Here is a 57,402-nt window from a genome sequence, read left to right on the forward strand (position 1 = left end):
TTGGTGGCCGTGTTGGTGCCTTCGGGTACTGCGACAGCGGGTTCTGGCTTGGTGATTGCCTTGCCCGAGCAGGTGGTGACGCCCGCTGCGGCAGGTGCGGCGGTGCAGGTCACGCTGCCCAACGGCGGGCCCTTGCCCGCCTGGGTTCGCTATGACGCGGCCACGCAAACGCTGGTGACCAATGCGGTGCCTGCAGGCGCGTTCCCGTTGTCGGTGGTGGTGACGGTGGGCGGCCAATCGACGGTGGTGCAGATTTCGGAGTCGAAGTCGAATCCATAAAAAACATACAACCTCTCAATAAACTTCGTAGGACAACGCCATGCGCAAACCATTTCAATTGACTTCAGGCTTTTTGGCCTGCTCAGTTTTTCTCCTCACTTGGAGTCAGAGTTGCAACGCGCAAGATGCTTCAGCCATGCTCAACAATGCCTATGTGACTGTGAACGGCCAAGCGCAGTCCAACGCCCTTGCTGAAATCTTGCTGCGTGAGCAACTTGGACGTGGCGCCAGTGACTCGGCAGAACTGCGCCAAGCTGTTCGTGATGGCTTGATCAACCAGGCGCTGATGGCGCAAGAGTCACGCAAAGCCAAGCTTGATCTCAACCCGCTGATTCAGGCGCAGATTGAATTGGCGAAGCAAAATATTTTGGCCCAAGCTTGGCAACAGCAAATCATGGGTGGAGCGCCCCCCAAGGAAGATGATTTGAAGGCTGAATACGATCGACAAATGGCTCGCATGGATGAGAAAGATTACCTGCTGCGCCACCTGCTTGTGACACAAGAAGCCACTGCGAAGCTTTTGCTCGAGAAAATTCAGTCCGGTGCCAAAATGGCCGATCTGGCCAAGGAGTATTCACAAGACTCACAAAGCCGAGAGCGTGGCGGCTTGACAGACTGGGTCAATGCCACGGACCTTTCACCAGCACTGGCGCAATCGGTCAAGACAGAGGCAAAGGGCAAGCTTGTTGCGAAACCCATCAAGTCGGATGCCGGCTGGCATGTGCTGCAGGTTGAAGACGTGCGCCCTTTTAAGGCACCTTCTTTGACGGATGTCAAACCGCAGTTGGCGGTGATTTTGGCCCGACTTGCTTTGGATGCGCGCTTGAAAACACTTCGCCAGGAAGCCAAGATTCAGTAAGTTAGAAAAACAAGCACTTGGCGCAAATGCTGAGTGCTTTTTTTTGGCCTATCGGCACTCACCATCTTCAATGGCACCGAATCGTGTCATGAAAAGAGACGGTCGCAGGGGTTGTGTAGTTCCCCTAAACCGTTATTTCTTGTTTTTGAAGCGCGCGATGGCCTCTTTCAAATCTCGAAACTCTTCGCAAGAGAAAACACAGGCTTTGTCCAAGCGCGCCAACATCTGTTCAGCGCCTGCAAGGTCGTTCTTCATGAGAAAAAGTTCGCCGTAATACTCCAAAGCGCCCCTGTGTTTGGGGTCAATCTTCAGCGCTGATTGGTAAAAGCGCTCGGCTGCGGCCAAATCTGGGGGAGATTTTTTTCGCTGCGCATAGCCCAGCAGGTTATTCCAATCGGCTGAGTTGCTTTGGTTGGCCGCTTCCAGCGTGCTGATTGCCCCTGAATAATTGTTGGCCTTGATTTCTTTTTGGGCTTGAGCTTGCCAAGATGACGCAGGCTCAGATGTGCTGGTGTCAGCCGCATGCGCAAGCACAACACAGGCAGCCAATGCCAAGGCGAAAATTTGTTTGGTTTTGAACATGATTTGATTCCTTGAAATTTTGACAAGATAAAGAACTCAGCACGGGTCGCTTATTCAGGCCGTCACCATGCCTTGATGTCGCAGTAAGGCGTCCAGGCTAGGCTCGCGGCCCCGAAAGGCTTTGAACGATTCCAGCGCCGGGCGGCTACCGCCGGCTTCCAAAATCGCCTGGCGGTACAGGCGGCCGGTTTCCACGCTGGGCGTGCCGTCGGCTGCGGCGGTTTCTTCAAAGGCAGCGTAGGCATCGGCGCTCAGCACCTCGGCCCATTTGTAGCTGTAATAGCCGGCGGCGTAACCCCCTGCAAAGATGTGGCTGAAGGTGTGGGCCATGCGGTTGAAGGCGGGCGGGCGCATCACAGCCACTTCGTCGCGCACCTGCTGCAGCAGTGGCATGAAGTCTTGCGCCGGGTCGTGCTCAGAGTGCACCAACATGTCGAACAGCGAAAACTCGATTTGGCGCAGGGTTTGCAAGCCGCTTTGGAAGTTTTGGCGGCCAGCATCTTGTCAAACAGGGCGCGGGGCAGGGGCTCGCCCGTGTCCACATGCGCCGTCATGTGGCGCAGCACCGACCATTCCCAGCAAAAGTTTTCCATGAACTGGCTGGGCAATTCCACCGCGTCCCACTCGACGCCGCTGATGCCCGAGACATCACGTTCGCTCACTTGCGTCAGCATGTGGTGCAGGCCGTGGCCAAACTCGTGGAACAGGGTGATCACATCGTCGTGCGTGAGCAGGGCGGGTTGGCCGTTCACGCCTTCGGCGAAGTTGCAGACCAGGTGGGCCACGGGGGTTTGCAGCACGCCGGTGTCGGGGCGCTGCCAGCGCCCGCGCACGTCGTCCATCCAGGCGCCGCCGCGCTTGCCGGCGCGGGCTGGGGGGTCGAGGTAGAACTGGCCCACCCGTTGGCCCTCGCGTTCGATGCGGTAAAAGCCCACGGCGGGGTGCCAGACCGGGGCCTGGTCGGCACGGATGCTGACTTCGAACAGGGTTTCGATGATCTTGAACAGCCCGGCCAACACTTTGGGGGCGGTGAAGTATTGCTTGACCTCTTGCTCGCTGAAGCTGTACCGGGCTTCCTTGAGTTTTTCGCTCAGGTAGGGCACGTCCCAGGCGTTCAGCGGGCCAGTGATGCCCAACGCGTTGGCGGCGAATTCGCGCAGGTCGGCCAGGTCTTTTTCGGCAAAGGGCCGGGCTTTGACCGCCAGGTCGCGCAAGAAGGTGGTGACTTTTTCGGGCGACTCGGCCATCTTGGGCACCACCGACACTTGGGCGTAGTTGTCAAAACCCAGCAGGTGGGCTTCTTCCTGGCGCAGGGCCAGGATTTCTTTCATCAAGGGCGTGTTGTCGAAATGTTGGGTGGCTTCCGGGGCTTGGTCCGAGGCGCGGGTGACGTGGGCTGTGTAGAGTTGCTCGCGCAAAGCCCCGCTGTCGGCAAACTGCATCACGGGCAAATAAACCGGCATTTTGAGCGACAGGCGGTGGCCTTCTTTGCCTTCTTTTTGGGCGGCATCGCGGGTGGCCTGAACCACGTCGGCGGGCACGCCTTGGAGTTGCTCTGCGCTCACGTACAGCGCGAATTTTTCGGTGGCGTCCAACGTGTTCTCGCTGAACTTTTGGGTGATCTCGGCCAAGCGCTCCTGAATGGCGGCGTAACGCTCTTTGGCGGTGCCCTGCAGCTCGGCACCGCCCAGCACAAAGCCGCGCAGGGCGTTTTTGCGGGCTTGCGTTTGTTCGGTGTTGAGGCTGGCGGCGTCAATGGCTTTGTATTTGGCGTAAAGGCGTTCGTCGCTCCCCAAGCGTGTCCAGAACTCGGTCACGCGGGGCAGGGCGGCGTTGTAGGCGGCGCGCAATTCGGGGGTATCGGCCACGCTGTTGAGGTGTGAGACTGCGCCCCAGGCCATGCCCAGTCGCTCGGTGCTCACGTCCAGGGTCTGGGCGATGGCTTGCCAGTCGGCCGGGAAGTCGGCGGTGGTCACGCTGTCCAGCGCCTTTTCTGCGGCGGCCAGCAGTTCGTCCAGGGCCGGGGCCACATGCTCGGGGGCGATGCGGTCAAACAAGGGCAGGTCGGCGGTGTTGAGCAAGGGGTTGGTCATGAGGGTTCCAAAAATCGATTCGATCAATCATTACTTTGTATCACTTGGAGGCGCGTTCTGCCGCTTCAAGGGTGTTGACCAGCAGCATGGTGATGGTCATGGGGCCGACGCCGCCGGGCACGGGGGTGATGTGGCTGGCGACTTGTTTCACGCCTTCAAAGTCCACATCGCCACACAGCTTGCCTTCGTCGTTGCGGTTCATGCCCACATCCAGCACCACCGCGCCGGGCTTGACCATGTCGGCCGTGAGCACGTTGCGCTTGCCTACGGCGGCCACGATCACATCGGCTTGCAATGTCAGGGCTTTGAGGTTTTGGGTGCGCGAGTGCGCCACCGTGACGGTGGCATCTTTTTGCAGCAGCATCAGCGCCATGGGTTTGCCCACGATGTTGCTGCGGCCAATGACCACCGCGTGTTTGCCGCGCAGGTCGAAGCCAATGCTTTCGAGCATCTTCATGCAGCCGTAAGGCGTACAGGGCCAAAAACCTGGCATGCCGGTCATCAAGGCCCCGGCGCTGGCGATGTGAAAGCCGTCCACGTCTTTGGCGGGGCTGATCGCTTCGATCACCTTTTGTGCGTCGATGTGCGCGGGCAGGGGCAGTTGCACCAGGATGCCGTGGATGCTGGGGTCATTGTTGAGCGCTTCGACGCGGGCCAGCAAATCGGCCTCGGTCAGGGTTGCTGCGTACTTCTCCAGCACCGAGTGCAGGCCGCTGTCTTCGCAGGCTTTGACCTTGTTTCGCACATAGACCTGGCTGGCGGGGTTGTCGCCCACCAGCAGCACGGCGAGACCGGGGGTGATGCCCTGGGCTTTGAGGGCCAGGGCGCGGGCAGCGACGTCGGTGCGCAGTTGTTTGGAAAGCAGGTTGCCGTCGATCAATTGGGCGGTCATGTGTGAGATATCAAAGGGGCAGGGGGAAAAATGCAAAACGCCCGGCAGCTGCGGGCGTTTCAGTCAGGGGTGGTCGGATCAGGCCTTGGGTGCGTTTTGCCCCAGCGCGATCTTGAGCAAATCGGCCACGGTGTTGGCGTTGAGCTTTTCCATGATGTTGGCGCGGTGCGCTTCCACCGTCTTTATGCTGATGCCCAGATCGTCGGCGATCTGCTTGTTCAGGCGACCGGCAACGATGCGTTCGAGCACCTGGGCTTCACGGCCCGTCAGCTTGGACAGCAGGGCATCGCGGCTGGCCGCTTGTTGGTAGCCCGCAAACGACTCTCGGGCTTCGTCCAGCATGCGCTCGACCAAGCCCAGCAATTCTTCTTCCTTGAAAGGTTTCTGGATGAAGTCCATGGCGCCTTTTTTCATGGTCGTGACCGCCATGGGCACGTCGCCATGGCCAGTGATGAACACGATGGGCAGTGGGGATTTGCGCTCGATCAGGCGGTCTTGCAATTCCAGACCGGTCATGCCGCCCATGCGGATGTCGGCGATCAGGCAGGCCACTTCGCGCGGGTCGTAGCGGCTGATGAAAGATTCGGCACTGTCAAAACAACGCACCCGGTAATCCTTGCCTTCGAGCAACCACTGCAAGGAATCGCGCACCGCTTCATCGTCATCGACAACATAAACCGTGCCTTTTTTCGGTATCAAACTCATTCGTTTACCCCAGTGGTTTGTTGTGTGTTCAGTTGGTTTCGACCGGTATCCAGAAGGAAAATCGACATCCTGTCACTTCGGCAGAATTGTAGAGGTTCTCGGAAGTGATCCTGCCCTGGTGAGATTCGATGATGCTGCGGCACAAATTCAGGCCAATGCCCATGCCTTCTACTTTGGTCGAGAAAAACGCCTCGTAGACCCGCTCGGTGTCTTCCAAGGGCAAGCCCTGCCCGGTATCAGTCACCGAGAACTCGACCACCGATTGCTGGCCGAGTTGTTTGGGCACGATGCGCAATTCGACCTGGCGCTGCCCAGCGGGGCGCTGGGCGTTGTCGATGGACTCGGCCGCGTTCTTCATGAGGTTGATCAGCACCTGCTCGATCAGGATCGGGTCCACCATCAGTTGGGGCAGGCGGGCGGCCACATGGTGGGTCAGGCGCACGTTGCGCCGGCGCATCTCGATCTCGGCCAGCTCCAGCGATTCGTTGACCATGGCCGAAACGTCGGACAGCGTGCGATTGGGTTCGCTGCGTTTCACAAAACTGCGGATCCGCAAAATGATCTGACCGGCTCTTTGGGCCTGACGGGCTGTTTTGTCCAGTGCCGCCAACAGGTCTTGTTCATTGACTTGTTGTGCCTTGATGCGTGAAATCATGCCGCTGCAGTAATTGCTGATGGCCGTCAGCGGTTGGTTCAACTCGTGCGCAACGCTGGACGCCATCTCGCCCATGGTGATCAGGCGACTGGCAGTTTGGGCGCGCTCAGCTTGTTGCTCGGCCAACTCTTCGGCCTGGCGGCGCGGCGTGATGTCGCTGGCGATCACCATTTGCGCCAGACGCCCGTCGGCCCAGTTGATGTAGCGCGAGCGCACTTCTAGCCACTTGCCCAGATCGGGCAGAAAAATCTCAGCGTTGCCCGTGGAGGCAATCGTCAGGCTCTCGGTGGGCAATCCCGCCAGGTCATCGACATCTTCGGATGCTTGCTCGCCGCTGTAGGCACCCGCCTCTTGAACCAGGCGCAAATGGCCCTCGGTGTTCTGTCCAAACCAAAGACGGTAGAGTTTGTTGGCAAACAGCAATTCTTGGCTGCCCAACGGGGCCACTGAGACCGAGGCGTCGAGGGCTTCGAGCACGATGGTGAAGCGCTCGTGCGAGCTGGCCAGTTGCTCGCGAATGCGGTTGGGCTCGGTGATGTCGGTCATCGAGGTCATCCATCCGGTTTGTTTGCCCGTGGCATCGATCAAAGGTGAAACGTACATGCGGGAATCAAACAACTGGCCGTTTTTGCGCTTCACACGCACCTGAAAACCACCCGCCGAGTGCTGGCCACTGATTTCTTCTTCCAGCCGCTTCATGAGCAACTCGCGGTCTTGATCGGGCCAATAAGGAAAAGGCGCCACGGCCCCGACCAAGTCGGCCTCGCTCCAGCCCGTCATCTGGCAAAAGGCGGGGTTGACGTAAGTGATGCGGCCGCGCAAGTCCAGCGCGCGCATGCCTGTGAGCATCGAATTCTCCATGGCGCGGCGGAAATTGGTTTCGGCCACCAGGGCCTTTTGCGCCTGCAGTCGCCTGCGCGTGTGACGCCAATTGCCGATCAGCATCCAGCCGGTCATCACGCTGAGCACATTGACCAGCCAGAAAAGACCGCTGCCCACCAAGCCTTGGGAGGTGCGCCAAGCCTGCGCCCGCAGGACCAGGTCGTTGCCCACGGGGGAGACAGGGACCTCGTAATCGTTGCTGCGCCTGTCGCTGCCCGGCAGCACCCACCACATGGCGATGCGCTCGGGAATGACCTGACCGGCCAACAGACGGCTGCTGCCATCTTGCAGAGCTACCGCGTACTTGGCCAGCACCTCGGTCGGTATGCCGTAGCGCAGCAGGCCTTCCATGCCGTATTCGGCCAGGATCACCCCGCTGAAACGCCCTTGGTCGTTGGTCAGAGGGGTGTGCAGCTGCAGCACCGACATCTGGCTGTCGCGGTCGGCCTCGGCATCGAGTTGGCCATAAATGGGCTGCATCAGGTCGCGAGCCAGACTGAAATGGCTTTCGGTTTCGCCAATTTTGAGCACCGTGCCCGCACGCAGTTGCTGGCTGGGTGAGATGCTGGAAATACTCTGGTTGGCCACGATGCGGCGGCGGTCATCAATCCAGGTCAATGACAAAAATTCAGGGTATTGCTGCACCAATGCCTCGGCGCGCGATAAAAACTGCTCGGTGCGAATTTCTTTGTTGGACACATCCCGCGCGAGACGCATGACTTGTTCTTGCCGCTCCAGCAAGCGCAGGCGCAGCCGCTGTTGGGCGTATTCGACATCGCGCTTGATGGCTTCTTGCTCGCGATCAATTTCTTCGACCCGCAAATACCAAAACGCGCTGGCAATGGCGGCCAAAAAAAGCACCACGGCAGCCACCGGGGCCAGGTTGGCGAAACGGTCCTGGCGATTCGGCGATTGACTGCGCCACCACGACAGCCACCAGGCCCATGGGCCGATTTTGGTCACTACCGATGCTGTTTTGTTCAATTCCATGTCCTGAGTTTAGAGGACAAGGCTTGGATGTCTGATTTCTAAGGCATTCAAAAATTTGCGTCATCCCTTCTTAAAATTTCATAATACAAAACATGCGTGCACTATTTGAAATTTTTTGGAAATCGTGGGAAAATTCAGGCATCATTTAAGTAAGACACCCATTTCAGGAGACAAACATGACAGCGGCAACACCACAACAACCGGGCCGTGACCTGGACGCCCAAGAGACCCGTGAATGGATGGACGCCCTGTCCGCAGTGATCGAAAAAGCGGGTCCCGCGCGCGCCCACTTTTTACTGGAAGAGCTGCTGGAAGAAGCCCGCCAGCACAGCATCGATTTGCCGTTTTCGGCCACCACGGGCTACGTCAATACCATTGAGCCGCAAGAAGAAGAACGATCGCCCGGCAACCTGGAAATTGAAGAGCGCTTGCGCGCCTACATGCGCTGGAACGCCATGGCCATGGTCGTCAAGGCCAACCGCCACAATCCTGAAGACGGCGGTGATTTGGGTGGCCACATTGGCTCGTTCGCCTCTTTGGCCAGTTTGTTTGGTGCGGGTTTCAACCATTTCTGGCACGCTGAGAGCGCCGAGCCTGGAAAAGAACACGGCGGTGATTGCCTCTACATCCAAGGCCACGTATCGCCTGGCGTCTATGCCCGTGCCTACCTTGAAGGCCGCTTGACCGAAGAGCAGTTGCTCAACTTCCGTCAAGAGGTCGACGGCAAGGGTTTGTCCAGTTATCCGCACCCCAAGTTGATGCCTGAGTTTTGGCAGTTCCCCACGGTGTCCATGGGGCTGGGTCCCTTGATGGCGATTTACCAGGCGCGCTTTTTGAAGTACCTGCACGCCCGTGGCATTGCCAACACCGAAAACCGCAAGGTCTGGGTGTTCTGCGGCGACGGCGAAATGGACGAGGTTGAGTCTTTGGGCGCCATCGGTTTGGCCGCCCGTGAGAACCTTGACAACCTGGTCTTCGTGGTCAACTGCAATCTGCAACGCTTGGACGGCCCGGTGCGCGGCAACGGCAAGATCGTGCAAGAGCTTGAAGGTGAGTTCCGTGGCGCGGGCTGGAACGTCATCAAGCTGCTGTGGGGCTCCGGTTGGGACGCTCTGTTGGCCCGCGACAAAGAGGGTGCGCTCAAAAAAATCATGATGGACACGCTGGACGGCGACTACCAGGCCATGAAAGCCAACGACGGCGCCTATGTGCGCAAACATTTCTTTGGTCGCGATCCACGCACCTTGGAAATGGTGTCCAAGATGTCTGACGAAGAAATCTTTGATCTGCGCCGCGGCGGACATGACTCCAAAAAGGTCTATGCCGCTTTCCACAAAGCTGTGAACCACACAGGCCAGCCGACCGTGCTGTTGATCAAGACCGTCAAAGGTTTTGGCATGGGCAAAGCCGGCGAGGGCAAGAACAACGTGCACCAGACCAAGAAGCTGTCGGACGAGGACATCAAAGCCTTCCGTGACCGTTTCAATATCCCGGTGCCAGACAGCGAGCTGTCCAAGATTCCGTTTTACAAGCCTGCGGACGACACCCCGGAAATGAAGTACCTGCACGAGCGCCGCAAGGCCTTGGGCGGCTACTTGCCCCATCGCCGCACCCACAGCGATGAGAGTTTCACAGTACCGTCGCTTGATACATTCAAATCGGTCATGGAGCCCACTGCCGAAGGCCGTGAAATCTCGACCACCCAAGCGTATGTGCGCTTCTTGACACAGTTGCTGCGAGACCAGGCCTTGGGCCCCCGCGTGGTGCCGATTTTGGTGGACGAGGCCCGCACTTTCGGTATGGAAGGCCTGTTCCGCCAGATCGGTATTTACAACCCCGCAGGCCAGCAGTACACCCCGGTCGACAAAGACCAGGTCATGTACTACAAGGAAGACAAAGCGGGCCAAATTTTGCAAGAAGGCATCAACGAAGCTGGCGGCATGTCGAGCTGGATTGCTGCGGCCACCAGCTACAGCACCAGCAACCGCATCATGGTGCCGTTCTACGTGTATTACTCCATGTTTGGCTTTCAGCGCATTGGCGATTTGGCCTGGGCGGCGGGCGACATGCAGGCACGCGGCTTCTTGCTCGGCGGCACCTCGGGCCGCACGACGCTCAACGGTGAAGGCCTGCAGCACGAAGACGGTCACAGCCACATCATGGCAGGTACCATCCCCAATTGCGTGTCGTATGACCCCACCTTTGCACACGAAGTCGGCGTTATCCTGCACCACGGTTTGAAGCGCATGGTCGAGAAGCAAGACAACGTGTTTTATTACATCACCTTGCTGAACGAAAACTATGCAATGCCAGGCCTGACGCCCGGCACCGAAGAGCAGATCATCAAGGGCATGTATTTGTGCAAGCCCGGAGCCGTGCTACCGAAGGGCACCTCCGATGCCGGAGACAAGCGCGTGCAACTCTTGGGATCGGGCACCATCCTGCGCGAATCGATTGCCGCCCAAACCCTGCTGGCCACCGATTGGGGCATTCAGGCCGATGTGTGGAGCTGCCCAAGTTTTAACGAAATGACACGCGACGGCCAAGACGCTGAGCGACACAACATGCTGCACCCGATGGAAACACCGCGTGTGTCGTTTGTGAGCCAACAGCTGGCCCAGCACAGTGGCCCCGTGGTTGCATCGACCGACTACATGAAGGCCTATGCCGAGCAGATCCGTCCGTTTATTCCAAAAAATTCGGATGGGTCTGGCCGCACCTACAAAGTGTTGGGCACCGACGGCTTTGGCCGTTCTGACTTTCGCAGTAAGCTGCGCGAGCACTTCGAGGTCAACCGCCACTACATCGTCGTGGCCGCCCTCAAAGCGCTCAGTGAAGACGGCGCACTGCCCGTCAGCCAAGTGGCTGAGGCGATCAAAAAGTACGGCATCAAAACCGACAAGATCAACCCCTTGTACGCATAAAAACTGGAGACGAACATGGCATTGGTAGAAGTTCAAGTCCCGGACATCGGGGATTTAGATGAAGTGGCCGTCATTGAGTTGATGGTCAAAGTGGGCGACTCGGTGAAAGCCGAGCAGTCGCTGATCACGGTGGAGTCCGACAAAGCCTCGATGGAAATTCCGTCGAGTACGGCCGGGGTCGTCAAAGAAATGCGCGTGGCGCTGGGTGACAAGGTCAAACAAGGCTCGGTCGTGATGGTGGTGGAAGCTGCTGGTGAGTCTGCTGCACCGGCTGCTGCACCTGTCGCCGCTGCAGCCCCTTCGCCTGTGGCTGCACCCCTGGCTGCCGCAGCGCCTGCTGCATCTGGCCCCGTGCAAGTGCACGTGCCCAACATTGGCGACTTCAAAGACGTGGCCGTCATCGAAGTCATGGTCAAGCCGGGCGACACCATCAAGGCCGAGCAATCACTCATCACCGTCGAGTCCGACAAGGCCTCGATGGAAATCCCGTCCTCACACGCGGGCGTGCTCAAAGAGCTCAAAGTCAAAGTGGGCGACACGGTCAATATTGGTGACCTGTTGGCCATTTTGGAAGGCACCGTGGCTGCTGCTGCGCCTGTGGTGGTGGCTGCGGTTGCTGCGGCCCCAGCAGCTTCTGCGGCTGTGGCCTCGGCACCCGCTGCTGCGCCCACCCCAGTGGCTGCAGCTTTGGCTGCCGTTGCCGCGCCTGCCCACGCCCCTGGTGGCAATACCGTGGGCTTGCCGCACGCGTCGCCCTCGGTGCGCAAGTTTGCCCGCGAGCTGGGTGTGCCTCTCGCAGAAGTCAAAGGCTCTGGCCTCAAAGGCCGGATCACCGAGGCCGATGTGCAAGCTTTCACCCAGGCCGTCATGTCGGGTGCTGCGCAAACCATAGCGCAAGCAGCCAAAGCGCCTGCGGCTTCGGGTGGTGATGGTGCTGGCTTGGGCTTGATCCCATGGCCGAAGGTCGACTTTGCCAAATTCGGCCCCATCGAGCGCAAAGAGATGGGCCGCATCAAGAAGATCAGCGGTGCCAATCTGCTCCGCAACGCCATCATGATCCCGGCCGTCACCAACCACGACGACGCCGACATCACCGACCTCGAAGCCTTCCGCGTGTCGACCAACAAAGAGAACGAAAAGTCGGGCGTCAAAGTCACGATGCTGGCTTTCTTGATCAAGGCCTGCGTGGCCGCGCTCAAGAAATACCCCGAGTTCAACAGCTCGCTGGATGGCGATGCCATCGTCTACAAAAACTACTGGCACATCGGCTTTGCGGCAGACACGCCCAACGGTTTGATGGTTCCGGTCATCCGCGATTGCGACAAAAAAGGCATTTTGCAAATCAGCCAGGAAATGGGCGAATTGGCCAAGAAGGCGCGTGACGGCAAACTCGGCCCCGCAGAAATGACCGGCGCCACCTTCACCATCTCCAGCCTGGGAGGCATTGGTGGCAAGTACTTCACGCCCATTATCAACGCGCCCGAAGTGGCCATCCTCGGTGTGTGCAAGAGCACCATGGAGCCGGTGTGGGACGGCAAGCAGTTTGTGCCGCGCCTGATGCTGCCCCTGTCTTTGACGTGGGACCACCGCGTCATCGACGGCGCCGCAGCGGCACGCTTCAATGCGTTCCTCGGTCAAATCCTCAGCGACTTCCGTCGGGTATTACTCTAATCCTTGGGGGCGGACCCAAGCGCAGCTTGGCTCGGCCCCCAACCTCCTGAGAAGAACATGGCACTCATCAATATTCAAGTTCCCGACATCGGCGACTTCGACGAAGTCACCGTGATCGAGCTGATGGTCAAGGTGGGCGACACCGTCAAATCTGACCAAAGTCTGATCACCGTGGAGAGCGACAAGGCCTCCATGGAAATTCCTTGCAGCCACGGTGGCGTGGTCAAAGAACTCAAGGTCAAGCTCGGCGATAAGGTCAAACAAGGCTCGGTGGTGTTGGTGCTGGAAGGCGAGGGCGCTGCGGCGGCCCCGGCTGCCGCTGCTGCTGCTCCAGTGGCTGCTCCGTCATCTGCACCTGCTGCAAACGTAGCTGCACCAGTGGCATCAGCCCCCGCACCCACTGCCTCATCGTTTGGCGGTTCTGCCGATATCGAATGCGATGTGCTCGTGTTGGGCGGTGGCCCCGGCGGTTACTCGGCGGCGTTCCGTGCGGCCGACCTCGGTTTGAACGTGGTCATCGTTGAACGTTACGCCACCTTGGGCGGCGTGTGTTTGAACGTGGGTTGCATCCCTTCCAAAGCCTTGCTACACGTCGCAGCGGTGATGGACGAAGTCAGCCACATGGCCGATCTGGGCGTGGACTTCGGCGCGCCGGTGGTCAACATCGACAAGCTGCGCGGGCACAAAGAAAAAGTCATTGGCAAACTCACAGGCGGCTTGGCGGCCATGGCCAAGATGCGCAAGGTGACTACCGTGCGCGGCTTGGGCCAGTTTGTGGGTGCCAACCACCTCGAAGTGTCTGAGACCACCGGCACCGCGCAAGAACAAAACGGCAGCAAAAAAGTGATCGCTTTCAAGAAGGCCATCATCGCTGCAGGCTCGCAAGCCGTGCGTTTGCCTTTCATGCCCAACGATCCTCGGGTCGTGGACAGCACCGGCGCTTTGGAACTCAAAGAAGTGCCCAAACGCATGCTGATTCTCGGTGGCGGCATCATCGGCCTAGAGATGGGCACTGTTTACAGCACGCTGGGCGCACGCCTGGACGTGGTGGAAATGATGGACGGTCTGATGCAAGGCGCCGACCGCGACTTGGTCAAGGTCTGGCAAAAGATGAACGCCAAGCGCTTTGACCACATCATGCTCAACACCAAAACCGTGTCAGCCAAAGCTTTGCCTGAAGGCATTGAAGTCACTTTTGCCCCGGCGCAAGAAGGAGGCACCGCCCCTGCACCCCAGGTTTACGACTTGGTGCTGCAAGCCGTGGGCCGCACACCCAACGGCAAAAAACTCGCCGCTGAAAAAGCGGGTGTGTTTGTGACCGACCGCGGCTTCATCAACGTGGACATTCAAATGCGCACCAACGTGCCGCACATCTTCGCCATTGGCGACATCGTGGGCCAGCCCATGTTGGCGCACAAGGCGGTGCACGAAGCACACGTGGCGGCAGAAGTGATTGCGGGCGAACTGCAAGGCAACAAAGAACTCGCTGCCGCTGCGTTCAACGCACGTGTCATCCCCAGCGTGGCCTACACCGACCCCGAAGTGGCCTGGGTGGGCCTGACCGAAGACCAGGCCAAGGCCCAAGGCATCCAGGTCAAGAAGGGCTTGTTCCCTTGGTCGGCTTCTGGCCGCGCCATTGCCAACGGCCGTGACGAAGGTGTGACCAAACTGCTGTTTGACGATTCACCCGAGGCCCATGGCCACGGCAAGATCCTGGGCGGCGGCATGGTGGGCACGCACGCGGGCGACATGATTGGGGAGATCGCTCTCGCCATCGAAATGGGCGCAGACGCCGTGGACATCGGCAAAACCATTCACCCGCACCCCACGCTGGGCGAAAGCATCGGCATGGCGGCAGAAGTGGCGCATGGCAGTTGCACGGACGTGCCGCCTGGCAAGAAGTAAAAGTTTCAAACTCCAAATCAAAAAGCCCGTATGGGGAACCGTACGGGCTTTTTGTATTTTGGATCTCGTCCAGCACCAGCACGCAGCTGCCCGCTTGGGCCGCGAGCGCTCGGCTCGCTTGCCATTGGGTGCCCAGCCAGACTTGGCCTTGCAGACCGGGGCCATCGGCACTGGCACTGTCACTGTGCTGGGCTTTGGGGCTGGTGCTTGTTCAGACAAAGCCCGAACTGGCAACGGTTCGGGCTTTGTGCTTTGTTGGGCGGCTCCATCACCGAAAAATACTGCGCACTTGGACAGTCTTTTGACCATCGCATTTGTGTTACAGTTTTTTGGACCTCTTCTTAGATCTGCCCAAGTTGCTGTTAACGGTATCTGTCGGATGCTTGAAGGCCCTGGCGGCGCTGGCTGTATCTTTCCTCACTCAATATCGGAAAAATCCATGGGTCATACTGAATTTGTATCTACAAAAACGGACTGGCCTTTTAGCGTTCGACCACTCACGCCCCATTTAGGAGCGGAGATCAGCGGAGTCAATCTGTCAGATGAAATGACGCCCGAAGTCCTTGCCGGCATTCACCGCGCGTTTTTGCAATACCAAGTTCTTTTGTTTCCGCCCCAAGACGTTCCACCTGCACAGCAAGTCAAGTTAGCCCAATGCTTTGGAGAAGTTCAGGTCCATGTGATGAACCAATACCATGCCGACGGATTTCCTGAGCTGTATCGGCTCTCCAATCTGAACGCCGAGGGCAAGCCTAATGGCAAGCATCCCGACAAAGGCACCATGCAATGGCATACCGATGGATCTTGGCAACGCGTCACTGGGCACGCCACTGTGATTTACGGTGAGGTGATGCCTGAACCAGGTCAAGGCGGGCAAACCCACTTCTGCGACATGTATGGCGCCTATGAACGGTTGAGTCCTGAATGGAAAAAACGCATTGCCAATTTGCGCGCAGTGCATAACCTTGATTTTTCACGCACGCGCAGGCATGGCGAAGACCCTATGACTGAAGACCAGCGCAAAGCTGTGCCTCCAGTCGATCAACCTATCGTTCGTACCCATACAGAAACGGGCCGAAAATGTTTGTATTTAGGCGACCATGCGGAATACGTTGTGGGTATGCCTTACGAAGAAGGCCGTGCTCTGATTGAAGAACTCAACCGAATGGCCATCCATGCAGACTTGTCTTATGAACATGACTGGCAAATACACCAACTCATTGTTTGGGACAATCGTTGCTTGCTTCATAAAGCCACCCCTTACGACCCACACACCCAAAGCCGGGTGATTCGTCGTTGCACCGTTGTAGGTGAAGTTCCTGTTTAAAGCGCGAATACGCCAAAACAGCTAACCGCTGAGAGGCAACACCACAGACGAACACATCCCGGTGGGCGGGCATCAGCAACACAATGACGCCTTCGATCAATCTTGAGTCACGTCAGAAATTCTTCAACTTCAGGGTCTTTCAAGGTCAACAACTCCACACCCTCCTGAAGTTGAAAATGACCTGCTTGCAATTGTGCAATGAACAAGCGTAAAAATGCGCGGGAACATGGCATCAGATCGCGCGCAGTCGAGCGCGAAATTTGAATGGCGCGATGAAAATCGCCAAAATCCAATGCCCTGTGTGTGGTCTGGGCATGCGTCGAAGATTGACAACTCAAGCTGGGTAAAAACGTCATTCCCAAGCCCGCCGCGATCATGCCCACCAAGGTGGATTGCTGATCGACTTCGATCAACGGCACTGGACTTTGAATCTTGTCGAGCAGCGGATTGACCATGTCTCTGATAGCCCCACGCCGCATCACGATGAACTGCTGACGCTGCAAATCTTTCAAGCGAATTTGTGGGTGTTGTGCCAACGGGGCTGCGCTGCAGCCGACCCACCGCAAACGGTCTTTCAGGATGGGCAAGTTCTTGAAACTGTCGCCTTTTTGGACATTCGAAAAAATAGCGAAATCACCTTCACCCGTTTGCATCAACAAGCGCAGTTGAGGGTCGGGATGGTCATGCACTTGAATCTCGACCTCCGGATGCAAGTCGCCATAGGCCTTCACCACCATTGGAAGCAGCAGATGCGCGACAGAGGGGATGCTGAGCACGCTGACACTGCCGTGCTGCCCATTTGCCCACTGTCGTGTGTTGTGCAGCAAGCGGTTGTTCATTTCCAGCACCCGCTGCGCATCCCTGAAAAACACGACCCCCGCGGGAGTCAGCTGAAGAGAGCGGGTGGTGCGAGTCATGAGTTTGACCCCAGCGATGGTTTCCAAATTTGCAATGGCCTGACTGAATGCAGGTTGACCCATGTGCAACTGATGGGCCGCTTTGACCATGGAGCCCGTTTCGATGGCGCTGACAAAGGCTTGTAAATGCCGAGGGTTAAAGTAATTCATTTAAATCAAATAATGATTCATAAAAATCGATTTGTAGCATGGAATGAAGTTGGCTAGCATGGACCACAAGTTGCCCCAGAGACCCATTGCCCATGAAAACCGTTTTTGTTTTATTCGACTCGCTTAATCGCAAAGCCTTGAGTTGCTATGGCGGCAAAGACATCGCTACCCCCAATTTTCAACGCTTGGCAGACCGATCTGTGGTGTTTGACAACCATTACGTGGGCAGCTTGCCCTGCATGCCCGCACGACGTGACTTGCACACAGGTCGACTGAATTTTCTGCACCGCGGGTGGGGGCCGCTGGAGCCGTTTGACCATTCTTTTGCAGCGCTGCTGCACAAACACAATGTCTACAGCCATTTGATTTCAGACCACTTCCATTACTGGGGAGATGGTGGTGCCACTTACCACAACCGTTACGACACCTACGATTTCATCCGTGGGCAGGAAGGCGACCCTTGGAAGGCGATGGTGGACCCGCCTTGGAAGCGTTTCAAAGAGATGTACCACTCCGTTCAGTATTCAGAGCAGCGGCGCAACAAGTTGTCGCGCAACATGATCAACCGCGAACACATCAAGGAATACCCAGACTTTCCATCGGTCAGGTGCTTTGATTCCGGCTTGGATTTTCTCAACACCAACCAAAGCGCAGACCAATGGTTGCTCCACCTGGAAACGTTTGATCCGCACGAGCCTTTTCACGCACCCAAAGAGTTTCGCCAAGCTTTTTCGACCGATTACAAAGGCCCCACACTGGACTGGCCCCCCTATGCGCGCGTGACCGAGACCTTTGACGAATGCGAAGAGTTGCGCGCCAACTACGCTGCCATCATCGCGCTGTGTGACCACGAGTTGGGGCGTTTGCTGGACCATTTTGATGCCCATGATTTGTGGAAAGACACCGCTTTGATCGTGACCACTGATCACGGTTTTTTGTTGGGTGAGCACGATTGGTGGGCGAAAAACATCATGCCTTGTTACAACGAAGTGGCGCACATTCCGTTGTTCATTCATCACCCCAAGCATGTGGCGCAAGCCGGCACCCGAAGGCAATTGCTCACCCAAACCATGGACATCATGCCCACGCTGATGGACATTTATGGTGCGCCGTTGCCACCCGAGGTGTCAGCCCATTCTTTGCTACCCGCCTTGGCAGATGTGCAGTTGCGCAACCGTGAAGCCTGTATTTACGGTGTTTTTGGCAGCGCTGTGAACGTGACCGACGGGCGATACACCAGCTTCATTTATCCGCCCGATGTGCATGGGGGCAATTTGAATCAGTACACCTTGATGCCCATGCACATGAAAGAGTTTTTCAGCATTGACGAGCTGCAGCAAGCGCAACTGGTGCCTTCGATGCCCTTTTCGAGGGCCGCTCCGGTGATGAAAATCCCGGCGACGCCCAAATCGCCTTTCTACAACCACCAAGGGCCTGGCACCTTGAAAGACACCGTCTCTGCGGTGTTTGATTTGCAAACCGATCCTTTGCAAAAAACACCGTTGACGGACCCCCTCATCCAAGCGCGGATGCACCAATTGGCGATAGACCAAATGAAAGTTCAACATGCACCGGCTGAATATTTCGACCGGCTTGCGCTGGCCGCATGACCTCTGTACTTCACTTAAAAAGGACTGAACGATGAAATTCTTGATGGCATTCTTAATTTTGATGAGCCCAATTTTCGGGGCTTGGTCGCAAACCGACTTCCCCAACAAACCGATCACTTTGGTTGTGGCCACCCCGGCAGGGGGTGCAACAGACAAAACCGTACGTTTGCTGGCCAAGCAGTTGCAACTCAAGTGGAAGAACGGTGTTGTGGTTGAAAACAGGGTCGGCGCTTCAGGCAATATTGCCTCAGCTTATGTGGCCAAAGCCAACCCTGACGGCTACACCTTGCTGGTGTCTGCCGGGCCATTTGGTATCAATCCCAGCCTGTTCAAAACCTTGCCTTTTGACACCAAAAAGGACTTTGTACCCGTTGCACAGATTTCCAGCTTTGCCAGCGTGCTCCTGGTTCACGAATCCTTCCCAGCCAGATCATTGAATGACTTCATTGCCGCGGCTAAAAACCCCAAAGAACCGCTGGCCTATGCTTCAGCTGGCAGCGGAACCGCGCAACATCTGGGTGTGGAGCTGTTGAAAAGCAAACTCAAATTGAACCTCAACCACATTCCCTATAAGGGCGGAGCACCCGCCATGAACGACTTGCTGGCGGGTCATGTCAAAGTCATGTTGGCAGGCATGGGCGATGCCAGCCCCCATCTGAACTCGGGCAGGGTCGTGCCACTGGTCACCACAGGAAAGACCCGTTCGGCCTTGTTGCCCAACATCCCAACCCTGCAAGAGTTGGGAATTTTGGACTTTGACGCTTCCGGCTGGTGCGGCTTGCACGCCCCCGCCGGAACACCTGCTGAATTGATCAACAAGATCAACCAAGATGTCATGGCCGCATTGGCCGATCCTGCCGTGCGTCAAGGCATGGCCGCCATGGATGTCGAGCCTCGGCCCACCACGGTTCCAGAGTTCAGGCAGTTCATGGACAGTCAGTTTGTCAAGTGGAAAGAGGCTGTCGAATTCTCTGGCGCCAAAGCAGATTGAGCCATTTGCCCATGCCGTCTTTGGCCGTTTGCCCCACGGTTCGCCTTCAGGCAGGTCATTACGTTGCAGAAATTTCGCCCTCTGCTGGAGGGCGTCTGCTGTCTTTGACACACACACATGGAAGCGCGCCCATCGATTGCATCGTGCCTTGGCGCGGCGAAGAGCCGTTTCACACGCATGACTGGCCCAAAGCGGGCGCCTTTGTGATGCTGCCCTTTACCAACCGGTTAGCGCCTGCGCAGTTCATGTGGTGTGGCAAAGACATCACACTCGACAACGCGTCACCGACCCAGCAGGGATTGCATGGCTTTGGACATAGAAGTCCTTGGCAGCTGCTGCAGACCACAAACAGCACTGCAGAACTGCAAATGGGGCACGCCGGTGCAGATGCCGAATGGCCGTGGTCATTTGAGGCCAACTTGACATACCAGCTCAGTGAGGAAGGGTTGCGGGTCCAAATTTCTGTCTGCAACACCGCCGCAGAGGCCATGCCCTTGAGCTTGGGTTGGCATCCTTTTTTGCCTTACGCAGCGGCAACGCCTAACCCAATTGATGTATGGCGCGTTCACGCACAACGACAACATGTGATTGGATTAGACGGTTTAGGCCATGCTGAAGCTTCTATGACGCAAGGTCCAATGCAAACCTTTCCCTTGCCCGTAGAGCAAGCGGGCACCGTCGCCTTTGAGAATTACAGCGGCCAAATCAAGCTGCCATTGACCCGGGACTGGCAATTGACGCTGCGCAGCCAACATGCCCCACATTTGCTGATTCACACCCCATTGGGCTTCAATCATGTTTGCGTGGAGCCGATCACTGCTTTGCCGGGTGCATTGCGCAGCGCTGCGACTTCACACAAGCTGCTCAGCTTGTTGCCTGGCGAGAGCCGCTCCTTGGTTTGCAGCTTGGGCTTGGAGGATGCCTCTGACACGGGCATCAGAGCCGCTTCACAACCCGCCAGTTTTTGATTTGGCTTTGTACCGTGCTGGATCTCATGTCTTGAATGCGGCAGGAGTGGCTATGTTGCGCTGGCGTCGGAGGTGGTTGACGACGCGGGTGGACAACGGCAAAACCATCCACGCCCATCTCATGCTGTCCCTGGCGCAGGACAGGATGCTGAGTTGGAAGACACGCCCTTCAACGACCCCCAATCGAAACACTGCTGGCCTTAGGCAAGCGCCTGAGGCCAGCAGCAAAACTTCAGCGATCGGTCATGAAGCAACTGCGGAATTCATGGTGACCGTTTTGCTCAAGGTGCTGGTGAAGGTGCGGTTGGTGATGGTGTTCACAAAGAACCATTCGCCCTTGGCTTCGTTGGCCGTGAACGTCATTTTCAGGTAGCCGCGCTGGGATGCATCCATCCACTTCAGATCGTCGATCACCCCTTCAAAAATGCCTTTGATTTCAGCGGGTTTGAGTGTGACCAAGTATTCCTCCAGCCCTGGTGAGCTCACCGAGCCGGTGGCAAACTCTTCGCCTGCTTTGGTCCCGGCCGGCAGACCACCAGGGATTCCACCTTTCAAGGTCAGATGGCTGTGCCAAGCGTTGTGCGTGTCACCCGCCAGCACCACCAGGTTCTTTTTCAACTGCAAAGCTGTAGAAAGCAAGATCTCACGTGTCACTGGATAACCATCCCAAGCGTCCAAGTTGTAGCCCACTTTGGGGTTCTTGGTTGTGTCCATCAGGTCTGTTTGAGCAGGGTCGCGCAAGCTTGCTGGCGTGTTCTTGGCCACAATGTAATCGGTCACTGCTTTGTTGCCCGCAGCTTGGGCAGCGGCGGATGTGTCGGTGCTGTTCAACGCAGCCAACGTCGAGGCAGGGAACTCCATGCGTGCCATCAAAACTTGCTGACCCAGCACTTGCCAAGTGGCTGTGCTGGTCGCCATTTGGGTGGTCAGCCAGTCCATTTGGTCTTTGCCAAGCAATTGACGTGTGGGTGAAGTGATGGCGTTGAAAGCCGCGCCTTGAGCTGCGGCTCCCTTGAGTCCGAGCAAGTCAGTGATGGCGACCTGCTGATCGCGGCCAATCAAGCGGGTGTCCAGCATGTGCAAGCTGACCAACTTGCCAAAGTCGAAACTGCGGTAGATCTTGGCCCTGTCAGAACCTGTGCGGATCGGCATCCATTCGTGGTAAGCCTGTAATCCTGCTGCGCGGCGTGCGGCCCATGAGCCTTCAGTTGCAGGTGTGTGGTTTTCAGCGCCATCTTTGTAGGCGTCGTTGGCGGTCTCATGGTCGTCCCACACCGCGATCATCGGTTTGAGGGCATGCAGGTTCTTGCTGTCTGGGTCGCTCTTGTATTGGGCGTGGCGGAGGCGGTAATCGGACAACGTCAAAATTTCATTGGCTGGTGCAGAAACTCGTCCCAAGGTGGCCGCTGTGGTGGAGGCATAACCTGTGGCGGCGTATTCGTAGATGTAGTCGCCCAGGTGCAATGCGTATTCGGCATCGCTGTTGGCGACTTCGGAATAAACGTTGAAAAAGCCGGCAGGGTAATTGCTGCAGCTCATCACGGCCAATTTGAGGCTGGTGGCGGTGGTGGGCAAAGTGCGGGTGCGGCCAACGGGGGACGTGGCCGTGCCGCTGACAAATCGGTAGAAATAGCTGGTGCCCGCCAACAGGCCAGTGGCATCGACTTTGGCCGTAAAACCTGTGTCGGACTTGGCTTCGACAGTGCCTTGGGACACGATTTGTGTGAATGCCGCATCGAGGGCCACTTGGTACTGCAAGGCTACTGGGCTGTCATAACCGGGATACTTGGCGTGGGTCCAGAGGATCACTTGGGTTGCCAAGGGGTCGCCACTGGCCACACCGTAAAGGAACTCAGGCTGAGTCGAAGATCCGCCGCAAGCGGACAGGCTGGCACCTGCAGTCACGGCGGCAGAGACGCTGGCCACTTTGATGATGAACTCACGGCGGGAAGGGGTGTGCGACATGCGCGGCTCCAGTGGCGTTGTTGAAAAAGTGACAATAGTCACTTTGACAGTGCTCAGTGAACCTTTCATGACAGGCCGCATGTACCGCCGCGGTCTTGGCTGAAGTGGGCCGAGGCTTGCCACACCATGAAAGCCGGATTTTCACATCGTGTCTGAATTTAAGGTGTAAATTTGCGAAAAACGCAAACCCGCTTGAAGAGGACCCGTGCGCATGCAAGCTACCCATCTGGCATCCCACCGATTTGGTTATTCGCAGCCCCAACTGCAAACCCTCGGACATGATCCAAGGTCTTGGGTCTTGGCGCAGTTTGAGCACCCCGCCTCGTTTGACCCAGAAGGTCTGGTCGGCAGTGCGAAAGCTTGGCAAATCACGCGCGATGTATTGCAAGCCGCACTCAATCCAACGACCCCACCCAACACCAACCCTTCCCAAGACCCCTTGGGTCCTATGACCCCGGCGCGGCAGGTGCTTCGCCAAACCAATCTCCTTGGGCTTGGCAAACGCTGGCAACACATGACGCAGACGACGACGCCTGTGGCAGAACGCTGGGTGCAGTTTTGGGCCAATCATTTTTGTGTGGCCGCGACCAAAGGAAGCACCTTGGCATTGGTCTGGCCGCACGAATACGAAGCCATTCGCCCGCATGCATTCGGCCCTTACAAATCGCTTTTGCGCGCTGCCATCGTGCACCCCGCCATGCTGCTCTATTTGGACAATGCGCAATCGATGGGCCCGCAATCCACGGCAGGGCGCCGACGCGACCGGGGTCTGAACGAAAACCTGGCCCGCGAATTGCTCGAGCTGCACACCTTGGGGGTGAAGGCGGGCTATACCCAAGACGATGTGACCCAAACAGCCAAATTGTTAACCGGTTGGACTGTGGGCCCCAATACCGCGGGTGTGACGCGGTTCATGGACAACCTGCACCAACCGGGCAAAAAAATCATCTTGGGCAACACCTACCCCGAAGGCCCTCAAGCGCTGGATCTGCTGCTCACCGACTTGGCCAGGCATCCTGCATGCGCTGACTTCATGGCCAGCAAGCTTTGTCGTCACTTTGTCACCGATGCGCCGCCGGCAGCGCTGGTCCAAGCCGTTGCTGCGCAATTTAGCCGCACCGATGGCGATCTCAAAGCCGTGGCTGTGGCTTTGTTTAGCCATGATTTGGCGTGGCAAGAAGATCTCCCTCCCAAATTCAAGCGGCCCGAAGAGTGCCTGATCTCGGCCCATCGCCTGATGCAAAAGAAAGTCACCAACGTGGAAAATTCTGCGTATTGGGTGCAAACCATGGGGCAAGCCATGGCGCGTGCGCCTTCACCCCAGGGCTGGCCCGATCTGAGCGCGGATTGGCTGTCGCCTGATGCGGTCATCAAACGGATTCAGTGGGCTGAGCGGTATGGCGAGTTGTACGGCAAAGACATCGATGCGAGAGACTTGATGCAACAAGCTTTCGGCCCCAACTTGAGCTCCAGCACCGCGCAAACCATCGCCCGTGCAGAAAGTGGTGCACAAGCGCTGGCGTTTGCATTGGCCAGCCCAGAATTGATGCGGAGATAAGTCCATGGCCCGTCCAACATTTTCGCGCCGCGCGCACCTGCAACAACTGGCCCTGGGGGCTGGACTCGCAGCAACGGGCCTGCTGCCTGCGCGTCTCGCTTTGGCTGCCCAAGCGGAGAACAATCTGTCCGAGCAGCGCTTGGTGGTGGTGCTGCTCAGGGGCGCTTTGGACGGCTTGTCTGCTGTGCCAGCAATGGGCGACCCCGCTTGGGCAGCCTTGCGCGGTGGTGCAGAAACACCCACTGCGGTGCCATTGGACAGCACCTTTGGCATGCACCCCGGCTTGGCGCAATTGCACCGTTGGTATCTCAACAAAGAATTGGCCGTTGTGCATGCTGTGGCCAGCCCTTACCGTGAACGGTCGCACTTCGATGCCCAGCAGCAACTTGAAAGTGGCGGCGAGCGGCCCTTTGTGCTCAGCACCGGTTGGTTGGCGCGCGCCCTGCAAGCCACGCAGCATTCTGCGGTGGCCATGACACCCGCCATGCCCTTGGCTCTGCGTGGCGCTGACCGCGCCAATACCTGGACGCCCAGCCGCAGGCCCCACAAATCGCAAGACACGCTCGACCGCATCGCCGCCATGTACGCCGACGATGTTCCTCTGGCAAGCGCCTTGGCCCAAGCCATGGCGCAGCAAGACAAGTTCATGGGTGCAGAACCTTCAACGGGTGCAGGTTTAACCGCTTTGGCCAAACAAGCAGGGGCCTTTTTGTCCGCCCCTCGTGGCCCGCGCGTCGCTTGGCTCGAAGTGGGTGGATGGGACACACACAGCCAACAAACAGCGCGACTGGGCCGGTTGCTGCCTGCGTTGGACGAAGCGCTGGCGGTTTTGCGTGAATCGCTCTCGGTGCATTGGGCCACCACCACGGTCTTGGTGATGACTGAATTTGGCCGTTCCGCCGCCATGAACGGCAGCCAAGGCACTGACCATGGCACAGCAGGTGTGGCGTTTGTCGCGGGTGGCCAGGTTGCCGGTGGCCAAGTCCTCACCGATTGGCCGGGACTGGGACGCCACCAATTGCTGGACGGTCGGGACTTGCGGCCAACGCTGGACATACGCTCCCTCATCATGCCGATTGTGCAAAGGCAATTTCAGTTGAGCACGGGTGCGATGAACACGGTGCTTCCCAGTGCAACTCAGCCCCTCGACAATTTGTGGCGGGTCTGATTTTTTTTTGGATCGGGTGGCCTGTCGTTATTTTTAGAGTTTGAAGAAGGCTGTTGGGCAGATGCTGGCGTTTTGTGGCAATGGCGATCAGCACGCAAGTGAAGGCTGCGCTCCATAATGCGTCTTGACCGCGTTCCCGTTCAGGAGTGTCATCAAACGTCTTAGGGGCGTCTCGGTGCGCACGAACCTCCGATGACAAGGTTCCATTCCAGAATAACGCGTCTCGGTTCACGCCAAGATGGATCCACAATCCGATCTAGCATGAGCTGCACGGCGACCTCTGCGCTGCGGTGATAGTCGTAAAACAGAGCGGTAACTGGGGGATAAATCAGCTCCAAGGTCTCCTCTGTGCCGATGCCAATGATCGAGAAGTCGCGCGGAACATCCATCCCTTTGTTGCGCACCACGTGCAGCGCTCCCGACAACATCTGCGTACCCAGAGCTATCAGAGCTGTCGGAGGTAACGCTAACTCAAGCATTCGGGTCATGGTGTCCCGCGATGATTCGAGCCATGAATCTGGCATGAAAACCAGGCCGGGATCGTATGCCAATCCTGCATCATCCAAAGCCGCGCGATAGCCACGCAACTTTTCGCGTCCCGGCGCGAGGTTGGCACCCGATACGAAGAGAGCAATACGTCTGTGACCAAGCGTCAGCAGGTAATCCATCGCTTGCCTCGTGCCTGCGGCGTGGTTCATGAGCACACTGTCGAAATCAGCACCCAAGTCTCTTTCCACGACAACCACTGGAAGAGGTGTCTGACTGAATGGACAGTCCTTCGGATCAGGATATTCGAAGCTGGGAGAAGCAATGATTCCTTCAAGCCTTCGATTTTCATAGAAGGCGACGAGCTCGCGGTCTCGCACCGGTTTGTCGGACGTTCCAACAAGCAGCGAGTAGCCGGCTTCGCGGGTCAGGCGCTCCACCTCGCTCAAATGGGCGGCAGGCACCGGATTCGCAAAGTTGGGGAGCATATAGCCAATCGCCTTGCTGCGACCCGTACGCAGATGTCGCGCTGTGAAATCAGGTTCATACCCAAGCGCATCAACGGCACATAAAACACGCTTGCGCAGGTCCTCGCTCGAATAACCGCTGTCGTTGAGTACCCGCGAAACACTGCCGATCGAAACACCGGCGGCGGCAGCGACATCACGCACTGAAATGCGACCGCTCATGGTTTACGAGTATGAAAACGTTCCACAGGATTGCCTCTTTGACTTGATATGACTAGACTGAATTTCGATGTAAAAACGATTTCATATTTTCAACTTTTTATCACCAGGAGACAAGCATGATAAGAATCCTCTTTGCAGCTATCGCCCTCGCGGCTTCCGTGCTGCAACTCGCTCAGGCTCAAGAGTGGCCGAGTCGTCCGGTGACTTTCCTTCAACCCTACGGTCCAGGTACAAACCTCGACGCCATCACGCGCTACCTCGCTGGCGTTATGGGGCCCCAGTGGAAGCAGCCGATCGTGGTGGAGCACAAGGCTGGCGCGAATGGGGTGATCGGCACAGAGCAAGTGGCACGCTCGTCTGGCGATGGCTACACATGGCTCTTCACCGGGCCAGGTCACTTCACCAACGAAGTTCTGATGGGTAAGGTGCCTTTTGACCAAAAGGACTTCAAGCCCGTAGCGCGGCTCGCAAGCGTGATGCTGGTCCTGGTCGTACCCGCCGATTCGCCCTTCAAGTCAGTGTCAGACATCATCGATGCCGCGAAGAAAAGTCCGGGCAAGGTCAGTTATGCCTCGGCTGGAAGCGGCAGCGCTCAACATCTTTCTGCCGCAGCTTTTCAGCACGCGAGTGGCGCACAGTTTCTTCACGTACCCTACAAGACGCAAGCTGCCGCTTTGACGGATACTTTGAGCGGTCAGGTCAGCTTCTCATTTTCGGCACTCGCGACTGCAAAGGCACAACTTGCCTCGGGGCGTATCCGTGCAATTGCCGTGACCGGACCGCGCCGCTCACAGTCGCTCCCCGAACTGCCTACAGTTGCCGAATCGGGTGTGCCTGGCTACGCGTTCTTCTCATTCAATGCCGTGTTCGTGCCTGCCGCGACGCCTGACGAGGTGATACGCAAGTTCTCTGACGCATTGGGCACAGCGATCCGCGCGCCTCAATTTGCCGACATGGCCAAGTCTCAGGGCTTTGAGAGCGATTACGCAGACGTACAGGCATGGGGTGCGGCCGTACCTTTAGAGCGAAAGAAATGGCAAGACCTGATTCGAGTCAGTGGCGCAAAGAATGAATAAGTTGCCTGGCTACGACGCACGCACGTCGACCATAGACCGCGTTCTGCGGGACCGCGGACAACAGTGGGGCGACAAGACGTTTCTGAATTGGCTGCCCACGGGCGCGACGATGAGTTACAGCCAACTGGACGAATTGACACTGCGCGTCGGTTCGGGACTTGCCGCTGCCGGCGTGGAGGCCGGGAGTCACGTTGGCGTGCTGATGGAAAACTGTCCAGAACAGCTCCTGGCCATCCTTGGGCCCGCGCGCTGCGGCTTTGTGTCGGTTCCGCTGAATGCCGCCGCGAAAGGGCAGTTATTGGCGTACTTCTTGAACCATGCGGATTGCACGGCGCTCATTGTCGAAGAGTCGCTTTTGTCGCGCTTCCTGGAGGCGAGCGACCTGTTACCCCGGGTGCATCATGTCTTCGTGGTGCGCCCCGATCGGGGGGAAACCCAGCAAAAAGCCTCACCGATTGATGCGGTTGGTGAACATGTGATGCACGAATTTGAAGGTCTGCTGGATGCGACTGCTCAGCTACCGGTTGATGCCCCTGCTTTTAACGACCTGGCCATGCTGCTCTTCACGTCCGGAACGACCGGACCCTCCAAGGCCATCATGTACACGCACGCGCACTTCATTTACTGGGGTAGCGATGTGGCTTTCCACCACGAGTACACACCGCAAGATATTGCATATGTATTCTTGCCGCTTTTCCACGGCAATGCACTTTTGGGCAGCACGATGGGCTCACTCATGGCTGGCGCGTCCATTGCGCTCACGCATCGCTTTTCGGTCAGCAAATTCTGGGAACATATCCGCAGCAGTGGTGCCACAGTTTTCAATGGAGTTGGCGCGGTCACGAATTATCTGTGGAAACAGGTACCTTCACCGTTGGATCTTGACCATCAGGTCCGGCGCTGCCATCTCGCCCCCGTACCGGGATTTGCGAAGGGTTTTGAGGAGCGTTTCGGCATGACGATCATGAGTGCATTCGGCCTGACCGACTATTGCCTCGGCGCTGCCTACAACACCAAAAGCCGACGTGACAAACTCGGCTCATGCGGGCTGCCGCGGGCAGGCATTGACCTTCGCGTCGTGGACGAGAACGACTTTGACATGGCACCGGGTGAACCCGGAGAGATCGTCATGCGTAACAACAACCCTTGGGGCGCCTCACTCGGGTACTACAAGCAGCCTGAGGCGACTGCTGCAAGCCGCCGTAACCTGTGGTTCCATACCGGCGACCGTGGAAGCATTGATGCCGATGGTTACATCTGGTACACCGACCGCATCAAGGACGCGATTCGTCGACGAGGCGAGAACATCTCGGCCTTTGAAGTAGAAGAGGTGATACGGACTTATCCGGCCATCTCAGATGTCGCTGTCTACCCGGTCCGTGCGGAAACGAGCGAAGACGAGGTGGCAGTGACAGTCACACTGAAGCCTGGTGCAAAGGCAAACTTCAGTCACGAGTCACTGCTCGAGTATTGCAGTCACAACCTCGCTTACTTTATGGTTCCTCGCTATGTGCAGGTTGCCGAGGAGATGCCCATGACGCTCAGCCAGAAAGTTGAAAAGTACAAGCTGCGCCGAGAGGCAGAGTCCGACTTGTCTGCACTATGGGATCGCGAACGCGCTGGATTTACCATTGCGCGTTAAATGATCAGGAACGCATCATGAGAACCAAACCTCAACCCACAACCTCCATTGCGACTTCAGATGCCAATTGCATCATGGTTCGCGGACAAGATTTAGTCGAAGATCTCATCGGAAAGGTGAGCTTCACGGAAATGTTTCTCTTGCAGCTCACGGGCAAACGACCGCCTGCAGCGCATGTCCGCATCCTTGATGCGGTACTCGTTACGCTGATGGAACACGGCATCACGCCCAGCGTTATCGCAACGCGCCTGATTTATCACTCCGCGCCAGATGCACTGCAAGCTGCCGTTGCTGCAGGACTGCTGGGTGTGGGCACCACTTTCATCGGGACCATGGAAGGATGTGCAGGGCTGCTGGAAGAAATGATGACTGCCCCTGAAGGCATGGACGCTCGTGCGCATGCGATTGTCATTCGGCATCAGCAAGCCGGCAAGGCAGTGCATGGTTTTGGCCATCCGCACCACAAGCCTGACGATCCGCGCACGCCACGCATGCTGGCTGTGGCGAATGGCGAAATGATATCGGGGCGCTATATCGAGGCCCTCAAGGTCTTGTCGGCGCAAGTTGATGCGGTGTACGGCAGGCACATCACCATCAATGCGACAGGCGCATCGGCCGCGCTCTTGGGAGAAATTGGCATTCCCCAGAAGGTGATGCGTGGGGTCGCGGTTGTGAGCCGCTCGGCTGGACTTGTAGGGCACATCCTCGAAGAAAGCCTCAAGCCGTCAGCAGCGTTCATCTGGGAAACGATTGATGAAGCGATCCCCTACGCTGCGGATTAGTCATCAACGTATTCCGTCAAGAACAACGCCTCTGTATCGCATCCCGGATGAACGAAAGGACGCTTGACGAACCAACGCGGGTGCGACAACTGATGAACAGGCCCAGATCATCCGCACATGGCCGGCGTGGTTGTCGGCTAGTGTTGACCCGTTTGACATGACCGTTTCAATGCGCCCCGAGGTCACACCCCTGGGCCCGCTGCCCATCCACCTCATCACCTTCTTCGCTGCACAGCGCCGCAATCAAGGCTGGGTCCACCACCTGGCCGGGCAGCAGCAGCTCTTCGTTCGTCCAGCGCTTGACCAAGTGCCCATTGGCCACGCCGCCCCTGTGCGCGGTTTGGTAGGCGCGGCGGTGCTGCAGGGTCACGCCGCGGTTCGCGTTGGCGATGAAGCGGCTTTCGCCCAAGGCCCAGGGTTCAAAGTAGGCATTGGCCGCGGCATCCACTTGGCGAAAGTAGCTGCGTGCGCCTTCGGCGTTGAGTTTTTTGCGCACGCTGCGCGTGATCAGGCCTTGCAGCTGGTCAAGCGCGGCATTGTCCATCTGGCCGACAGTGTCCATGTCTTGCCCCGCCAGCGCAGGCATGGCGGCCAATTCGGCGGGCAGCACCTGCACCATGGCTTTGACCACATCGTGGTGCGGTGCCACGGCGGTGGCCACGCCACGTGTTTGCGGCTGAATGGGGCAGCGGATTTCGACCAAGCGCGGCTTGACAGGACCTGAACAGCCGTCGTGGTGGTAGTACTCGCCCTGGCTGAGGCGCCCCTTGCTTGAGCGACCGCGCACGTCGCGGTAGCTGGGGTGATGGGTGTGGACGTTCAGGCACACCACCAGGCCCGTGGCATCGACCAATTGGTAAAAGGCCTCGCGCCATTGGGGCAAGAGCAGTTGCTCGTGCAAATAATCGCTGGGCTCCAGCGCCTCCTGGCCCACTTCACCTTCAATGACCAACACGAATGGACGTGGCCTGCGCACGCGCCATTGGCGCTGGGCTAAGTTCAGCACAGAGGGGGTGGGGGACTGTTGGGCGCTGCGCGCCGTGGATGCGGACATGGGTGGAAATTCGGTGGAGGTCAGACCCGAACAAGGGGTTGGGGACAAGTGTCAATTTTAGGGGGTTGCTTGGCTAGATTTCAGGCACCTACAGGGCTGCTGGGCAATGCAGGTGACTGCCCCTGCGTGGCCGACGCTGTAAATTCCACCCAATTCCGAGCTCATGCCTGAAAGGTGGCGCGGTTTTGTCCCACATTGACAGCCTTCCATTCAATTGAACCCATGACCCCCCCAACTGATGCCCCCTTGCGGCTCGATCACCCGTTGCAAGGCATCGCCTGGATGGTGGCGGGGGTGTTCTTGCTGTCCGTGATGGATGCCTTGTCCAAGCATGCGGTGTCGCAGTTGTCGATTCCGGTCTTGATTGCGGCGCGTTCGGCGATGGTGCTGGTGTTGTTGGGGCCGTGGGTGCTGCGCAGCGGGGGCGGGTCGGCCTTGCGCACGCGCCGACCGTGGGCACATGGGGTGCGCGGCTTGTTGGCGGTGTGTTCGATGCTGGCGTTTTTTGAGAGCTTGCGCCTGTTGCCGCTGGCCACGGTGATTGCCATCAGTTTTGCCGCGCCGTTGTTCATGACGCTGTTGTCAGTGCCCTTGCTCAAGGAGCGTGTCGGGGTGCACCGTTGGGGCGCGCTGCTGGCCGGTTTTGTGGGTGTGAGCCTGATCGTTGGACCGCAGGCGATGGACGGCGCGCTTGGGCTAGGGGCTTGGCTGGCTTTGGTAGCGGCATTTTTTTATGCCGCTTCGATGACCTGTGTGCGCTGGCTATCACCCACCGAGAGTGATTTGTCGATGTTGGTCTGGCAGAACCTGACCATGGGCTTGGCCGGTGCGATGGGACTGTTTTTTGTGCCCATGGAGGTGGCCCCGGGGATGTGGCCGATCATCGGCTTCATGGCTGTGTTGGTGTTGCTGGGCCAGCGTTGCACTTTTCGGGCCTTGCGGCTGGCGCCAGTGGGCGTGGTGGCGCCTTTTCATTACAGCGAACTGCTTTGGGCGGCCTTGTTGGGTTGGATCTTTTGGCACGAATGGCCTGGGGCCCATGTGTGGTGGGGCGCGTTCTTGGTGGTGGGCGCGGGTTTGTACACCTTATGGCGTGAACGCGCTCGCACCCAAGGCGGCGTTTGAGTAGGCCCTCAGCCGCTCCCAGCTTCAATCGGCATAACCCGGGTTCACCCGGTCAATCACCCGCATCATGGCTTCAAAAAACAGACGCTCGCGTTCGCTGCGGGGGTGGCGGTCTTGCGGGCTGGGGGTTTTGATGCGCTGGATCACCGATTCGGTCAGCACATTCAGGGGCTGGCCCGTGCCCATGGCCAGCACTTGGGTACGGCAGGCTTTTTCGAGTTTGTACAAGCGCCGGTACGTTTGCGCCACGGTGTCGCCAATCGTCATCACACCATGGTTTTTCATGAAGAGCACAGTTTTGCCACCGCTCATGAGCTGCGACAAGCGCTCACCCTCAGACAAATCAGCGGCCAGCCCGGTGTAATGGTCGTCGTAGGCAATGGTGCCGGCAAAGAAGGCCGCGGTTTGGGTGGCGGGCAGCAAGCGGTTGGCTTTGAGCATGTTCAAAGCCAGCGCCCAAGGTTGGTGGGTGTGCAGCACCACTTTGGCACCCGTGAGGCGGTGCACCGGGGCGTGGATCGATTGCGCCGACAGCTCCACCAGGCCTGTACCTTCCAGGGTTTCGCCGGCTTCGTTGAAAACCATCATGGTGCTGGCGCGGGCCTCAGACCAATGCACGCCAAAGGGTGAAATCAGGTATTGGTCTTCACGCCCCGGCACAGCCACGGTGAAGTGGTTGTCAATGCCTTCGTCAAAGTCGTGCAGCACTGCCAAGCGCAAAGCGGCAGCCAGGTGCACCTTGGCTTGCCACACGGGGTCGTCTTGGGCAGGCGTTGGGACTGGTGCTGTGGCTGTGGCGTTGGCGGCGGACATGGGCAGGTCTTTCGAGGGTTGAAATGACTTGCACTCTAGGCAACCGCCGCCTCTGGGCCTGTCACTTGGGCGGCAAGTGCAGGCCGATGGGGCCCAAACAGCGCCCTTACCAGGGCAAGCCCGTCCAAGCCTGAAGCACCGCGTTGCTTACCCATTCCCATAACCAAATCACATAGCCCAAGGCTGCCGCCCCCGAGGCACATGACAGCAGCAAGGCCAGGCCATCGCGGAACATCCAGCCCAAGCTGAGCAAGATCAGGCTCAACGCGGGCAGCACATTGCCCAGCGGCAGGGGCAAGAAAATGACCAAGCCCATCAAGGCGATCCAGCAGCCCCACCACAGCCGGGTGCCGGCATGTGACCACACGGCCCAACGCGGGCGCAGACAGCGGTTGCTCATCTCGTAAATCCAGGCCAAACCGTGCAGGCAGCGGCCGCTCCAGCGCGTGCTGAGCTTGACCTGTCCCAAGCGGGCGGGCAGTTGAACGCTGTTGTGCGCACGCAGCCAGGCCCAGGCGATCGCCCAAATGCCCAGACTCATGACGGTGCCCGCACCCGCCACGGGCAGCACACTCAACACCGCGAGCAGCATCAGCATCACGGCCAGTGAAGACTCGCCGTGCAGGTCAATCAGTTCAGAAAAGTCCAGGCGCTGCGTGAGCGCTGCGCTGTCCGCATGGCGGTGTTGTTCGGCCGCATCGCGCAGCCGCTGGGCCAAAGGGTGGCGCATATCGGCAGGGTTTTCAGGCTGGTGCATGACGCAGTGACTGATGTTCCACCCGCCCGAACAGGCCAGTCCCAACCCAAATGGGCCATCCAAATACCGACCAAAGTGCGAGCTTCATAGGCTTTGATCCCTCCAGAGTCTTTAACAAAGTGTGGAAGGATACGCATTTTCCATTTCAGTCAAAAGTAGATGAATGTGGACCCATGTTCTTGATTATTCGATATGAGGGCGTTGCTTCAGGGTGCATGGACATCGATGGGCTGCCCGTTTATGACCCCCTCGCTACAATCGGCGACTTCACCGGGGGTGCCTGGCCGCACGAGCAGCCCGGGCTGAGACATACCCCTCTCACCTGATCTGGGTTGTGCCAGCGTAGGGAGCGTGATGCCAATGCCACCCCATCGTCTATTTGCGTTGACCGGCTTTGCTGTCATGACCCTCGCGGCTTATTGAGCGAAAGGCAGTTGGCGATGCAAATGCGGTTTTTGGTGACGGGTACTGGGCTGGCATGGGTGCTGAGCAGCGCCATGGTCTGGGCTGCGGCAGGGCAGGCGCTGGCACAACACCCTCTCCCAAATCAGTCCTCAAGCTCAACGCCAACCTTGTTGCGCGTCATGACGCACAGTTCGTTTGATTTGCCCCAACCCTTGCTGGCGCAGTTTGAAAAAGATGCGGGCGTGAAGCTGCAGCTGATCAAGGGGGGCGACGCTGGCGAGATGCTGAACAAGTTGATCTTGAGCCGCGCTGCGCCCATGGCCGATGTGGTGTTTGGCATCGACAACACCTTGCTGCCCCGCGCCCTGGCCAGTGGCATCCTCGACGCCTACCCTGGCGCTGCTGCGCAAAGCAAAGCCCTGGCGGGCATGGCCGAGGGGCCTTCGCTTCCCAAAGACCCATCAGCCCCCACGGCCGACAGCGGTGTGGTCGGTGGCGTGGTGCCGGTGACCCGGGGCTTTGTGAGCCTGAACATCGACAAAGCCTGGTTCCAGAAAAAAGGCCTGGCCCTGCCGCAAAACTTGCAGGCGCTGGCCCTGCCGGCTTACCGCGATCTGTTGGTGGTGCCCAACCCGGCCACCTCCAGCCCCGGCCAGGCGTTTTTGCTGGCCACAGTGGCAGGCCTGGGCGAAGCGGCAGCTTGGGACTGGTGGGCCCAGATGCGCGCCAACGGCGTCAAGGTGGTCAAGGGTTGGAGCGAGGCCTATTACACCGAGTTCAGCCACAACGGCGGCACCCGGCCTCTGGTGGTCAGTTATGCCACCAGCCCTGCCGCCGAGGTCTTATACAGCAAGGACAAACTGGGTGCGTCGCCCACAGCCAATCTGTTTTTGTCGGGTGGGGTGTTCCGTCAGGTGGAAGGGGCGGCCTTGCTCAAAGGCGCTTCGCCAACTGCACGCTCGGCAGGCGTGAAGTTCATCGAGTTTTTGCGTTCTGTGCCAGTGCAGCAGGCGCTGCAAACCAGCATGTGGATGTACCCGGTGCAGCCCGGTGCGCCGCTCGATGGGGTGATGCAACACGCCCAGGCGCCCACCCAATTTGAGCGATTGCCGCTGCAAACCCTGAGCACGCAGGCTGCCCGCTGGCAGCAGCGCTGGACGCAGGTGGTGCTCAAGTGACAAGGCCTGGGTCTTGGGGCCTGGCGCTGAATCCCCCAAACCGCCCAGCTCTGCGCCCAAGGCGCAACGCCCTGTGGCTGGCTGCTTTGCCGATGCTGTTTGCCTTGGTGTTCCTGGCGATGCCGGTCGCGCGCTTGTTTTTTCAAGGCTGGTGGGGTGAGCCGGTGCCAGGCCTGGCGATGACCGACACCGACCCCTGGTGGCGCGATGCGCACCTGCAGTGGCGCGTCGGCTGGACGCTGGTGCAGGCTTTGGCCACCTGCGTGGCTTGTCTGGTGCTGGGTATGCCCATGGCTTGGGTGCTGGCGCGCCTGGATTTTGCCGGGCGGCTGTGGTGGCAACGCGCTTTGCTGCTGCCTTTTGTGGTGCCTACCCTGGTCGCGGCGCTGGGCGTGTTGTCGCTTTGGGGGCCTCGCGGTTGGCTGGGTGAGCCTTTGGCGCAAGCGGGTGTGTCGCTGCAAGACGGCCCCGGGTTGTTGCTGCTGGGCAATTTGTTTTTTAACTTGGGTTTGGCGGTGCGTGCGGGCATGGATGGGCTCGCGCAGGTCAGCGCACAGCAGGTGGCGCTGGCACGCACCTTGGGGGCCACGCCATGGCGGGCGTTTTGGCGGGTCGAGTGGCCGGTGGTGGCCCCTTGGTTGGCCTCGGCGGTGTGCCTGGTGTTTTTGTATTGCTTCACTGGCTTTGGCTTGGCCTTGGTGCTGGGCGGGCAACGCTTCGCCACGGTGGAGGTGGAGATTTACACCCTGATCGCGCACGAGTTGGCGTTGGGCCCTGCAGCGTCTTTTGCCGTGGCCATGTTGGCGCTGACCGGGGGCGTGGCTTGGGCTTACGCCTGGGTGGAGCGCCGCTTGGCGAACCCGGCGCGCATCACGCCGGTGGTGCGCCGTCCTTTGCGGGGGGCGGGCCAGTGGATCTGGGCGCTCTGGGCCCTGGCGCTCGGCACTTGGGGCTTGCTGTGCGGCGCGCCCTTGTTGGCGCTGTTGGGCCAAGGCCTGCGCGCTGCGGTGTGGGGGCAGGGCGCGGCAGTGTGGGCCGATCCGGACACTTGGCTGGCTTTGCGCAACACGCTGCAGTTCACCGGCCTGGCGCTGGTGCTGGCCACGGCCTTGGGTTTGCTGCAGGCCTTGGCAGGGCATGCCTTGCGGCCTTGGCCGCGCTGGGGCCTGGCTTGGCGGGCCAGTGCCTATGCGCCCTTGGTGGTTTCGCCGGTGGCGCTGGCCTTTGGTTTGTTGCTGCTGTACCCGCAATGGTTGGCCAGTTTGCCGCTCTTGGTGGCGGCCTATGCTTTGCTGGCCTATCCATTTGTGGCCAAAGCGCTGACGGCAGCCCTCGACGCCCTGCCCGAGCACTACGCCCAAGCCGCCGCCACGTTGGGCGCACGGCCGCTGCGGGTGTTTTGGCGCGTCACGCTGCCCATGGTGGCTTCGGCCCTGCGCCGGGGTGTGGCCTTTGCAGCCGCCACCATGCTGGGCGAGTTTGCGGTCTCATTGTTGATGTCGCGGCCCGAGTGGCTGACCTTGAGCACCTTGATCTACCAGCGCCTGGGCCGCCCCGGCTCGGCCAATCTGGACGCGGCGCTGGTGCTGTCAGCCAGCTTGATGGTGTTGGCGCTGTTGGTGTTTGTGGCCATCGAAGGCCGAGCCGCAGTTTCCTCTCCACCCACCCCTGCTGGCGCCAGGCCTGCCCACCCTATTTGAACCATGCTTGAACTGCGACACATCCACCACCACTGGATCGGCCCCAACGGTCAGCCCCAGCCTTTGCTGCAGGATGTGAACCTGCAAGTGGCACGTGGGCAAACCGTGGCCTTGTTGGGGCCTTCCGGCAGCGGCAAAAGCACGCTGCTCAAAATCATCGCGGGGCTGGAATGGCCGGAGTCGGGCAGTGTCTGGCTGGACGGTCAGGACATCAGCGCCTGGCCCCCCGAGCGGCGTCGGTTGGCCTTGATGTTCCAAGACTACGTGTTGTTCCCGCATCTGAACGTGCTGGACAACGTGGCCTTTGGCTTGGTCGAGCAAGGTCTGCCGCGCGCCCAAGCGCGTGAGCGCGCCAACGAGCTGCTGCAGCGCTTTGGGTTGGTGGGGCGGGGCAGCGATCCGGTGGCCACTTTGTCCGGCGGCGAGCAGCAACGCGTGGCGCTGGCGCGGGCACTCATCACCCAGCCCCGGGCGCTGTTGCTCGACGAGCCGTTTTCTGCATTGGATGCTGAGATGCGTGACAGCCTTAGCGCCGAATTTGCCCAGCGCATTGCCGAGCACGGCATGCGCGCGCTGTTGGTCACGCACGACGAGGCCGAAGCCCGCGCCATGGCCAGCGCTGCCTGGCGTTTGCAAGGCGGTGGTTTGGTCAGTTTGTGGTGATGGCCAATTGACACCGGTTGATTCGCGAGACGATGGTTGTCGGTCTTTGTAGGTCGGCACCTTCAGGTCCGACATGGCGGTGAAGCACCGCTGCCGATGGCACATGTCGCTTCGCTAAAAGAATGGATGTCGGACCCTGAAGGCCCTACCTGCGGGGAATGCGGGTTTTCTTCTGGTGCGGCAGCCCCGTCAGAGGATCTATAGCTTGCGCCTCAAATCCCCAGCGCTTGCCAGACCCGGATGGCGGCATACGCGTCGTTGGCGGCGTACACCAGTTGCGCTTCACTGAGTTGGGCGTTGGCCCAGTTGCTGGTGGCGGCTTTTTTGGACTTGATGAAGCGCTGGTTGAACAGCACGGCCACCGCACCCTTGACGCCCATGTCTTTGCGGTAACCGCGTTCGCGAAAAATGGTGTTGAGCTCCAGAATGCCCTGCGGATCGATGCCCAGTTTGTGCACGATGCGCTTGCGGTCGTCGCCCAAACCAAAACCGGCTTTGACAATGCCGCTGCAGGCCAACAATTGCGCGGCCACCGCGCTGCATTCCGGGTCGTGCAACTGAAACACCCAAGCCCGCTCGGGGGTAGACAACTGCAGGATGTGCGGTCCGTCTGACTGCTCACCCACCTTGAAAGTGGGCTTGGACTCGGTGTCAAACCCCCAGGCAGGCGCTTGCATGAGGGCATCCCAGGCACTTTGCGCCTGCTGGCCGGTGGTGACGAGTGTGATGCGGTCCAGACCCAGTCGCTCAAAAGGCGGGAGCAGGGCGATGGCGTCTTTGTCGGGGGTGGGAAGCTGGGTGGACATGGTGCTTTTGAAGGGATGCCCATCATAGTGGCTGTGCGGTGCGGGGCATGGCTAAACCAAGGTGACACGCGCCTGCTGGGCCATGTCAAATAATCTCAAGGGTGTGCTAATGCTGAAGTTTGTTGGATTCGATTGACAAGGAGACAAGCCATGGTGATGAAATTTTTCAAAAGACTTTCTGTGTTGTTGGCCCTCGGGTGGTCTGCGGCAACTTGGGCGCAGGGGACTTATCCCCAAAAGCCGGTCACTTTGATCGTGCCGTTTCCAGCAGGTGGCATTGCTGATTTGTCGGCCCGTGCGCTCAAGCCTTCGCTTGACAAAGCTTTGGGCCAACCGGTGACAATCGTGAACCGACCCGGTGCCTCGGGCGCCATTGGTGCGGCTGCGGTGGCCAATGCCACGGCAGACGGCTACACCCTGATGTACACCTTGTCGAGTGTGGCCAGCGTTCCGGAACAGGCCATCCTCAATGGCCAAAAGGCACCCTTCACGCTGGATCAATTTGTGCCCGTGGCCCGGGTCACCGTGGATGTGGTCAGCTTGGTGGTGCGTGCGGACAGCCCTTACAAAACTTACCAGGACTTTGCGGCGGCCTTGAAGGCCAATCCCAAAGGCATGACGTATTCGTCCAGCGGCAACTACGGCATCAGCCATTTCCCCGCCGAGATGCTGCTGGCGGCCACGCAAACCGAGGCGCGACACATTCCGTACGCGGGCGGGGCGCCCATGTTGACGGCCTTGATGGGGGGCCAAGTCGATTTCAACATACCCGTTCGCACGCTCGCCTTGCCGCACGTTCAAAGCGGTCGCCTGCGATATTTGGCCATGTACGGGGCCAAGCGCTGGGCGCAAGCACCCGATGTGCCGACCCTCGCAGAATTGGGCGTGCCGATTGACTTTGTGCCTTGGACCGGTCTTTTTGCCCCTGCGGGCACACCCGCCGATGTTCTGGCCGCTTTGCGCCGGGCCTTGCGTGCGGCATCTCAGGACAACCAATTCGTCGAGACGGTCGGCAAAAGCTCCGCCGGAGAAATTGCTTACCTGGACGGCAGCGAGCTGGAGACCTTCTGGAAGGCCGATCTGGCCCGCACATCCGTCACCATCCAGCGCATTGGACGCATTCAATGACGGCAGCGGCCCCGCGAGGTTTTACCTTTGACCGCAATGACGGTCGTCCGGTATTGCCCGGCAATTTGCACACCAACCGCCAATTGGCGCAGTGGCTCGATTTCTCTCAGCCCGGTCGGGTGCGTGTGTTCACAGGCAAGGTGGAATTGGGGCAGGGCATTCTGACTGCCTTGTCCATCATTGCGGCCGATGAACTCGATGTGGACTTGGACCAGGTGCACATGGTGAGTGCCAGCACCCTGGAAGGGCCTGACGAGGGCATGACCAGCAGCAGCATTTCAGTCCAGGACTCTGGATCGGCCATTCGCCACGCCTGTGCCGAAGTGCGTTTTCTGGCTCTCCAGCAAGCGGCCGGTCAGCATGGCTTGCCCTTTGAAGTCTTGCGCGTTGAGCAAGGGCGCTTCACCGATGCCCAAGGGCGCGCGCTGGGAGATTATTGGACTTGGCTCAAGGACATCCGTCTGGACCGGGAATACCAGGGTTTGGCCCAGCCCAAGCCTGTGGAAGCGCTCAAGCTGCATGGACACGGCAAAGTCCGCCGCATCGACCTGGCCGAAAAGATCATGGGGCAGCCCCGCTTCATCCACGATGTGCGCATGCCTGGCATGCGCCATGGGCGTGTCCTGCGCGCGCCATCGCTGACGGCCCAATTGGCCCACCCCGATCAACCCGTGCCGGCCGATGTGTTGGATGCCTTGGCCCAGTCTTCCATTGACTTGGTGGTGGACGGGCGCTTTATGGGCATCGTGGCCGCCACCGAGCGCGAGGCGGATGCCGCACTGGCCCAGTTGCAAGCGCAAGTGGCTTGGCGCGAGTCGGCCAATTTGCCCGACATGCATGCCTTGGCCGACTTCCTGCGCAGCGCGCCGCATGAAACCACTTACCCCATGCAAAAAGGGGAAGTCCTGGGCGCTGAAGATGATGGGGTGAGCCTGTCGCGCGAGTACCTTAAGCCTTACATTGCCCACGCCTCGATTGGTCTTTGCTGCGCACTGGCCCAATGGGACGGCCAGACCTTGCAGGTCTGGACCCACAGCCAGGGCATCCAGAATCTGCGCGATGACCTGACCAAGGCCTTGGGTCTGGACAAACAGGCGATCGTGATGCGGCACGTCGAAGGGGCCGGTTGCTATGGCCACAACGGGGCCGACGATGTGGCGTTTGACGCAGCCCTGTTGGCCATGGCCCAGCCCGGTGATGCTGTGCGGGTCGTGTGGTCTCGTGCCGACGAGTTGTCGCAAGCGCCGCTGGGCAGTGCCCACCTGGTCTCGCTCCGGGCCCGTTTGAACGCGCAGGGGCGCATCAGCCACTGGCACCACGAACTGTGGGCCAATGGGTACAGCTCCCGGCCGGGTCGCGCCTTGGTGCCCACTTTGCTGGGGGCGTCACAGCGCGCCCAGGGCCAGCCCTTGCCCCTGGCCATCAACCCGCCGCTGGCCGCAGGAGGCGGCTCGGACCGCAATGCCATTCCAGGTTATTCGTTTGACAACACCCATGTGGTGAACCACCGGCTGACGGTCATGCCGATTCGAACCTCGGCCATGCGGGCTTTGGGGGCGTTCGCCAATGTGTTCGCCATCGAGTCCTTCATGGACGAGCTGGCCCATGCCAGTGGCCAAGACCCATTGGTGTTTCGAAAATGGCACATGGAGGACCCCAGAAGCTTGGCCGTTTTGAATGCTGTGGTCGATCGCAGCAGCTGGTGGCACCAGCCCAAAGCCGAGGGCGTGGGCCATGGCGTGGCTTGGGCCCGCTACAAAAACACCTCGGCATGGTGCGCTGTGCTGGCGCGCGTGCAGGCCGGCGAAACGCTGCGCGTGTTGCAGCTGGATGTGGCCGTGGATGTGGGCCGTGTGGTGGACTTGGACGGCGTGATCAACCAAACCGAAGGCGGTGCCTTGCAAGGCATGAGCTGGGCCCTGAAAGAGGCCGTTCAGTTTGACCGCACGCGCATCACGTCCCAAAGCTGGGCCGATTACCCGATTTTGCGTTTCAGCGAAGTGCCCGAATTGGCCATCCATGTGCTGGACCAGCCGGAGCAAGCATCGCTGGGGGCGGGCGAGTCGGTACAAGCCCCCGTGGCGGCCGCTTTGGGCAATGCCTTGTTCGATGCCCTGGGCGTGCGTGTTCGCCACTTGCCCTTGTCGCAAGACCACATCTTGCAGGCGCTGAACGCGTCGCAATGACATGGCCGCATTGACATCGACCCTGGTGGACATTTGCAGTGCTGGCGCTGGACGCGTCTGGCTAGAGCACTGCCTGGCCCTGCCGAAGTGGGCGCAAATGGCACAGTACCGCACACGCTATGCGGCTTTGCAAAGCACGCTGGACGAGGTGAACCGCAGACTGGAAGAAGCGCAAGACTGCCAGCTGTGCGTGCTCACCCCCGATGCCATTCGAAGTTTGCAAACCCGCTGGCCCGATCGCATCGACGCGCTGGGTTCTTTGGGCCAAGCCGAGACCGGCTGGGTGAGCTTGGCAGGCGATGGCCAGTCCTACGATGTCTTCACCGTCCAAGCCTTGCGCCAGACCCTGATGTCCCTGGACGTATTGCTGGTGCCGGATCTGCAACAGTCTTCGGGTGGGCGGCATTTGCAGCGTGTGCTCGACCAATTGGCTGTTCCTGCAGCGGACATGCCCGCCGTGCAGTCCTATGCCGGTGGCGCTCAAGCGGTGACCGCCTTGTCTGCCCATGCCGGTCAGCGTGTGATGGCCTGCGCCCAGTCCACCGAGGTTCAAGCGGCGTCTCACGCCCACTATCTGGGCCCTTTTCCGGCCCCGCATGGTTTGTTGACCGAATACGCTGTGGCTGCTGTGCGCCCCCATCCAGACCAACATGACCCCGAGGCCCAAATGGCCTGGACGGTGGCCTGCGATTTGGCACGTTACCTGTGCTCACCGAGTCAGCAAGCCCGGCGCCTGGCGCTGGGTTTTGCTGCCGTGTCCTGACAGAACCCGAGACCGACCATGATCACCATCAACGCCAAGAACATTGCCCTGACAGCGCCCGACAAAACCCCTTTGCTCAGCTTCTTGCGCAACGAGTTGGGCTTGTCGGGCCCCAAGTTGGGTTGCGGTGAAGGCGAGTGCGGCGCTTGCATGGTGCTGGTGGATGGACGGCCTCAAACGTCCTGCAATTTGCCACTCTGGGCGGTGAAAGGCCATGCTGTGACCACGCTCGAGGGCTTGGACACGGCGGCACAACCGCATGCTTTGCAACAAGCCTTTATAGAAGAAAACGCAGGCCAGTGCGGCTATTGCCTGAGCGGCATTTTGGTCAGTGCCAGCGCCTTGCTGCAGCACTGCCCCGAGCCGACCCGGGCGCAGATTTGTCAGGCCTTGGACAAACACCTGTGCCGCTGTGGGGCGCATGAACGCATCATCCGCGCTGTCCAGCGTGCTGCACAAATGGGCAAGATGGCCGCGGCTTGAGCGGTCTGTCAGGGCTTCAAAAAAGGTCTCGCCAGATTCAGCGGTGTTGGGGGTCTTTTGGGGCCGGTGCAGGTTTTTTGCGCTGCGCCCGCTCGGCATCGGCCTTTTTGCCTTCGGCCAGCCAGATGGCAAATTCCTCGGGCGTTTCCAGTGTCAGGCGGCCCAAGGCCGCTGACCGAAAATCATGGATCACGATTTCGGCGGCTTTGGTGGTGTTGACACGCCCGCCACTTTGGATCGCGCCGCGCTGGCGGGCGATCGCGGCAAGCAAGGTTTCGTCGGTGTGGCTGGCCACGTCTGGCACCTTGTAGCGCTCGGTGATGGCCTGCGGGTAGCGCGGGATCAAATAATGGAGCAGCTCCAGCGCCACCACTTCTTCGTCAAAAGCGTTCACGCCAATCGCGCCGCTGGCGGCCAGGTTGTAGCCGCTTTGCTCGACGATGATGCGCGGCCACAGCACGCCGGGCGTGTCATACAAATAAAAGTCGTCGGCCAGCCTGATGCGCTGCTCCAGTTTGGTCACGCCCGCTTCGTCGCCGGTTTTGGCGGCGCGTTTGCCCTTGAGGGTGTTGATCAGGGTGGACTTGCCCACGTTGGGAATGCCGCAGATCAGCACGCGCATGGGTTTGACCATGCCGCCCCGATGGGGGGCCAACTGGCGGCTGGCATCGATCAAGGCCTTGGCCGGTGACACCACGCTGGTGTCCATGCCCAAAGCGCTCACGCCGGGCAGGGCGTTGTAGTGCGCCAACCAGGCCGCGGTTTGTGCCGGGTCGGCCAAGTCTTGCTTGCTCAGGATCTTGAGCGCTGGCTTGCCCTTGATCAGCTCGGCCAGCATGGGGTTGGCACTCGAGCCGGGTAGGCGGGCATCCAGCATTTCAATGACGACGTCGATGTCTTTGATGCGCTCCCCAATCGCCTTGCGCGTGAGGTGCATGTGTCCGGGGAACCATTGAATCGCCATAAAGAGCCAGAGAAGACCTGATGTCAAAGATGGTGATTGTCGTTGACTTCCTGACGAGTCAACTTGGTCGCAAAATGCCACAAACAAAATCTCAGGGAGAGCGACATGCACATCCACCAAGCCGAAGAACGCGCTTTCGCGCAAGTTCACATGCACACCATCCTGGCCCGCTTGGCCGGTCCGGGTGCGGTGCCCCGTACCGACCAGGTGGACGCGGTGCATGCCGTGCTGCAACCGGCTTCGCGGGTGCTGGTGGTGCAGGCCACGGGCTGGGGCAAATCGGCGGTGTATTGGGCAGCCACGCACGCGATCCGCAGCACAGGCGCTGGACCCACGCTGGTGGTGTCGCCCTTGCTGGCGCTGATGCGCGACCAGGTGAGCGCGGCCGAGCGGGCGGGCCTCAAGGCCGCCACGGTCAACTCCACCAACCTCGATAATTGGGACGATGTTTTCCAGCGACTGGACGCGGACGACATCGATGTGCTGCTGGTCTCGCCCGAGCGTTTGGGCAACCCGCGCTTTGCAGCGAGGCTGGGCGCTTTGTTGGCCCGGGTGGGCTTGATCGTGATCGACGAGGCGCATTGCATCAGCGATTGGGGTTTCGATTTTCGGCCCGACTACCAGCGGCTGGCGCGGGCGCTGTTGTCCACGCCGACTGCCAGTGTGCTGGCCACCACCGCCACGGCCAACGAACGGGTGACGCTGGACATTGGCAAACAGTTGGGCGCGACCACGGTGACGTTTCGCGGCACGCTGGCCCGCACCTCGCTCACGCTGTCGGTGGTGCCGGGTTTGTCGCCCTTGCAGCGCTACGCCTGGATTGCCGATGCGCTGGAGCAAGTGCCGGGCTCGGGCATTGTGTATGTGCTGACGGTGGCCGAGGCCGAGCGCTTGGCGGCGTTTTTGCGCAGCTGCGGTCATGCGGTGGTTGCTTACAGCGGCCAGACCGACGCCGACACCCGTCTGAAAGTGGAAGAGCGTTTGCGCCACAACCAGGTCAAGGCGGTGGTGGCCACGTCGGCGCTGGGCATGGGCTACGACAAGCCAGACCTTGGGTTTTGCGTGCATGTGGGTTCGCCCTCGACGCCGGTGGCCTATTACCAGCAGGTGGGGCGGGCGGGCAGGGCGGTGGCGCATGCCGAAGGGGTGTTGCTGCCGTCGGATGCCGATGAGCGCATTTGGGATTACTTCGCCACCGCCTCGATTCCCGACCCTCAAACGGCAGAAAAGGTGCTCCACAGCCTGGGGGGCGATGCGCGCAGCCTGATTGAGATCGAAGCCGACACCGGCGTGCGCCGTGGGCGGCTGGAGGCGCTGCTCAAAATTTTGGCGGTCGAAGGCGTGGTGGACAAAGACGGCTCGGCCTGGCGGGCCACCGGCGTGCCCTATGTGCACGACACCGCCAAATGGACGGCGTTGGCCCAAGTGCGCCAGCAAGAGGCGGGCATCATGCGCCAGTACGCGCAGGGTGCGGGCTGCCTGATGGCGTATTTGCAGACCGCGCTGGACGACCCGTCGCCTGCGCCTTGTGGGCGTTGCTCGGTGTGTACGGGGCAGGTGCCCTTTCCGGGCCTCACGCCCTCACAAGACAAAGTGATCGCAGCCCGCAACTTTTTGCGTGGCATGGATGTAGACATCGAGCCGCGCAAACGCTGGCCCGCCGGGGTGGGGCGCAAAGGCACGATTCGCGGCTTTGATGTGGGCCGCGCCGTGGCCTTTGCCGACGATCCGGGCTGGGTGGCCGAGCTGCAGGCTTTGCGCCTGGCCCCCGCCGATGTACCACCCGATTTGCTGGCCGGGGCCTTGGCCACATTGGGCCGCTGGGCCAAAACCTGGCCTGCGCGCCCGGTGTGCGTGGTGCCACTGCCCGCGCCCGACATGACGGCCAACCGTGTTTTGACCGAGCACATTGCGCGCAAGGGGCGCTTGCCGCTGCACGATGTGTTCAGCTGGCGCGGCGGGCCTGCGCCTGACGACACCGCCTCCACCCCTTTGGTGGCACATCTGGATTCGGCCATTCGTTTGTCTGCAGATGCGCAACTGCCCAACGGCCCGGTGCTGCTGGTCGCCAGCACGGTGCGCACCCGCTGGGCTGCCACCGTGGCAGCGGCGCTGTTGCGCGAACAAGGCGCCCCGCAGGTGCTGGTGCTGGCTGTGCATTTGCAGCCTTGAGGCATGATCGGAGTCAACTTTTGAGCGATGACACGATGAGCGACGACACACAAGACACCCCCCTGCTGCAGGAAGCCCGACTGTGGCAGGACGAAAACTGGACGGCCCAGGTCATCAAAAACGACGATGACGACGGTTGGGCCGTGGCGATGTTCAAAGCCGGTGCGTCTGAACCGGCGCTGGTCGGCCCCTGGACCATGGGCCGTGACAAAAAGAACCCCAAGCCGTTGGATGGCACGGCCTTCATCACGCTGGTCAAAACCGCCAGTGAGTTTGTGCGCCGCAGCGAGCAGCAACTGCACGCGCAACTCAACCAAAGCGTGATCGTCAACGGGCAGAACAGCCGCGTCACGGTGCTGCTGCGCATCGTGCCCGATGAGGACAACCCCTATGCCGTGCTCAGTGCGCAGGACGAAGGTGGTGATGCGCTGGCAGAGGTGAAAGTGGATGCCGGGTTCAAGCTCAACCGCCAAACGGCCCAAGCTTGGGTCGATGCGGACTTTGCCAAGCCAGGCAGTGGGCGGCGGTGACCTTGCGTCGCAGAGGTTCACTTCGTTCAAGTCTCACCTGGCGCATTGCCTACACTTGAGCCCATGACCACAGCCAAAACTTTTTCACCCGCCACCGGCCCTTTGGCCGGCCTCAAGGTCCTTGAATTGGGCCAGTTGATCGCGGGCCCCTTTGCCGCCAAAACCCTCGCCGATTTCGGGGCCGATGTCGTCAAGATCGAGCCGCCTGGTGCGGGCGACCCCCTGCGGCAATGGCGCATGATGAAGGACGGCACCTCAGTTTGGTGGCAGGTGCAGTCGCGCAACAAACAGTCTTTGGCGCTGGACCTCAAGCAGCCTGCTGCGCAAGACATCGTGCGCCAGTTGGCCGCCGAAAGCGATGTGCTGATCGAAAACTTTCGCCCCGGCGCGATGGAGGGCTGGGGCCTGGGGCCAGACGATTTGCTGGCGCTCAACCCGCGCTTGATCATGCTGCGCGTGAGCGGCTACGGCCAAACCGGCCCTTACCGTGACCGCCCCGGCTTTGGCGTGGTGGGCGAGGCCATGGGCGGCATTCGCCACCTGACAGCCGAGCCAGGCAGGGTGCCGGTGCGTGTGGGCATCAGCCTGGGCGACACGCTGGCGGCTTTGCACGGCGTGATTGGCATTTTGCTGGCCCTGCACGAGCGGCAGACTTCGGGGCGAGGACAGGTGATCGACGTGGCCTTGTACGAGGCCATGTTCAACTGCATGGAAAGCCTGCTGCCCGAGTACAGTGCCTTTGGCGCGGTGCGCGGGCCGGCAGGCAGTGCCTTGCCCGGCATTGCCCCGAGCAACGCCTACCTGTGCAAGGACGGCGGCTACGCCCTGATTGCGGGCAATGGCGACAGCATTTTCAAACGCCTGATGGCCGAGATGGGCCGGGACGATCTGGCGCAAGACCCGGCCTTGAAAGACAACACCGGCCGTGTGGCCCGTGTGGCCGAAATCGATGGGGTGATTGGCCAGTGGACGGCGCAGCTCGCGGTGGACGAGGTGCTGGCCGCGCTGGACCGCGCCAAGGTGCCAGCCGGGCGCATTTACACCGTGGCCGACATCGCTCACGACCCGCACTACCAAGCCCGCGGCATGCTGCAAACGGTGCACATGGACGACGGCAGCGATGTGATGGTGCCGGGCATCGTGCCCAAGTTGTCGCGCACGCCCGGCGGACATCGGCGCAATGCGCCCGGCATCGGTCAGGACAGCGACGCGGTGCTCGCGGGCATGGGTTTGAGCGCCGCGCAAATCCAGGCGCTGCGCGAGCAGGGCATTGTGGCCTGAGCGCAGCGCCTGAGTTGCCGCATCACTGCGCCTTGGCGCCCGAGTCTTTCACCACCTTGGCCCATTTGGTGATCTCGGTGGCCTGGTAGCGCGCCAGCTCGGCGGGGCTGGACAGCACCGGGTCGAGGCCCAGGGTTTTCAGGCGTTCTTGCACTTCGGGCAGTTTGAACACGCGCAGCACCTCGGCGTTGAGCCTGTCGATCACGGGGCGGGGCACGTTGGCCGGGGCAAACATGGCGAACCAGGTGGTGGCTTCAAAGCCGGGCACCGACTCGGCCACGGTGGGCACGTCAGGCGCGGCTGGGGAACGGGTGGCGGTGGTTTGTGCCAAAGCCCGGATCTTGCCCTCCTTGGCCATGGGCAGAGCCGAGGGCATGTTGTCAAACATGACCTGGATGCTGCCGCCGATCAGGTCGGGGATGGCAAATTGTCGGCCTTTGTAGGGCACATGCTCCATGGTGGTGCCGGTAAGCGACTTGAAGAGTTCGCCCGAGACATGCACCGAGGTGCCGATGCCGGGAGAGCCGAAAGACAGCTTGTTCGGGTTGGCCTTCATGTAGGCGATCAGCTCGGGCACGTTTTTGACGGGCAGGGCGTTGTTGACCACCAGCAGGTTGGGGGCCGAGGCGATCAGCGAGATGGGGCTGAAGTCCTTGACCATGTCGTAGGGCATTTTTTCGTAGAGCGCGCCATTGATCGAATGCGTGCCCACAGTGCCCATCACGATGGTGTGGCCGTCGCCCGGCGACTTGGCCACGTTGTCTGCGCCGATGTTGCCACCCGCGCCGGGCCGGTTGTCCACCACCACCGGAAAGCCCAATTGGGCTTTTTCGCTGAACAGGCGCGCCAGGATGTCGGGTGCACCGCCCGAAGGAAAGGTCACCACCAGGCGCAAGGGCTTGGTAGGAAAGGTTTGCGCCGAGGCGCCGACGGCGCTCAAGGCCCCCAGCCCCAGCAACAGGCCTCCCAGGCTGCGGCGAATGCGGTTGGCGATGCGGCGGGCAGACCCGGACGCGGACAGTGCTGGGGTTGTGGGGGTGGCAGAACGTGTGGACATGAACAACTCCTTTTGAGCGTTTCACTTTAGGGGCCTGCAGGTCGGGCCGGGGATGGTGAAAACCCTTTGTCGCAGGGCGCTGGCTGTCATGTTCGAGACGCAGTGCGCTGTTGCCCAGGCGTCAGTGTGCGCATGCCTTGTAACCAAGGTCGTCACAAATGCGTGGATACTTGGCGCTGCTATGCAAGACACTTCCAACGTCCGTTCTCTACAACCTTGGCAAGTCATGGTCGGGGGCATTTGCGGACTGGTGCTGACCATTGGCTTGGCCCGCTTTGCTTATACGCCTTTGCTGCCTGCCTTGCAGGCGCAAACCGGTTTGAACGACGCGGCCGCCGGGGGCTTGGCGGCCGTCAATTACGCGGGCTACATCGTCGGCGCCTTGGTCACAGCCTGGATGGACGATGTGCGTTGGCGACACCGTTTTTACAGCGCTGGCCTGTGGATGGCCTTGCTCACCACGGGGGCCATGGCGCTGTCGAGCTGGTTGCCGGCCTGGGGGCTGTGGCGCTTTTTGGGTGGTTTGTGCGGGGCCACTGGCATGTTGCTGGGCTCGGGTTTGGTGTTGGGCTGGCTGATGCGCCAAGGCCGCAGGCCCGAGCTGGGGGTGTTGTTCATCGGCCTGGGTTTGGGCATTGTGGTGTCGGCGCTGGGTGCTTGGATCTTGTCGGGCATCTGGACGCTGTGGTCAGATCAGTGGTTGGCCTTTGCCGCGCTGGGCGTGGTGTTTTTTGTGCCGGCATGGCTGTGGCGCCCGCCTGTGCCGCCCGTGCCCACCGCCGCAGCGGTCGCCCAGGCGCAGCCGCAGGTCTCGCGCCGCTGGATGGCGACCATGGCACTGAGCTATTTCGCGGCGGGCTGGGGCTTTGTCATCAGTGCCACGTTTACCGTGGCCATTGTCGAGCGCGAACCGGCTTTGGCCGGGCAGGGCGCTTTGGCCTGGGCGCTGGTGGGTCTGGCGGCCATGCCGGCTGTGTTTTTGTGGGACCGCGTGGCACGAAGGGTGGGTGACATTCGGGCTTTGCTGCTGGCGTTCGGCCTTCAGACCATGTCCCTCGTGCTGCCGGCTTTGTCGGGCTCATTGGCGGCCGCTTTAGCCGGTGCCGTGGGCTATGGGGCGACTTTCATCGGCATCGTGAGTCTGACCCTGGCCCTGGTGGGGCGGCGTGCGCCTCAAAACCCCAGCAAGGCCATGGCGCGTTTGACGCTCAGCTACGGCGCAGCGCAAATGATCGCGCCCGTTGTGGCCGGGGCCATGGCCCAGGCCACGGGCAGTTTCAAGGGGGCTTTGTGGTTGACGGCTGCCGTGATGCTCGTGGGCATGGCTTTGCTTCTGGCATTGCCCAAAGAGACCTAAATCCCCAGACTTTCTAGCTGCACCAAACCTTTGGGGGTTTGCAAGCTGGCCACCAAATTGGCTGGACCTGTTTCGATAGCGATGTCAGCCAAGCCTATGGCTTCAAAGGCGGCATGCAGTTTGGCTCCACTGGGGTGACTCACTTTGAGGCTTTGCAGCGTCACGCCAGAGCGCGGCAGGCTGTTGCGCGGGTGCAGCCGCAGCGGATCGGTGGCCTCGGGCTTGCCCCACTGGATCAGGGTGGGCAGACAGCCATTGAAGAGCCGCTCGCCATCTTCGCGGACGGTGATTTGCCAGTTGAGCGTGCCTTTGCTCGACTTGCGGCTGGCATGTACCACTTGGCCGCGCTCGATGCCCTGGGTGCGCAGCAGATGGCGGGCGGCCTTCACGTCCTCGGTGCTGCTGACAAAATGGATGAGCCTGGGGCCTTGCGCGATGGCTTTCAGCACAGTGGCGTCGTCCATGTCGAACCAGCGCGGTACTTGGTCGCGCTTGGGGATCAAGGCCGCCGGATTGATGGCAATGATTTCGAAGTATGCCAAGGGAAATTGGGGTGTGGCGATCTTGAAGAGGCGGTTGTGGGTGCCGTATTTTTCATGCTCACCGCCGGGGCCGGGGGTGATGCCCAGGGTGTCTTGGCACCATTGCACGCCTTGGTCCAGGGTGGCCGCCATCACCACGAGGTGATCAATTTGAGTTTTCATTCTGTGGATTGTCGACATTCATTGGTAAGCGACGAGCGCCATTGAAGCGTTTTTGCCAGTAAGCGCTGCGCATGTCCTCGACGTTGACCGTTTTGCCCGCGCGTGGGGCGTGGATGAATTTGCCATCGCCCACGTAAATGCCCACATGGCTGAAGGCCCGGCGCATGGTGTTGAAAAACACCAGATCGCCGGGTTTGAGCTCGTCGCGGTCAATGACTTCGGTGGCCCGTGCTTGGTCGACGGCGCGACGCGGCAGAATTTGTCCGACCGATTTTTCGTACAGGTGGCGCACAAAGCCACTGCAGTCAAAACCGGTGCCCTCACTGTTGCCGCCACGGCGGTAGGGCACGCCCAGCAAACCCATGGCCTGCTCTACCATCCCTACAGCTTGGCCACTGGCCTTGTCCTTGACCGCGCCCAATTGGGTGCCGATCTGCGAGACCAAGCCGCGTTCGGTCAAGCCCGCAGCGGGCGTTTCCTCTGTCGGGGAAGACCAAGCAGGCAGGTTCAGGGCTGTAGCCAAAAATAAAAAAATGAGCCAACGCATAAGCTTGCAGCATAACGGATATTTTTGGCTTAATTGATGTGGGTTGTTCGCTGTCAGGCCACTTGTTCCCGGCGGTGATCCCATTCCTCATTTTCAGATGCCGGGGCTGCTGCGACAATCCTGACCCAGACACTTCAAGGACTGAACATGTTGATCGATGCAGATGAAAGCCAATTGGTGCTGGTGGATTTTCAGGCCCGTTTGAAGCCCGCGATGCTGGATGCCGATGCCGTTTGGGCCAACGCCGCACGCCTGGCCACCTTGGCCCAAGCGATGGATGTGCCCATCTGGGGCACCGAACAAAACCCGTCGCGTCTGGGTGAGATGCCGCCTGAAATGCGCAGCTGCTGCCGCCAAGTGTTGGCCAAGATGCAGTTCAGTGCAGTGGAAGAGGGCTTGGGCGAATGGTTGCAGCCCGAGTCGCCTCAAGTCCCCAAGGGCAATGCCCGCAGCTTGCCACGCCACCTGCAAAAACCACAGCCCGGCCTAGCGCCGCGCAAGACCATTGTGTTGGCGGGTTGCGAAGCGCACATTTGTTTGTTGCAAACTGCCTTGGATTTGTTGGAAGACGAGTTCGAGGTGTGGGTGGTGACCGATGCTTGTAGCTCGCGCACAGAGCGCAACCGCGATGCGGCCTACGACCGCCTCGCCGGTGCAGGGGCTGAGTTGGTGACCGCTGAAATGGTGGCGTTTGAGTGGCTTCGCACGGCCGAGCACCCCGATTTCAAGCTGCTGCAAAGTTTGTTCAAATGACCGGTTCAAACTGGAGGAGCGCTGGTCAAACATCGTCGATGATGATTTTGTTCATGGGCTGAGTCAGCTTATTGCAAGTCCCTTGGCCATAATTATGAATTCAGAAGCGCTGGGTGGTGCACGAACATCGCCCCACTTCCTCGGTTTCAACTTGGTGGATTTCAGGAGACATTTATGGGCAATTTCGCAGAATTTCACCAGCGCTCGATCAACGACCGCGACGCCTTCTGGGCCGAGCAGGCCAAGCTGGTGGACTGGAAAGTCCAGCCCCAGCAAATTTGCGACTACAGCAACCCGCCGTTTGCCAAGTGGTTCGTCGGCGGCCAAACCAACCTGTGCCACAACGCGTTAGACCGCCACTTGGCCGAGCGTGCCGATCAGCCCGCTTTGATCTTTGTGTCGACCGAAACCGATACCGAAAAAACCTACACCTTCCGTGACCTGCATGCGGAAGTGCAGCGCATGGCCGCGATCTTGCAAGACTTGGGCGTGGTCAAAGGTGATCGCGTGCTGATTTACATGCCCATGATCGCCGAAGCGGCGTTCGCCATGCTTGCCTGCGTGCGTTTGGGGGCCATCCACTCGGTGGTGTTTGGCGGCTTCGCATCGCATTCGCTGGCCACCCGCATCGAAGACGCGTCGCCCAAAGTCATCATCAGCGCCGACGCGGGTTCACGCAGCGGCAAGGTCGTGGCCTACAAGCCGTTGCTCGACGAAGCCATCCAGCTCTCAGCCCACAAGCCTGCCAAGGTGGTGATGGTGAATCGACATCTGGCCGCCTTCACGCCTGTGGCAGGACGCGACATGGACTACGCTGCCGAGCGCGCCCGGCAAATGGACACCGTGGTGCCTTGCGTCTGGGTCGAATCCACCCACCCCAGCTACACCCTCTACACCTCGGGCACCACCGGCAAACCCAAGGGCGTGCAGCGCGACACCGGGGGCTACACCGTGGCCTTGGCGGCCAGCATGCCCCATGTCTTTGAAGGCAAGCCGGGCGGCACCTTTTTCTGCACCAGCGACATCGGTTGGGTGGTGGGCCACAGTTACATCATTTATGGCCCGCTGATCGGCGGCATGGCCACCATCCTGTACGAAGGCCTGCCCATCCGTCCAGACGGCGGCATTTGGTGGAGCCTGGTCGAGAAGTACAAGGTCAACGTCATGTTCAGCGCGCCCACAGCGATCCGCGTGCTGAAAAAGCAAGACCCTGCGCTGCTCACCAAATACGATTTGTCCAGCCTGCAAGCGCTGTTCCTGGCCGGGGAACCGCTGGACGAGCCCACCGCCAAATGGATTTCTGAAGGCCTGGGCGGTAAGCCCATCATCGACAACTACTGGCAGACCGAAACCGGTTGGCCTATTTTGAGCATTTGCAATGGTGTGGAAAAAGCACCCAGCAAGTTCGGATCGCCTGGCAAGGCCATTTATGGCTACAACGTCAAACTGGTCGACGACCAGACCGGCGAAGAGCTCACCGGTGCCAACCAGAAGGGCGTGCTGACCATCGAAGGCCCATTGCCCCCGGGCAACTTGCAAACCATTTGGGGCGACGATGCGCGGTTCGTCAAAACCTATTGGAAGACGGTGCCGGGCAAGATGGTCTACAACACCTTCGACTGGGCCGTGCGGGATGAAGACAGTTACTTCTTCATCTTGGGACGCACCGATGACGTGATCAACGTCGCCGGGCATCGTCTGGGCACCCGCGAAATCGAAGAGAGCATCTCCAGCCACCCCAACATCGCCGAAGTGGCGGTGGTGGGCGTGGCCGATCAGCTCAAAGGGCAGGTGGCCATGGCGTTTGCCATCGCCAAAGACACTTCGGGTTTGGGTGATGCGCCAGCGCGCCTGAAGCTTGAAGGCGAAGTCATGAAGGTGGTGGACAAGCAACTGGGTGCGGTGGCCCGCCCCTCGCGCGTGTTTTTCGTCTCGGCCTTGCCCAAGACGCGCAGCGGCAAATTGCTGCGCCGCGCGATTCAGGCCGTGGCCGAGGGCCGCGATCCGGGTGACCTGACCACCATGGACGATCCGGCCGCCTTGCAGCAGATCGTGGACCAGATCAAGGGCTGACGCCCTGGCCCTGTCACAGGACCTCGCCTTGGCGAGGTTTTTTAACTGAAAGCCATTCGCCGGTTCAGTTTGACTTGACTGTAAGTATCAGAGCCGACTAGCCGTGGCACAATGCGCGATGTACTCAGGCCCTTCCCATGCCACAGTCGCATCCGCCAACCGGTTCAGCCGTGTCGCGGAAGGTAAAAATAACCCAACTTATGTTTCCCAGAGGGAAACGGAGGTCAGCGAAATATGAGCGAGACCAATTCCGTCTACGCCGCCTATCAAGGCAACACGTACTTGTTCGGCGGCAACGCCCCGTATGTCGAAGAGATGTACGAAAACTACCTGGCCAACCCCGGCAGCGTTCCCGACTCTTGGCGCGACTACTTCGACGCCCTCCAGCACGTACCCGCAGTCGACGGCTCCAACGCCAAAGATGTGCCGCACCTGCCTGTCATCAATGCCTTTGCCGAGCGCGCCAAGTCCGGCGGCACCAAAGTCGTGATGGCCAGCGCCGATGTCGAAATGGGCCGCAAGCGCACCGCCGTTCAGCAGCTGATCGCCGCTTACCGCAACGTGGGCCAGCGCTGGGCCGACCTGGATCCGCTCAAGCGCACCGAACGCCCCAACATCCCTGACCTCGACCCGGCTTTCTTTGGCTTCACCGACGCAGACCAGGAAACCGTATTCGATACCAGCAACACCTTCTTCGGCAAAAACCGCATGTCCTTGCGCGAGTTGCTGAATGCGTTGCGTGAGACCTATTGCGGCACGATCGGTGCCGAGTACATGTACACCACCGACCAGGCCGAAAAGCGCTGGTGGCAGCAAAAGCTCGAAAGCATCCGCAGCAAGCCCAACTTCACGGTCGAGAAGAAAAAACAGATCCTCGACCGCCTGACGGCTGCTGAAGGCCTGGAGCGTTACCTGCACACCAAGTACGTCGGCCAAAAGCGCTTTTCGCTCGAAGGTGGCGAGAGTTTCATTGCGGCCATGGACGAGTTGATCCAGTCCGCAGGGGCCCAAGGCGTGCAGGAAGTCGTGATCGGCATGGCCCACCGCGGCCGCTTGAACGTGTTGGTCAACACCATGGGCAAGTTGCCGGCCGACCTGTTTGCCGAGTTCGACCACACGGCCCCCGAAGAGTTGCCCGCTGGTGACGTGAAGTACCACCAGGGTTTCAGCTCTGACGTGAGCACGGCCGGTGGCCCGGTCCACTTGACGCTGGCCTTCAACCCCTCACACCTGGAAATCGTGAACCCCGTGGTCGAAGGCTCGGTGCGCGCCCGCATGGACCGCCGGGGTGATCCGCAAGGCAAGCAGGTGCTGCCGGTGTTGGTGCACGGTGACGCCGCCTTTGGTGGCCAGGGTGTGAATCAGGAAACCTTTGCTCTGGCGCAAACCCGTGGTTATTCCACGGGCGGTACGGTGCACATCATCATCAACAACCAAATTGGCTTCACGACGTCCGACCCGCGCGACATGCGCTCGAGCGTGTTTTGCACCGACATCGTGAAGATGGTCGAGGCGCCGGTGTTGCACGTCAATGGCGACGACCCGGAAGCCGTGGTCATGGCTGCGCAGTTGGCCCTCCAATACCGCATGACCTTCCGCAAGGATGTGGTGCTGGACGTGGTGTGCTTTCGCAAACTGGGGCACAACGAGCAGGACACGCCAGCGTTGACCCAGCCGCTGATGTACAAAAAAATTGCGGCCCACCCCGGCACGCGCAAACTGTTTGCCGACAAACTGGCTGCGCAAGGCTTGGGCGACAACCTGGGCGAGGAGATGGCCAAGACTTACCGCGACGCACTCGACGCGGGCAAAAACACGACCGAGCCGGTGCTGACCAACTTCAAGACCCAATTCACGGTGGATTGGTCGCCTTTCCTGGGCAAGAAGTGGACCGATGCGGGCGACACCGCTGTTCCACTGGCTGAGTGGAAGCGCGTGGCTGAAAAAATCACGACCATCCCTGAATCGGTGACGCCTCACCAATTGGTCAAAAAGGTGTACGACGATCGCGCGGCCATGGGCCGTGGCGAAACACCCATCGACTGGGGCATGGGCGAGCACATGGCTTTTGCAACCTTGGTGGCCAGTGGCTACCCCGTGCGCCTGTCGGGTGAAGATTGTGGCCGTGGCACCTTCACACACCGCCATGCTGTGATTCACGACCAAAAGCGTGAGAAGTGGGACACAGGCACTTACGTAGCCCTGCAAAACGTCTCTGACAAGCAGGCCCCTTTTGTGGTCATTGACTCGATCTTGTCCGAAGAAGCGGTGCTGGCGTTTGAATACGGTTACGCCTCCAACGACCCCAACACCCTGGTGATTTGGGAGGCGCAGTTTGGCGACTTTGCCAACGGCGCGCAGGTCGTTATTGACCAGTTCATCGCCTCGGGCGAAGTCAAGTGGGGCCGGGTCAACGGCATCACCTTGATGCTGCCGCATGGCTACGAAGGGCAGGGTCCCGAGCACAGCTCGGCCCGTGTCGAGCGCTTCATGCAACTGGCGGCCGACACCAACATGCAACTGGTTCAGCCCACCACGGCCAGCCAGATCTTCCATGTGCTGCGTCGGCAAATGGTGCGCAACTTGCGCAAGCCCTTGGTTATCTTTACCCCGAAGTCGCTGCTGCGCAACAAGGACGCGGCATCGCCAGTGTCCGAGTTCACGCATGGCAGCTTCCAGACCGTGATTCCTGAGAACAAAACGCTCAAAGCCGACAAGGTCAAGCGCGTGGTGGCTTGCTCGGGCAAGGTGTACTACGACCTGGTCAAGCACCGTGAGGCCAAGGAGGCTGAAGACGTGGCCATCATCCGAGTGGAGCAGCTCTACCCGTTCCCGCACAAGGCCTTTGCGGCCGAGCTGAAAAAGTACCCCAACGCCACCGACCTCGTGTGGTGTCAGGATGAACCACAGAACCAGGGGGCCTGGTTCTTCATCCAGCACAACATCCACGAGAACATGCAGGATGGTCAAAAACTCGGGTATGCCGGTCGCGCAGCCTCCGCCTCACCCGCGGTGGGTTATTCGCACCTGCACCAGGACCAGCAAAAGGCCCTGATTGAGGCAGCATTTGCCAAACTCAAGGGCTTCGTGCTGACCAAATGATGCGGCCCCTGGCGCTGAGTGTTCAGCGCCAGGCC

General features: G+C 59.9%; 44 protein-coding genes, 2 pseudogenes and 1 riboswitch. Of the genes and pseudogenes, 30 read left to right on the top strand and 16 right to left on the bottom strand.

The genetic code is table 11. The features are described 5' to 3' along the window. Together Q0O99_RS06135 and Q0O99_RS06140 are read left to right on the top strand one after the other, a co-directional pair. A partial coding sequence (locus Q0O99_RS06135; RefSeq protein WP_293749594.1) for a hypothetical protein occupies nt 1-279 on the top strand: 279 nt, incomplete at its 5' end. A 40-nt stretch (nt 280-319) separates the two neighbouring features. Then, the gene (locus Q0O99_RS06140) at nt 320-1,138 is read left to right on the top strand and encodes a peptidylprolyl isomerase (RefSeq protein WP_293749596.1); all 819 of its coding nucleotides are present in this window, start codon (nt 320-322) and stop codon (nt 1,136-1,138) included. A gap of 132 nt (nt 1,139-1,270) precedes the next feature. Here Q0O99_RS06140 and Q0O99_RS06145 read toward each other — a convergent pair whose 3' ends face one another. The 5 genes and pseudogenes from Q0O99_RS06145 to Q0O99_RS06165 all read right to left on the bottom strand — a co-directional run bounded on the left by Q0O99_RS06145 (nt 1,271) and on the right by Q0O99_RS06165 (nt 7,937). Further along, complete coding sequence (locus Q0O99_RS06145; RefSeq protein WP_293749598.1) at nt 1,271-1,720, bottom strand: tetratricopeptide repeat protein; 450 nt, start codon at nt 1,718-1,720, stop codon at nt 1,271-1,273. Between the two features lie 54 nt (nt 1,721-1,774). Further along, nucleotides 1,775-3,813 (bottom strand): annotated as a pseudogene (locus Q0O99_RS06150) (M3 family metallopeptidase). A gap of 40 nt (nt 3,814-3,853) precedes the next feature. After that, nucleotides 3,854-4,705 carry a bifunctional methylenetetrahydrofolate dehydrogenase/methenyltetrahydrofolate cyclohydrolase FolD gene (folD, locus tag Q0O99_RS06155; RefSeq protein ID WP_293749600.1) on the bottom strand — a complete coding sequence of 284 codons (852 nt, stop codon included), beginning with the start codon at nt 4,703-4,705 and terminating at the stop codon, nt 3,854-3,856. Between the two features lie 78 nt (nt 4,706-4,783). Next, nucleotides 4,784-5,410, bottom strand: a complete 627-nt coding sequence (locus Q0O99_RS06160) for a response regulator transcription factor (protein WP_293749602.1) — start codon at nt 5,408-5,410, stop codon at nt 4,784-4,786. Nucleotides 5,411-5,438: 28 nt separating this feature from the next. Continuing rightward, the gene (locus tag Q0O99_RS06165; RefSeq protein WP_293749603.1) at nt 5,439-7,937 is read right to left on the bottom strand and encodes a PAS domain S-box protein; all 2,499 of its coding nucleotides are present in this window, start codon (nt 7,935-7,937) and stop codon (nt 5,439-5,441) included. 176 nt (nt 7,938-8,113) lie between these two features. On the opposite strand from Q0O99_RS06165, the gene aceE reads away from it, so the two are divergent. The 4 genes from aceE (at nt 8,114) to Q0O99_RS06185 (ending at nt 15,764) form a co-directional block, all read left to right on the top strand. Continuing rightward, nucleotides 8,114-10,861, top strand: coding sequence for a pyruvate dehydrogenase (acetyl-transferring), homodimeric type (aceE, locus tag Q0O99_RS06170; RefSeq protein ID WP_293749604.1), 2,748 nt, complete (start codon nt 8,114-8,116; stop codon nt 10,859-10,861). A gap of 15 nt (nt 10,862-10,876) precedes the next feature. Further along, nucleotides 10,877-12,532, top strand: coding sequence for a dihydrolipoyllysine-residue acetyltransferase (aceF, locus tag Q0O99_RS06175; RefSeq protein WP_293749605.1), 1,656 nt, complete (start codon nt 10,877-10,879; stop codon nt 12,530-12,532). 57 nt (nt 12,533-12,589) lie between these two features. Beyond that, nucleotides 12,590-14,437: a dihydrolipoyl dehydrogenase gene (gene lpdA / locus Q0O99_RS06180; protein ID WP_293749607.1), complete on the top strand. Its 1,848-nt coding sequence runs from the start codon at nt 12,590-12,592 to the stop codon at nt 14,435-14,437. 301 nt (nt 14,438-14,738) lie between these two features. Beyond that, entirely contained in the window at nt 14,739-15,764 is a 1,026-nt protein-coding gene (locus tag Q0O99_RS06185) for a TauD/TfdA family dioxygenase (protein WP_293749609.1), read from the top strand. A gap of 107 nt (nt 15,765-15,871) precedes the next feature. Here Q0O99_RS06185 and Q0O99_RS06190 read toward each other — a convergent pair whose 3' ends face one another. After that, nucleotides 15,872-16,831, bottom strand: a complete 960-nt coding sequence (locus Q0O99_RS06190) for a LysR family transcriptional regulator (RefSeq protein ID WP_293749611.1) — start codon at nt 16,829-16,831, stop codon at nt 15,872-15,874. Nucleotides 16,832-16,923: 92 nt separating this feature from the next. On the opposite strand from Q0O99_RS06190, the gene Q0O99_RS06195 reads away from it, so the two are divergent. The 4 genes and pseudogenes from Q0O99_RS06195 (at nt 16,924) to Q0O99_RS06205 (ending at nt 20,400) form a co-directional block, all read left to right on the top strand. Beyond that, on the top strand, nt 16,924-18,441 hold the full coding sequence (locus Q0O99_RS06195) for a sulfatase (protein ID WP_293749613.1): 1,518 nt from the start codon (nt 16,924-16,926) through the stop codon (nt 18,439-18,441). 31 nt (nt 18,442-18,472) lie between these two features. Further along, nucleotides 18,473-19,432 carry a tripartite tricarboxylate transporter substrate binding protein gene (locus Q0O99_RS06200; protein ID WP_293749615.1) on the top strand — a complete coding sequence of 320 codons (960 nt, stop codon included), beginning with the start codon at nt 18,473-18,475 and terminating at the stop codon, nt 19,430-19,432. Nucleotides 19,433-19,443: 11 nt separating this feature from the next. Further along, a pseudogene (locus Q0O99_RS17530) lies at nt 19,444-19,983 on the top strand (hypothetical protein); the annotation flags it as partial. Nucleotides 19,984-20,055: 72 nt separating this feature from the next. Continuing rightward, nucleotides 20,056-20,400, top strand: coding sequence for a hypothetical protein (locus Q0O99_RS06205; RefSeq protein WP_293749617.1), 345 nt, complete (start codon nt 20,056-20,058; stop codon nt 20,398-20,400). Between the two features lie 243 nt (nt 20,401-20,643). On the opposite strand, the gene Q0O99_RS06210 is transcribed toward Q0O99_RS06205, so the two are convergent. Further along, nucleotides 20,644-22,365 (bottom strand): alkaline phosphatase D family protein, encoded by a 1,722-nt coding sequence (locus tag Q0O99_RS06210; protein ID WP_293749618.1) that lies wholly within the window; start codon nt 22,363-22,365, stop codon nt 20,644-20,646. Nucleotides 22,366-22,576: 211 nt separating this feature from the next. Between Q0O99_RS06210 and Q0O99_RS06215 the strand changes: the two genes are divergently transcribed. Then, on the top strand, nt 22,577-23,923 hold the full coding sequence (locus tag Q0O99_RS06215) for a DUF1800 domain-containing protein (protein ID WP_293749620.1): 1,347 nt from the start codon (nt 22,577-22,579) through the stop codon (nt 23,921-23,923). Nucleotides 23,924-23,927: 4 nt separating this feature from the next. Further along, nucleotides 23,928-25,091, top strand: a complete 1,164-nt coding sequence (locus tag Q0O99_RS06220; protein ID WP_293749622.1) for a DUF1501 domain-containing protein — start codon at nt 23,928-23,930, stop codon at nt 25,089-25,091. 161 nt (nt 25,092-25,252) lie between these two features. Here the strand turns inward: Q0O99_RS06220 and Q0O99_RS06225 are convergent, their stop codons facing one another. After that, a complete protein-coding gene (locus tag Q0O99_RS06225) occupies nt 25,253-26,266 on the bottom strand; it encodes a LacI family DNA-binding transcriptional regulator (RefSeq protein ID WP_293749624.1) in 1,014 nt (337 codons plus the stop codon). Between the two features lie 116 nt (nt 26,267-26,382). On the opposite strand from Q0O99_RS06225, the gene Q0O99_RS06230 reads away from it, so the two are divergent. From Q0O99_RS06230 to Q0O99_RS06240, 3 genes are read left to right on the top strand one after another with little or no spacing between them, the layout of a single operon-like run. After that, on the top strand, nt 26,383-27,342 hold the full coding sequence (locus Q0O99_RS06230) for a tripartite tricarboxylate transporter substrate binding protein (RefSeq protein WP_293749625.1): 960 nt from the start codon (nt 26,383-26,385) through the stop codon (nt 27,340-27,342). Then, the gene (locus Q0O99_RS06235; RefSeq protein WP_293749626.1) at nt 27,335-28,984 is read left to right on the top strand and encodes an AMP-binding protein; all 1,650 of its coding nucleotides are present in this window, start codon (nt 27,335-27,337) and stop codon (nt 28,982-28,984) included. The genes Q0O99_RS06230 and Q0O99_RS06235 overlap by 8 nt, the downstream gene beginning before the upstream one ends. A gap of 17 nt (nt 28,985-29,001) precedes the next feature. Then, nucleotides 29,002-29,766 carry a citryl-CoA lyase gene (locus tag Q0O99_RS06240; RefSeq protein ID WP_293749627.1) on the top strand — a complete coding sequence of 255 codons (765 nt, stop codon included), beginning with the start codon at nt 29,002-29,004 and terminating at the stop codon, nt 29,764-29,766. 166 nt (nt 29,767-29,932) lie between these two features. Here Q0O99_RS06240 and Q0O99_RS06245 read toward each other — a convergent pair whose 3' ends face one another. Then, nucleotides 29,933-30,820 carry a hypothetical protein gene (locus Q0O99_RS06245; protein ID WP_293749628.1) on the bottom strand — a complete coding sequence of 296 codons (888 nt, stop codon included), beginning with the start codon at nt 30,818-30,820 and terminating at the stop codon, nt 29,933-29,935. Between the two features lie 222 nt (nt 30,821-31,042). Here Q0O99_RS06245 and Q0O99_RS06250 point away from each other — a divergent pair, with 222 nt between their 5' ends. Beyond that, entirely contained in the window at nt 31,043-31,945 is a 903-nt protein-coding gene (locus Q0O99_RS06250) for a DMT family transporter (RefSeq protein ID WP_293749629.1), read from the top strand. Nucleotides 31,946-31,969: 24 nt separating this feature from the next. Here the strand turns inward: Q0O99_RS06250 and Q0O99_RS06255 are convergent, their stop codons facing one another. Further along, a complete protein-coding gene (locus Q0O99_RS06255) occupies nt 31,970-32,758 on the bottom strand; it encodes a class II aldolase/adducin family protein (protein ID WP_293749630.1) in 789 nt (262 codons plus the stop codon). A 106-nt stretch (nt 32,759-32,864) separates the two neighbouring features. Then, entirely contained in the window at nt 32,865-33,515 is a 651-nt protein-coding gene (locus tag Q0O99_RS06260; protein WP_293749631.1) for an exopolysaccharide biosynthesis protein, read from the bottom strand. Between the two features lie 262 nt (nt 33,516-33,777). Next, nucleotides 33,778-33,882: riboswitch (TPP riboswitch) on the top strand. Nucleotides 33,883-34,012: 130 nt separating this feature from the next. Between Q0O99_RS06260 and Q0O99_RS06265 the strand changes: the two genes are divergently transcribed. The 3 genes from Q0O99_RS06265 (at nt 34,013) to Q0O99_RS06275 (ending at nt 37,461) form a co-directional block, all read left to right on the top strand. Next, the gene (locus Q0O99_RS06265) at nt 34,013-35,098 is read left to right on the top strand and encodes a thiamine ABC transporter substrate binding subunit (RefSeq protein WP_293749746.1); all 1,086 of its coding nucleotides are present in this window, start codon (nt 34,013-34,015) and stop codon (nt 35,096-35,098) included. A gap of 92 nt (nt 35,099-35,190) precedes the next feature. Further along, entirely contained in the window at nt 35,191-36,798 is a 1,608-nt protein-coding gene (locus Q0O99_RS06270; RefSeq protein WP_293749633.1) for an iron ABC transporter permease, read from the top strand. A 3-nt stretch (nt 36,799-36,801) separates the two neighbouring features. Next, complete coding sequence (locus Q0O99_RS06275; RefSeq protein ID WP_293749635.1) at nt 36,802-37,461, top strand: ABC transporter ATP-binding protein; 660 nt, start codon at nt 36,802-36,804, stop codon at nt 37,459-37,461. 212 nt (nt 37,462-37,673) lie between these two features. Here Q0O99_RS06275 and Q0O99_RS06280 read toward each other — a convergent pair whose 3' ends face one another. After that, nucleotides 37,674-38,267 (bottom strand): 3'-5' exonuclease, encoded by a 594-nt coding sequence (locus Q0O99_RS06280; protein WP_293749637.1) that lies wholly within the window; start codon nt 38,265-38,267, stop codon nt 37,674-37,676. Between the two features lie 150 nt (nt 38,268-38,417). On the opposite strand from Q0O99_RS06280, the gene Q0O99_RS06285 reads away from it, so the two are divergent. From Q0O99_RS06285 to Q0O99_RS06300, 4 genes are read left to right on the top strand one after another with little or no spacing between them, the layout of a single operon-like run. Beyond that, nucleotides 38,418-39,395 carry a tripartite tricarboxylate transporter substrate binding protein gene (locus tag Q0O99_RS06285; RefSeq protein WP_293749639.1) on the top strand — a complete coding sequence of 326 codons (978 nt, stop codon included), beginning with the start codon at nt 38,418-38,420 and terminating at the stop codon, nt 39,393-39,395. Beyond that, nucleotides 39,392-41,581: a molybdopterin cofactor-binding domain-containing protein gene (locus tag Q0O99_RS06290; protein ID WP_293749640.1), complete on the top strand. Its 2,190-nt coding sequence runs from the start codon at nt 39,392-39,394 to the stop codon at nt 41,579-41,581. The genes Q0O99_RS06285 and Q0O99_RS06290 overlap by 4 nt, the downstream gene beginning before the upstream one ends. A gap of 1 nt (nt 41,582) precedes the next feature. Continuing rightward, nucleotides 41,583-42,344, top strand: a complete 762-nt coding sequence (locus tag Q0O99_RS06295; protein WP_293749642.1) for a hypothetical protein — start codon at nt 41,583-41,585, stop codon at nt 42,342-42,344. An 18-nt stretch (nt 42,345-42,362) separates the two neighbouring features. Continuing rightward, nucleotides 42,363-42,827: a (2Fe-2S)-binding protein gene (locus Q0O99_RS06300; protein ID WP_293749644.1), complete on the top strand. Its 465-nt coding sequence runs from the start codon at nt 42,363-42,365 to the stop codon at nt 42,825-42,827. Nucleotides 42,828-42,864: 37 nt separating this feature from the next. Here the strand turns inward: Q0O99_RS06300 and ylqF are convergent, their stop codons facing one another. Continuing rightward, nucleotides 42,865-43,791 (bottom strand): ribosome biogenesis GTPase YlqF, encoded by a 927-nt coding sequence (gene ylqF / locus Q0O99_RS06305; protein ID WP_293749646.1) that lies wholly within the window; start codon nt 43,789-43,791, stop codon nt 42,865-42,867. Nucleotides 43,792-43,896: 105 nt separating this feature from the next. On the opposite strand from ylqF, the gene Q0O99_RS06310 reads away from it, so the two are divergent. From Q0O99_RS06310 to Q0O99_RS06320, 3 genes are all read left to right on the top strand, one after another. Then, on the top strand, nt 43,897-45,963 hold the full coding sequence (locus tag Q0O99_RS06310; protein WP_293749648.1) for a DEAD/DEAH box helicase: 2,067 nt from the start codon (nt 43,897-43,899) through the stop codon (nt 45,961-45,963). A 35-nt stretch (nt 45,964-45,998) separates the two neighbouring features. Beyond that, nucleotides 45,999-46,493: a hypothetical protein gene (locus Q0O99_RS06315; RefSeq protein ID WP_293749748.1), complete on the top strand. Its 495-nt coding sequence runs from the start codon at nt 45,999-46,001 to the stop codon at nt 46,491-46,493. A gap of 63 nt (nt 46,494-46,556) precedes the next feature. Next, on the top strand, nt 46,557-47,774 hold the full coding sequence (locus Q0O99_RS06320) for a CaiB/BaiF CoA-transferase family protein (RefSeq protein WP_293749650.1): 1,218 nt from the start codon (nt 46,557-46,559) through the stop codon (nt 47,772-47,774). A gap of 22 nt (nt 47,775-47,796) precedes the next feature. Here Q0O99_RS06320 and Q0O99_RS06325 read toward each other — a convergent pair whose 3' ends face one another. Then, nucleotides 47,797-48,831: a tripartite tricarboxylate transporter substrate binding protein gene (locus Q0O99_RS06325; protein ID WP_293749652.1), complete on the bottom strand. Its 1,035-nt coding sequence runs from the start codon at nt 48,829-48,831 to the stop codon at nt 47,797-47,799. Between the two features lie 181 nt (nt 48,832-49,012). On the opposite strand from Q0O99_RS06325, the gene Q0O99_RS06330 reads away from it, so the two are divergent. Further along, nucleotides 49,013-50,188: a YbfB/YjiJ family MFS transporter gene (locus Q0O99_RS06330; RefSeq protein WP_293749654.1), complete on the top strand. Its 1,176-nt coding sequence runs from the start codon at nt 49,013-49,015 to the stop codon at nt 50,186-50,188. Here Q0O99_RS06330 and Q0O99_RS06335 read toward each other — a convergent pair. Together Q0O99_RS06335 and Q0O99_RS06340 are read right to left on the bottom strand one after the other, a co-directional pair. Then, nucleotides 50,185-50,892: a VOC family protein gene (locus Q0O99_RS06335; RefSeq protein WP_293749655.1), complete on the bottom strand. Its 708-nt coding sequence runs from the start codon at nt 50,890-50,892 to the stop codon at nt 50,185-50,187. The genes Q0O99_RS06330 and Q0O99_RS06335 overlap by 4 nt on opposite strands. Beyond that, complete coding sequence (locus Q0O99_RS06340; protein ID WP_293749656.1) at nt 50,876-51,439, bottom strand: C40 family peptidase; 564 nt, start codon at nt 51,437-51,439, stop codon at nt 50,876-50,878. The genes Q0O99_RS06335 and Q0O99_RS06340 overlap by 17 nt, the downstream gene beginning before the upstream one ends. 147 nt (nt 51,440-51,586) lie before the next feature. Here Q0O99_RS06340 and Q0O99_RS06345 point away from each other — a divergent pair, with 147 nt between their 5' ends. From Q0O99_RS06345 to Q0O99_RS06355, 3 genes are all read left to right on the top strand, one after another. After that, a complete protein-coding gene (locus Q0O99_RS06345) occupies nt 51,587-52,192 on the top strand; it encodes an isochorismatase family protein (protein WP_293749657.1) in 606 nt (201 codons plus the stop codon). A gap of 174 nt (nt 52,193-52,366) precedes the next feature. Continuing rightward, a complete protein-coding gene (locus tag Q0O99_RS06350; RefSeq protein WP_293749658.1) occupies nt 52,367-54,265 on the top strand; it encodes a propionate--CoA ligase in 1,899 nt (632 codons plus the stop codon). A gap of 234 nt (nt 54,266-54,499) precedes the next feature. Then, nucleotides 54,500-57,367, top strand: coding sequence for a 2-oxoglutarate dehydrogenase E1 component (locus Q0O99_RS06355; RefSeq protein ID WP_293749659.1), 2,868 nt, complete (start codon nt 54,500-54,502; stop codon nt 57,365-57,367). Nucleotides 57,368-57,402: the final 35 nt, after the last annotated feature.

The sequence above is a fragment of the Limnohabitans sp. Rim8 genome (genome assembly GCF_945901735.1).
Classification (GTDB): domain Bacteria; phylum Pseudomonadota; class Gammaproteobacteria; order Burkholderiales; family Burkholderiaceae_C; genus Limnohabitans_A.

What these genes read in the sequence shown, in the direction of transcription:
- Q0O99_RS06140 (WP_293749596.1), top strand. Translation starts at nt 320, where the DNA reads ATGCGCAAACCATTTCAATTGACTTCAGGCTTTTTGGCCTGCTCAGTT.
- Q0O99_RS06145 (WP_293749598.1), bottom strand. Translation starts at nt 1,720, where the DNA reads ATGTTCAAAACCAAACAAATTTTCGCCTTGGCATTGGCTGCCTGTGTT.
- folD (WP_293749600.1), bottom strand. Translation starts at nt 4,705, where the DNA reads ATGACCGCCCAATTGATCGACGGCAACCTGCTTTCCAAACAACTGCGC.
- Q0O99_RS06160 (WP_293749602.1), bottom strand. Translation starts at nt 5,410, where the DNA reads ATGAGTTTGATACCGAAAAAAGGCACGGTTTATGTTGTCGATGACGAT.
- Q0O99_RS06165 (WP_293749603.1), bottom strand. Translation starts at nt 7,937, where the DNA reads ATGGAATTGAACAAAACAGCATCGGTAGTGACCAAAATCGGCCCATGG.
- aceE (WP_293749604.1), top strand. Translation starts at nt 8,114, where the DNA reads ATGACAGCGGCAACACCACAACAACCGGGCCGTGACCTGGACGCCCAA.
- aceF (WP_293749605.1), top strand. Translation starts at nt 10,877, where the DNA reads ATGGCATTGGTAGAAGTTCAAGTCCCGGACATCGGGGATTTAGATGAA.
- lpdA (WP_293749607.1), top strand. Translation starts at nt 12,590, where the DNA reads ATGGCACTCATCAATATTCAAGTTCCCGACATCGGCGACTTCGACGAA.
- Q0O99_RS06190 (WP_293749611.1), bottom strand. Translation starts at nt 16,831, where the DNA reads ATGAATTACTTTAACCCTCGGCATTTACAAGCCTTTGTCAGCGCCATC.
- Q0O99_RS06195 (WP_293749613.1), top strand. Translation starts at nt 16,924, where the DNA reads ATGAAAACCGTTTTTGTTTTATTCGACTCGCTTAATCGCAAAGCCTTG.
- Q0O99_RS06200 (WP_293749615.1), top strand. Translation starts at nt 18,473, where the DNA reads ATGAAATTCTTGATGGCATTCTTAATTTTGATGAGCCCAATTTTCGGG.
- Q0O99_RS06205 (WP_293749617.1), top strand. Translation starts at nt 20,056, where the DNA reads ATGACGCAAGGTCCAATGCAAACCTTTCCCTTGCCCGTAGAGCAAGCG.
- Q0O99_RS06210 (WP_293749618.1), bottom strand. Translation starts at nt 22,365, where the DNA reads ATGTCGCACACCCCTTCCCGCCGTGAGTTCATCATCAAAGTGGCCAGC.
- Q0O99_RS06215 (WP_293749620.1), top strand. Translation starts at nt 22,577, where the DNA reads ATGCAAGCTACCCATCTGGCATCCCACCGATTTGGTTATTCGCAGCCC.
- Q0O99_RS06220 (WP_293749622.1), top strand. Translation starts at nt 23,928, where the DNA reads ATGGCCCGTCCAACATTTTCGCGCCGCGCGCACCTGCAACAACTGGCC.
- Q0O99_RS06225 (WP_293749624.1), bottom strand. Translation starts at nt 26,266, where the DNA reads ATGAGCGGTCGCATTTCAGTGCGTGATGTCGCTGCCGCCGCCGGTGTT.
- Q0O99_RS06230 (WP_293749625.1), top strand. Translation starts at nt 26,383, where the DNA reads ATGATAAGAATCCTCTTTGCAGCTATCGCCCTCGCGGCTTCCGTGCTG.
- Q0O99_RS06235 (WP_293749626.1), top strand. Translation starts at nt 27,335, where the DNA reads ATGAATAAGTTGCCTGGCTACGACGCACGCACGTCGACCATAGACCGC.
- Q0O99_RS06240 (WP_293749627.1), top strand. Translation starts at nt 29,002, where the DNA reads ATGAGAACCAAACCTCAACCCACAACCTCCATTGCGACTTCAGATGCC.
- Q0O99_RS06245 (WP_293749628.1), bottom strand. Translation starts at nt 30,820, where the DNA reads ATGTCCGCATCCACGGCGCGCAGCGCCCAACAGTCCCCCACCCCCTCT.
- Q0O99_RS06250 (WP_293749629.1), top strand. Translation starts at nt 31,043, where the DNA reads ATGACCCCCCCAACTGATGCCCCCTTGCGGCTCGATCACCCGTTGCAA.
- Q0O99_RS06255 (WP_293749630.1), bottom strand. Translation starts at nt 32,758, where the DNA reads ATGTCCGCCGCCAACGCCACAGCCACAGCACCAGTCCCAACGCCTGCC.
- Q0O99_RS06260 (WP_293749631.1), bottom strand. Translation starts at nt 33,515, where the DNA reads ATGCACCAGCCTGAAAACCCTGCCGATATGCGCCACCCTTTGGCCCAG.
- Q0O99_RS06265 (WP_293749746.1), top strand. Translation starts at nt 34,013, where the DNA reads ATGGTCTGGGCTGCGGCAGGGCAGGCGCTGGCACAACACCCTCTCCCA.
- Q0O99_RS06270 (WP_293749633.1), top strand. Translation starts at nt 35,191, where the DNA reads ATGCTGTTTGCCTTGGTGTTCCTGGCGATGCCGGTCGCGCGCTTGTTT.
- Q0O99_RS06275 (WP_293749635.1), top strand. Translation starts at nt 36,802, where the DNA reads ATGCTTGAACTGCGACACATCCACCACCACTGGATCGGCCCCAACGGT.
- Q0O99_RS06280 (WP_293749637.1), bottom strand. Translation starts at nt 38,267, where the DNA reads ATGTCCACCCAGCTTCCCACCCCCGACAAAGACGCCATCGCCCTGCTC.
- Q0O99_RS06285 (WP_293749639.1), top strand. Translation starts at nt 38,418, where the DNA reads ATGGTGATGAAATTTTTCAAAAGACTTTCTGTGTTGTTGGCCCTCGGG.
- Q0O99_RS06290 (WP_293749640.1), top strand. Translation starts at nt 39,392, where the DNA reads ATGACGGCAGCGGCCCCGCGAGGTTTTACCTTTGACCGCAATGACGGT.
- Q0O99_RS06295 (WP_293749642.1), top strand. Translation starts at nt 41,583, where the DNA reads ATGGCCGCATTGACATCGACCCTGGTGGACATTTGCAGTGCTGGCGCT.
- Q0O99_RS06300 (WP_293749644.1), top strand. Translation starts at nt 42,363, where the DNA reads ATGATCACCATCAACGCCAAGAACATTGCCCTGACAGCGCCCGACAAA.
- ylqF (WP_293749646.1), bottom strand. Translation starts at nt 43,791, where the DNA reads ATGGCGATTCAATGGTTCCCCGGACACATGCACCTCACGCGCAAGGCG.
- Q0O99_RS06310 (WP_293749648.1), top strand. Translation starts at nt 43,897, where the DNA reads ATGCACATCCACCAAGCCGAAGAACGCGCTTTCGCGCAAGTTCACATG.
- Q0O99_RS06315 (WP_293749748.1), top strand. Translation starts at nt 45,999, where the DNA reads ATGAGCGACGACACACAAGACACCCCCCTGCTGCAGGAAGCCCGACTG.
- Q0O99_RS06320 (WP_293749650.1), top strand. Translation starts at nt 46,557, where the DNA reads ATGACCACAGCCAAAACTTTTTCACCCGCCACCGGCCCTTTGGCCGGC.
- Q0O99_RS06325 (WP_293749652.1), bottom strand. Translation starts at nt 48,831, where the DNA reads ATGTCCACACGTTCTGCCACCCCCACAACCCCAGCACTGTCCGCGTCC.
- Q0O99_RS06330 (WP_293749654.1), top strand. Translation starts at nt 49,013, where the DNA reads ATGCAAGACACTTCCAACGTCCGTTCTCTACAACCTTGGCAAGTCATG.
- Q0O99_RS06335 (WP_293749655.1), bottom strand. Translation starts at nt 50,892, where the DNA reads ATGAAAACTCAAATTGATCACCTCGTGGTGATGGCGGCCACCCTGGAC.
- Q0O99_RS06340 (WP_293749656.1), bottom strand. Translation starts at nt 51,439, where the DNA reads ATGCGTTGGCTCATTTTTTTATTTTTGGCTACAGCCCTGAACCTGCCT.
- Q0O99_RS06345 (WP_293749657.1), top strand. Translation starts at nt 51,587, where the DNA reads ATGTTGATCGATGCAGATGAAAGCCAATTGGTGCTGGTGGATTTTCAG.
- Q0O99_RS06350 (WP_293749658.1), top strand. Translation starts at nt 52,367, where the DNA reads ATGGGCAATTTCGCAGAATTTCACCAGCGCTCGATCAACGACCGCGAC.
- Q0O99_RS06355 (WP_293749659.1), top strand. Translation starts at nt 54,500, where the DNA reads ATGAGCGAGACCAATTCCGTCTACGCCGCCTATCAAGGCAACACGTAC.